Annotated in this window: 49 protein-coding genes and 1 tRNA gene (2 of these 50 running past the window's edge); 26 read left to right on the plus strand and 24 right to left on the minus strand. The window is 57.7% G+C overall.

Features of this window, described 5'->3' with window-relative positions; all coding sequences use genetic code 11:
• Positions 1-618, minus strand: partial view of a mannitol-1-phosphate 5-dehydrogenase gene (mtlD, locus tag LGM20_RS00835; RefSeq protein ID WP_023291346.1) — the 5' portion only. It extends 531 nt beyond the left edge of the window; only the first 618 of its 1,149 coding nucleotides appear in the window; the start codon lies at positions 616-618; its stop codon lies off the left edge, out of view.
• A 100-nt stretch (positions 619-718) separates the two neighbouring features.
• Positions 719-2,626: a PTS mannitol transporter subunit IICBA gene (gene mtlA / locus LGM20_RS00840; protein ID WP_044525038.1), complete on the minus strand. Its 1,908-nt coding sequence runs from the start codon at positions 2,624-2,626 to the stop codon at positions 719-721.
• Positions 2,627-3,164: 538 nt separating this feature from the next.
• On the opposite strand from mtlA, the gene LGM20_RS00845 reads away from it, so the two are divergent.
• From LGM20_RS00845 to selB, 5 genes are all read left to right on the plus strand, one after another.
• Positions 3,165-3,533 (plus strand): DUF3302 domain-containing protein, encoded by a 369-nt coding sequence (locus LGM20_RS00845; protein ID WP_044525037.1) that lies wholly within the window; start codon positions 3,165-3,167, stop codon positions 3,531-3,533.
• A gap of 3 nt (positions 3,534-3,536) precedes the next feature.
• Positions 3,537-4,673, plus strand: a complete 1,137-nt coding sequence (locus LGM20_RS00850; RefSeq protein WP_044525036.1) for an HlyD family secretion protein — start codon at positions 3,537-3,539, stop codon at positions 4,671-4,673.
• 92 nt (positions 4,674-4,765) lie between these two features.
• The gene (locus LGM20_RS00855) at positions 4,766-5,374 is read left to right on the plus strand and encodes a glutathione S-transferase (RefSeq protein WP_044525035.1); all 609 of its coding nucleotides are present in this window, start codon (positions 4,766-4,768) and stop codon (positions 5,372-5,374) included.
• A 105-nt stretch (positions 5,375-5,479) separates the two neighbouring features.
• On the plus strand, positions 5,480-6,868 hold the full coding sequence (gene selA / locus LGM20_RS00860) for an L-seryl-tRNA(Sec) selenium transferase (RefSeq protein WP_023291342.1): 1,389 nt from the start codon (positions 5,480-5,482) through the stop codon (positions 6,866-6,868).
• Complete coding sequence (gene selB, locus LGM20_RS00865) at positions 6,865-8,706, plus strand: selenocysteine-specific translation elongation factor (RefSeq protein ID WP_044525034.1); 1,842 nt, start codon at positions 6,865-6,867, stop codon at positions 8,704-8,706. The genes selA and selB overlap by 4 nt, the downstream gene beginning before the upstream one ends.
• A 74-nt stretch (positions 8,707-8,780) precedes the next feature.
• Here selB and LGM20_RS00870 read toward each other — a convergent pair whose 3' ends face one another.
• A complete protein-coding gene (locus tag LGM20_RS00870) occupies positions 8,781-10,730 on the minus strand; it encodes a glycoside hydrolase family 127 protein (protein ID WP_044525033.1) in 1,950 nt (649 codons plus the stop codon).
• A gap of 9 nt (positions 10,731-10,739) precedes the next feature.
• Entirely contained in the window at positions 10,740-12,140 is a 1,401-nt protein-coding gene (locus tag LGM20_RS00875) for an MFS transporter (RefSeq protein ID WP_044525032.1), read from the minus strand.
• A gap of 251 nt (positions 12,141-12,391) precedes the next feature.
• Here LGM20_RS00875 and LGM20_RS00880 point away from each other — a divergent pair, with 251 nt between their 5' ends.
• Both LGM20_RS00880 and LGM20_RS00885 read left to right on the plus strand, forming a co-directional pair.
• The gene (locus LGM20_RS00880; RefSeq protein ID WP_044525031.1) at positions 12,392-13,207 is read left to right on the plus strand and encodes an AraC family transcriptional regulator; all 816 of its coding nucleotides are present in this window, start codon (positions 12,392-12,394) and stop codon (positions 13,205-13,207) included.
• A 110-nt stretch (positions 13,208-13,317) separates the two neighbouring features.
• On the plus strand, positions 13,318-13,803 hold the full coding sequence (locus tag LGM20_RS00885) for a 4Fe-4S dicluster domain-containing protein (RefSeq protein ID WP_032454347.1): 486 nt from the start codon (positions 13,318-13,320) through the stop codon (positions 13,801-13,803).
• A gap of 42 nt (positions 13,804-13,845) precedes the next feature.
• Here the strand turns inward: LGM20_RS00885 and avtA are convergent, their stop codons facing one another.
• On the minus strand, positions 13,846-15,102 hold the full coding sequence (gene avtA, locus LGM20_RS00890) for a valine--pyruvate transaminase (protein WP_023291339.1): 1,257 nt from the start codon (positions 15,100-15,102) through the stop codon (positions 13,846-13,848).
• 167 nt (positions 15,103-15,269) lie between these two features.
• The gene (locus LGM20_RS00895) at positions 15,270-17,303 is read right to left on the minus strand and encodes an alpha-amylase (protein ID WP_044525030.1); all 2,034 of its coding nucleotides are present in this window, start codon (positions 17,301-17,303) and stop codon (positions 15,270-15,272) included.
• A 313-nt stretch (positions 17,304-17,616) separates the two neighbouring features.
• On the opposite strand from LGM20_RS00895, the gene LGM20_RS00900 reads away from it, so the two are divergent.
• Complete coding sequence (locus LGM20_RS00900) at positions 17,617-18,435, plus strand: protein bax (protein WP_060589859.1); 819 nt, start codon at positions 17,617-17,619, stop codon at positions 18,433-18,435.
• 61 nt (positions 18,436-18,496) lie between these two features.
• Here the strand turns inward: LGM20_RS00900 and xylR are convergent, their stop codons facing one another.
• The 4 genes from xylR to xylF form a co-directional block, all read right to left on the minus strand.
• Positions 18,497-19,675, minus strand: a complete 1,179-nt coding sequence (gene xylR, locus LGM20_RS00905; protein ID WP_023291336.1) for a D-xylose utilization transcriptional activator XylR — start codon at positions 19,673-19,675, stop codon at positions 18,497-18,499.
• 233 nt (positions 19,676-19,908) lie between these two features.
• The gene (xylH, locus tag LGM20_RS00910; protein ID WP_017900029.1) at positions 19,909-21,090 is read right to left on the minus strand and encodes a xylose ABC transporter permease XylH; all 1,182 of its coding nucleotides are present in this window, start codon (positions 21,088-21,090) and stop codon (positions 19,909-19,911) included.
• Positions 21,068-22,609, minus strand: a complete 1,542-nt coding sequence (locus LGM20_RS00915) for a xylose ABC transporter ATP-binding protein (RefSeq protein ID WP_044525029.1) — start codon at positions 22,607-22,609, stop codon at positions 21,068-21,070. Before LGM20_RS00915 ends, xylH begins: the two co-directional genes overlap by 23 nt.
• Positions 22,610-22,673: 64 nt before the next feature.
• Complete coding sequence (gene xylF / locus LGM20_RS00920) at positions 22,674-23,669, minus strand: D-xylose ABC transporter substrate-binding protein (RefSeq protein WP_023291333.1); 996 nt, start codon at positions 23,667-23,669, stop codon at positions 22,674-22,676.
• Between the two features lie 496 nt (positions 23,670-24,165).
• On the opposite strand from xylF, the gene xylA reads away from it, so the two are divergent.
• From xylA to yiaA, 4 genes are all read left to right on the plus strand, one after another.
• Positions 24,166-25,488 carry a xylose isomerase gene (gene xylA, locus LGM20_RS00925; RefSeq protein ID WP_023291332.1) on the plus strand — a complete coding sequence of 441 codons (1,323 nt, stop codon included), beginning with the start codon at positions 24,166-24,168 and terminating at the stop codon, positions 25,486-25,488.
• 92 nt (positions 25,489-25,580) lie between these two features.
• Positions 25,581-27,035: a xylulokinase gene (gene xylB, locus LGM20_RS00930; protein ID WP_044525028.1), complete on the plus strand. Its 1,455-nt coding sequence runs from the start codon at positions 25,581-25,583 to the stop codon at positions 27,033-27,035.
• Positions 27,036-27,203: 168 nt separating this feature from the next.
• Positions 27,204-27,575 (plus strand): inner membrane protein YiaB, encoded by a 372-nt coding sequence (yiaB, locus tag LGM20_RS00935; RefSeq protein ID WP_032454341.1) that lies wholly within the window; start codon positions 27,204-27,206, stop codon positions 27,573-27,575.
• A 33-nt stretch (positions 27,576-27,608) separates the two neighbouring features.
• Positions 27,609-28,052 carry an inner membrane protein YiaA gene (gene yiaA / locus LGM20_RS00940; RefSeq protein WP_044525027.1) on the plus strand — a complete coding sequence of 148 codons (444 nt, stop codon included), beginning with the start codon at positions 27,609-27,611 and terminating at the stop codon, positions 28,050-28,052.
• Between the two features lie 27 nt (positions 28,053-28,079).
• Here the strand turns inward: yiaA and LGM20_RS00945 are convergent, their stop codons facing one another.
• Complete coding sequence (locus LGM20_RS00945) at positions 28,080-29,075, minus strand: acyltransferase (RefSeq protein WP_023291328.1); 996 nt, start codon at positions 29,073-29,075, stop codon at positions 28,080-28,082.
• A gap of 179 nt (positions 29,076-29,254) precedes the next feature.
• Here LGM20_RS00945 and LGM20_RS00950 point away from each other — a divergent pair, with 179 nt between their 5' ends.
• The 3 genes from LGM20_RS00950 to glyS all read left to right on the plus strand — a co-directional run bounded on the left by LGM20_RS00950 (position 29,255) and on the right by glyS (position 32,672).
• A complete protein-coding gene (locus LGM20_RS00950) occupies positions 29,255-29,554 on the plus strand; it encodes a YsaB family lipoprotein (protein ID WP_072096573.1) in 300 nt (99 codons plus the stop codon).
• 127 nt (positions 29,555-29,681) lie between these two features.
• On the plus strand, positions 29,682-30,593 hold the full coding sequence (gene glyQ / locus LGM20_RS00955) for a glycine--tRNA ligase subunit alpha (RefSeq protein WP_023291326.1): 912 nt from the start codon (positions 29,682-29,684) through the stop codon (positions 30,591-30,593).
• A 9-nt stretch (positions 30,594-30,602) separates the two neighbouring features.
• Entirely contained in the window at positions 30,603-32,672 is a 2,070-nt protein-coding gene (gene glyS / locus LGM20_RS00960; RefSeq protein ID WP_023291325.1) for a glycine--tRNA ligase subunit beta, read from the plus strand.
• 308 nt (positions 32,673-32,980) lie between these two features.
• Here the strand turns inward: glyS and LGM20_RS00965 are convergent, their stop codons facing one another.
• Entirely contained in the window at positions 32,981-34,027 is a 1,047-nt protein-coding gene (locus LGM20_RS00965) for an IS481-like element ISKpn28 family transposase (RefSeq protein WP_017145254.1), read from the minus strand.
• 73 nt (positions 34,028-34,100) lie between these two features.
• Here LGM20_RS00965 and hokA point away from each other — a divergent pair, with 73 nt between their 5' ends.
• Together hokA and LGM20_RS00975 are read left to right on the plus strand one after the other, a co-directional pair.
• Positions 34,101-34,253 (plus strand): type I toxin-antitoxin system toxin HokA, encoded by a 153-nt coding sequence (gene hokA / locus LGM20_RS00970; protein ID WP_032454338.1) that lies wholly within the window; start codon positions 34,101-34,103, stop codon positions 34,251-34,253.
• 301 nt (positions 34,254-34,554) lie between these two features.
• Positions 34,555-36,174 carry an ATP-binding cassette domain-containing protein gene (locus LGM20_RS00975; RefSeq protein WP_044525025.1) on the plus strand — a complete coding sequence of 540 codons (1,620 nt, stop codon included), beginning with the start codon at positions 34,555-34,557 and terminating at the stop codon, positions 36,172-36,174.
• A gap of 98 nt (positions 36,175-36,272) precedes the next feature.
• Here LGM20_RS00975 and cspE read toward each other — a convergent pair whose 3' ends face one another.
• From cspE to LGM20_RS00995, 4 genes are all read right to left on the minus strand, one after another.
• On the minus strand, positions 36,273-36,485 hold the full coding sequence (cspE, locus tag LGM20_RS00980) for a transcription antiterminator/RNA stability regulator CspE (protein ID WP_000014594.1): 213 nt from the start codon (positions 36,483-36,485) through the stop codon (positions 36,273-36,275).
• Between the two features lie 252 nt (positions 36,486-36,737).
• Positions 36,738-37,028, minus strand: coding sequence for an HTH-type transcriptional regulator (locus LGM20_RS00985; protein ID WP_004205010.1), 291 nt, complete (start codon positions 37,026-37,028; stop codon positions 36,738-36,740).
• A gap of 244 nt (positions 37,029-37,272) precedes the next feature.
• Complete coding sequence (locus LGM20_RS00990) at positions 37,273-38,628, minus strand: MFS transporter (RefSeq protein WP_044525024.1); 1,356 nt, start codon at positions 38,626-38,628, stop codon at positions 37,273-37,275.
• Positions 38,621-38,908 carry a hypothetical protein gene (locus tag LGM20_RS00995; RefSeq protein WP_065812607.1) on the minus strand — a complete coding sequence of 96 codons (288 nt, stop codon included), beginning with the start codon at positions 38,906-38,908 and terminating at the stop codon, positions 38,621-38,623. The genes LGM20_RS00990 and LGM20_RS00995 overlap by 8 nt, the downstream gene beginning before the upstream one ends.
• Before the next feature lie 160 nt (positions 38,909-39,068).
• Here LGM20_RS00995 and LGM20_RS01000 point away from each other — a divergent pair, with 160 nt between their 5' ends.
• Positions 39,069-39,779: a DUF3053 domain-containing protein gene (locus LGM20_RS01000; RefSeq protein WP_002921929.1), complete on the plus strand. Its 711-nt coding sequence runs from the start codon at positions 39,069-39,071 to the stop codon at positions 39,777-39,779.
• A gap of 108 nt (positions 39,780-39,887) precedes the next feature.
• Here the strand turns inward: LGM20_RS01000 and ghrB are convergent, their stop codons facing one another.
• The 6 genes from ghrB to LGM20_RS01030 all read right to left on the minus strand — a co-directional run bounded on the left by ghrB (position 39,888) and on the right by LGM20_RS01030 (position 45,851).
• Complete coding sequence (gene ghrB, locus LGM20_RS01005; protein ID WP_023291320.1) at positions 39,888-40,859, minus strand: glyoxylate/hydroxypyruvate reductase GhrB; 972 nt, start codon at positions 40,857-40,859, stop codon at positions 39,888-39,890.
• A gap of 24 nt (positions 40,860-40,883) precedes the next feature.
• Complete coding sequence (locus LGM20_RS01010) at positions 40,884-42,164, minus strand: MFS transporter (protein WP_004205006.1); 1,281 nt, start codon at positions 42,162-42,164, stop codon at positions 40,884-40,886.
• A 104-nt stretch (positions 42,165-42,268) separates the two neighbouring features.
• Complete coding sequence (locus LGM20_RS01015) at positions 42,269-43,204, minus strand: sugar kinase (RefSeq protein ID WP_044525023.1); 936 nt, start codon at positions 43,202-43,204, stop codon at positions 42,269-42,271.
• Positions 43,205-43,207: 3 nt separating this feature from the next.
• Complete coding sequence (locus LGM20_RS01020; protein WP_044525022.1) at positions 43,208-43,957, minus strand: sugar phosphate isomerase/epimerase family protein; 750 nt, start codon at positions 43,955-43,957, stop codon at positions 43,208-43,210.
• Positions 43,958-44,068: 111 nt separating this feature from the next.
• Positions 44,069-45,085 (minus strand): LacI family DNA-binding transcriptional regulator, encoded by a 1,017-nt coding sequence (locus tag LGM20_RS01025; protein WP_023291318.1) that lies wholly within the window; start codon positions 45,083-45,085, stop codon positions 44,069-44,071.
• A gap of 103 nt (positions 45,086-45,188) precedes the next feature.
• Complete coding sequence (locus LGM20_RS01030) at positions 45,189-45,851, minus strand: OmpA family lipoprotein (protein WP_044525021.1); 663 nt, start codon at positions 45,849-45,851, stop codon at positions 45,189-45,191.
• 167 nt (positions 45,852-46,018) lie between these two features.
• Here LGM20_RS01030 and LGM20_RS01035 point away from each other — a divergent pair, with 167 nt between their 5' ends.
• Positions 46,019-48,349: a molybdopterin guanine dinucleotide-containing S/N-oxide reductase gene (locus tag LGM20_RS01035; protein ID WP_044525020.1), complete on the plus strand. Its 2,331-nt coding sequence runs from the start codon at positions 46,019-46,021 to the stop codon at positions 48,347-48,349.
• Here the strand turns inward: LGM20_RS01035 and LGM20_RS01040 are convergent.
• Complete coding sequence (locus tag LGM20_RS01040; protein WP_032454332.1) at positions 48,318-48,758, minus strand: N-acetyltransferase; 441 nt, start codon at positions 48,756-48,758, stop codon at positions 48,318-48,320. The two genes, LGM20_RS01035 and LGM20_RS01040, sit on opposite strands and share 32 nt — an antisense overlap.
• Positions 48,736-49,317: a DNA-3-methyladenine glycosylase I gene (tag, locus tag LGM20_RS01045; protein ID WP_044525019.1), complete on the minus strand. Its 582-nt coding sequence runs from the start codon at positions 49,315-49,317 to the stop codon at positions 48,736-48,738. The genes LGM20_RS01040 and tag overlap by 23 nt, the downstream gene beginning before the upstream one ends.
• Positions 49,318-49,459: 142 nt before the next feature.
• On the opposite strand from tag, the gene LGM20_RS01050 reads away from it, so the two are divergent.
• From LGM20_RS01050 to dppC, 7 genes are all read left to right on the plus strand, one after another.
• The gene (locus tag LGM20_RS01050) at positions 49,460-50,104 is read left to right on the plus strand and encodes a hypothetical protein (protein ID WP_044525018.1); all 645 of its coding nucleotides are present in this window, start codon (positions 49,460-49,462) and stop codon (positions 50,102-50,104) included.
• A gap of 241 nt (positions 50,105-50,345) precedes the next feature.
• The gene (locus LGM20_RS01055) at positions 50,346-51,551 is read left to right on the plus strand and encodes an L-lactate MFS transporter (protein WP_023291312.1); all 1,206 of its coding nucleotides are present in this window, start codon (positions 50,346-50,348) and stop codon (positions 51,549-51,551) included.
• A gap of 242 nt (positions 51,552-51,793) precedes the next feature.
• Entirely contained in the window at positions 51,794-53,488 is a 1,695-nt protein-coding gene (eptB, locus tag LGM20_RS01060; RefSeq protein WP_044525017.1) for a kdo(2)-lipid A phosphoethanolamine 7''-transferase, read from the plus strand.
• Positions 53,489-53,579: 91 nt separating this feature from the next.
• Positions 53,580-53,656, plus strand: a tRNA-Pro gene (locus LGM20_RS01065).
• 837 nt (positions 53,657-54,493) lie between these two features.
• The gene (dppA, locus tag LGM20_RS01070; protein ID WP_032454329.1) at positions 54,494-56,101 is read left to right on the plus strand and encodes a dipeptide ABC transporter periplasmic-binding protein DppA; all 1,608 of its coding nucleotides are present in this window, start codon (positions 54,494-54,496) and stop codon (positions 56,099-56,101) included.
• Positions 56,102-56,235: 134 nt separating this feature from the next.
• The gene (gene dppB / locus LGM20_RS01075) at positions 56,236-57,255 is read left to right on the plus strand and encodes a dipeptide ABC transporter permease DppB (protein ID WP_002921786.1); all 1,020 of its coding nucleotides are present in this window, start codon (positions 56,236-56,238) and stop codon (positions 57,253-57,255) included.
• Positions 57,256-57,264: 9 nt separating this feature from the next.
• Positions 57,265-57,671, plus strand: the 5' portion of a protein-coding gene (dppC, locus tag LGM20_RS01080) for a dipeptide ABC transporter permease DppC (protein ID WP_044525015.1). Its footprint extends 496 nt past the window's final position; the window shows 407 of its 903 coding nt (coding positions 1-407); it begins with the start codon at positions 57,265-57,267; its stop codon lies beyond the right edge, outside the window.

Consider the following 57,671-nt stretch of genomic DNA (forward strand, 5'->3'; position numbering starts at 1 on the left):
CATCAGGTTATCAGTTAATTCCATTCCCGGGATGGTCGGCAGTTCGCCCTTGAACTGGGTTTTATCGACGATCCATTCGCTGAAGGTTTCCACGGTGACTTCAAGCGGGTCATGGGTAGCGGACGCCGATGGCGGCACAATACGGTCAACGGCGGAGTCGACGAAGCCGATATGGGTTTCCACCCAGGCCTTATCTTCCTCCGCCAGGGCGTTAAATACGTGGCCTTTTAACTGCGTGGTGCCGCGCACCATGTTTTCGCAGGCGATAATGTTCAGCGGGCGTTCAGTGCCCTGCGCCTTGCGCTTCGCCAGCCCTTTGGCGATGGCCGGGGCTATGCGCTCAAGAACGACAGGACCGACGGCGGTGGTCACCAGGTCGACGCTGGCGATCAACTCCACTACCTCGTCGCCAATGCTGCTGACGGCATTCACGCCGGAGACGGTATCCACCTGCTCATTTTCGCCAACGACGTGAACCTGGTAGCTATGACGGGCATTCAGGGCATCAAGTACGGTCTGATTGACATCGGCAAACGTCAGGTCGATGCCCGCGTCAGCCAGCAGTTTACCGATAAAGCCACGTCCGATATTACCTGCGCCAAAATGTAATGCTTTCATAGTATTAACCTTCAATTAATGTTTTTACCTGAGAGGGCTGGGGTGAGGCTTTTTCCCTCACCCCAACCCTCTCCCAAAGGAGAGGGTTGGATAGCGCTGATTATTTATTCAGCAGCGCCAGTACGTCGTCGACGCTGGTGGTGTTCGCCAGGCGCTCAATCACCGTTTCGTCATCCAGCGCATTGGTCAGGCTGGTAATCACCTGAATGTGCTCGTTGTTGCGGGCGGCGATGCCGATCACCAGGCGGGCAACATCGTCTTCATCTTCCCCAAAGCGCACTCCTTCCGGGTACTGGCAGAAGACGACGCCGGTTTTCAGCACGCGGTCTTTCGCTTCGATGGTGCCGTGCGGCACCGCGATGGACTCGCCGAGATAGGTCGAGGTCAGTTTTTCGCGGTCCAGCATCGCCTGCACATATTCCGGCTCGACGTAGCCGCCTTTCACCAGCTGCTCGCCGGCGAAGCGAATGGCTTCTTCTTTGGTGGCCGCTTTGCGACCGAGGAAGATGTTATCCGCACCCAGCTTGAACAGGTTTTTGTCCGTATCATCAAAGCTGTCTTTCAGGCTATCGGTGACTTTAACTTCGTTGTCGATGTGGCGCTGGGCCGCCACCAGACGCTCGGTCAGGCTGGTGTACAGACCGCTGTCGAGGAAGTTGGTCAGCGAAATATGCTGCGCCTGCGGTACCTGGCGCATGGCGCGCTCGGTCAGGTCGCGGTGGGTGATCACCAGGTCAACATCCGGCGGCAGGTTATTGATGGCGCTGTTGGTGACCGAGATGTTGCTCAGGCCGGCATCCTGCACTTTCTTGCGCAGTACCCCGGCGCCCATGGCGCTGGAGCCCATCCCGGCGTCGCAGGCGACGATGATTTTACGCACATGGCTCAGGTCGTTGGTGACATTGCCAGCCGCCAGCGGGTTGGCGCCTTTGGATTCCGCTTTCATGTCATGCATACGACGGGTCGCGGCTTCGATATCGTCTTCTTCTTTGACTTTGCTGGTCTTGAGCAGAACCGCAGAGACGACGAAGGAGACCGCCATCGCGGCGATAATGGCTGCGATGTTCGCGAAGTAGGCCCCTTTCGGCGTCATCGCCAGCACCGCCAGGATAGAGCCCGGGGAAGCCGGAGAGACCAGACCGCCGTTGAGGATGGTCAGGGTGAAGACACCGGTCATCCCGCCGAGGATAACGGCCAGGATCAGACGTGGGTTCATCAGCACGTACGGGAAGTAGATTTCATGGATACCCCCCAGGAAGTGGATGATAGCCGCCCCGCCTGCAGACTGTTTAGCGCTGCCGCGGCCAAAGAACATGTACGCCAGCAGAACGCCCATCCCCGGACCCGGGTTAGCTTCAATCAGGAAGAAGATGGATTTACCCAGCTCGTGGGACTGCTGAATACCCAGCGGCGAGAAGATACCGTGGTTGATGGCGTTATTGAGGAACAGGATTTTTGCCGGTTCCACGAAGATAGACGCCAGCGGCAGCATGTCGTGCGCCACCATGAAGTTAACGCCAGCCGCCAGAATTTTCGACAGAACTTCTACCGCCGGGCCGATGCCGAGGAAGGCGAGAATGGCGAGGATCATCCCGATGATGCCGGCGGAGAAGTTATTCACCAGCATTTCAAAACCGGATTTGATCTTACCGTCTACCCAGTTATCGAATTTCTTGATGCAGTAGCCGCCCAGCGGGCCGGCGATCATGGAGCCGAGGAACATCGGCATATCCGCGCCGACGATAACGCCCATGGTGGTGATCGCCCCGACCACGCCGCCACGTTCGCCGCCGACTAATTTACCGCCGGTGTAACCGATCAGCAGCGGCAGCAGGTAGGTGATCATCGGACCGACCAGCTTCGCCAGCGTTTCGTTTGGCAACCACCCTGTCGGAATGAAAAGCGCGGTGATGATACCCCACGCGATAAACGCGCCGATATTCGGCATCACCATATTGCTGAGAAAACGACCAAAGCTTTGCACTTTGATCTTGATATCGGATGACATAAAACACCCCTTCTTCTGTTTTGCGTATCGCGCAGGCTAAAAGCCCGAGGTTTGTTGTTAATGTGGCGGCAGAGGTAGCCGGGCCCTGATTGATAGTGCGAAATCTGGCACTGAATCGTTTAGCTGTCCAGCCAGCGCCCTTAAGTGTGAGTTAGATCACATGAATATAGGGGGCGGAGAGGGTTTTGTAGTGATTACGATCACATAATGGCTGTGTAAAAAAACAACAGACCGCCGTTTTTGCCGCTAATCTGCGTTTTTGTGTGATATTTGTCACAATTATGTTTCGTGTTTTTGTTGTTTGTTTGTGATTTTGATCACAAAGAATTTCATGGTGGATTTTTGCCGCTGTGATCTCGGCCCGGTTTTGCGGCCAGGGCGAGGCGGCGCTGTAACTAAGCAACCATGTTTGTTAAATAACTTTTTTCCGCCGGATGGCAAAAATGAAAGGGGTGAATTATGCTCAAATCAGCGGTCCGGATATCAGTGGGCCGTGATTAAAATTTATATAAATTATTAGCGTAAAGCCGAGGGAATTATGTTTCTCAATTTTTTTGCGCTGGGCGTTCTGATCTTCGTTTTTCTGGTCATTTTTTATGGAATTATCATTATTCACGATATTCCTTATTTGATTGCCAAAAAACGCAACCACCCCCATTCCGATGCTATTCATGTCGCCGGATGGGTCAGTCTTTTTACGCTCCACGTCATCTGGCCGTTTTTATGGATATGGGCCACGCTGTACCGGCCTGAGCGCGGTTGGGGCATGCAGCATAAGGCGAATACGGACCCCGACGAACCTGAAAAAGAGACGGATATACAACAGCTTCGCCAACGACTGAGCGACCTTGAACATCAGGTGGCGGCCATCCAGCGGCCACAGTCCACCGCTGCGGCGGAGAAATAAACTATGGATCTGTTGATCATTTTGACCTACGTGGCCATCGCCTGGTCGATATTTAAAATCTTCAAAATACCGGTTAATAAATGGACGGTTCCCACCGCGGCGCTGGGAGGCGTATTTATTGTTAGCGCGCTTATTTTATTAATGAACTATAACCACCCTTACACCTTTCTGGCGCAAAAGGCGGTAATATCTATTCCTATTACGCCGCAGGTGACCGGGGTCGTCAGCAGCGTCACAGACAAAGCGAATCAGCGCGTCGAAAAGGGCGAGGTGTTATTTACCATTGACCCGGCGCGCTACCAGGCGCGGGTCGATCGCCTGCAGGCCGACCTGGTGACAGCGCTGCACAGTATTAACACCCTCAAGGCGCAGCTCTCTGAAGCCCAGGCCAACACCACCCGCGTGTCGGCGGAACGCGATCGCTTATACAAGGACTATCAGCGCTACCTGAAAGGGAGCCAGGCGCGGGTGAATCCGTTCTCGGAAAGCGACATCGATAACGCCAGGCAGAATTATCTGGCCCAGGACGCGCTGGTCAAGGCGTCGGTGGCGGAGCAGGCGCAGATCCAGAGCCAGCTGGATAGCATGATCAACGGCGAACAGTCGCAAGTGGCCAGCCTGCGCGCCCAGCTGGCGGAGGCGAAATATAATCTCGATCAGACCACCGTGCGGGCGCCCAGCGATGGGTATATCACTCAGGTGTTGATCCGTCCGGGGACCTACGCCGCCTCGCTGCCGCTGCGGCCGGTGATGGTGTTTATCCCCGAGCAAAAACGGCTGATCGTCGCCCAGTTCAGGCAAAATTCGCTGTTAAGGCTGGAGAAAGGCGACGACGCGGAAGCGGTGTTTAATGCCCTGCCCGGACAGGTGTTCCACGGTAAACTGGTGAGCATTTTACCGGTGGTGCCCGGGGGGACCTATCAGGCGCAGGGGGCGTTGCAGTCGCTGACCGTGACGCCGGGCAGCGATGGCGTGCTGGCGACCATCGAGCTCGATCCGAATGCCGAAATTGATGCGCTACCCGATGGCATCTACGCTCAGGTGGTGGTCTACTCCGACCATTTCGCCCACGTTTCGGTGATGCGTAAAGTGCTGCTGCGCATGACCAGCTGGATGCACTACCTCTATCTCGATCATTAATGCGATCGGCGGCAGGTTGAGCGGGAGGCTCACCTGCCTTTTACCTCGCCCTGAGCCATACTCATATCTTTGTTGGCGATAAGGAGCAGGCTATGAAACTGATCGGCAGCTACACCAGTCCCTTTGTGCGCAAAATATCGGTGATCCTGCTGGAAAAGCGCATCCCTTTTGAGTTTGTCAACGAATCCCCCTACAGCGAAAGCAACGGCGTGGCGCGCTATAACCCGCTCGGCAAAGTGCCGGCGCTGGTGACGGATGACGGCGAATGCTGGTTTGACTCCCCGGTTATCGCCCAGTATCTCGAGCTGCTGGGCGTGGCGCCGCCGATGATCCCCGCCGATCCCAGAGCCGCTCTCAGGATGCGCCAGCTAGAGGCGCTGGCGGATGGGGTGATGGAGGCCGCCCAGGCGCTGGTGCGCGAAAAGGCTCGCCCCGCGGCCCAACAGTCAGAGCAAGAGCTGCTCCGCCAGCGGGAGAAAGTGGCGCGCGGCCTCGACAGGCTGGAAGCCTGCGCGGCGGACGGGACGCTGCGCGGCGACGAGGTCAATCTGGCGACCATCGCCACGGCCTGCGCCATCGCCTACCTGAACTTTCGCCGGGTGGCGCCGGGCTGGTGCGCCACCCGGCCGCAGCTGGTGAAGCTGGTGGATGCGCTGTTCCAGCGCGCCAGCTTTGCGCGCACCGAACCGCCGCGGACTTGACCCAGACAGGTAACAGTTTGCGCAAGGAGGCGTTACAATCGCCGCTGATTGTTGACTCCCTCTCCCGTCGGGAGGGGGGAAAATAACTTACCGCCAGGCCCATTGATGACTACCGAAATTCGTGCGCTTTATACCCGGCTTCCGGCCATTGACCGCTTACTCCGCGACCCCGCTTTTTCCTCCCTGCTGACGCAGCACGGCCATTCGCAGGTGGTGACGCAGCTGCGCCAGATGCTGGACGAGGCGCGGGAACAGATCCGCCAGTGTCAGACACTGCCTGACTGGAGCCATGACTGGCTGAGCGCCTGCGCGCAGCGGCTGACCGCCAGAAGGCAGAGCGCCCTGCGTCCGGTGTTTAATCTCACCGGTACGGTGCTGCACACCAATCTCGGGCGCGCCATCCAGGCTGAGGCGGCGGTGGAGGCGGTCGCCAGCGCGATGCGCGCGCCGGTGACGCTCGAATATGATCTCGACGACGCCGGGCGCGGCCATCGCGATCGCGCCATTGCCGATCTGCTGTGCCAGATCACCGGCGCGGAAGATGCCTGTATCGTGAACAACAACGCGGCAGCCGTTCTGCTGATGCTGGCGGCCACCGCCAGCGGCAGGGAGGTGGTGGTCTCCCGCGGCGAGCTGGTGGAGATCGGCGGGGCGTTCCGCATCCCCGACGTAATGCGTCAGGCAGGTTGTCAGCTGCACGAAGTGGGCACCACCAACCGCACCCATGCCAAAGACTATCGCCAGGCGGTGAATGACAATACCGCCCTGCTGATGAAGGTCCACACCAGCAACTACAGCATTGAAGGCTTTACCAAAGCCGTCGACGAAGCGGAGCTGGCGGTCATCGGCCGCGAGCTGGACGTCCCGGTGGTGGCCGACCTGGGCAGCGGGTCGCTGGTGGATCTCAGTCAGTATGGCCTGCCGAAGGAGCCGATGCCGCAGGAGATGATCGCCGCCGGGGTGAGCCTGGTCAGTTTCTCCGGCGACAAACTGCTCGGCGGCCCGCAGGCCGGAATTATCGTCGGCAAACGCGCGCTGATTGCCCGCCTGCAAAGCCATCCGCTGAAGCGGGCCCTGCGCGCGGATAAAATGACCCTCGCGGCGCTGGAAGCCACGCTGCGCCTCTATCAGCATCCGGAAGCGCTGCGGGACACCTTACCGACGCTGCGCTTGCTCACCCGCCCGGCGGACGAAATCCGCCGGCAGGCCGAACGTCTGCAGCCTGCCCTGGCGGCACACTATGCTGATTTTGCCGTCAACGTGGCAGCCTGCCAGTCGCAGATTGGCAGCGGCTCGTTACCTGTCGACCGTCTGCCTGGCGCGGCGTTGACCTTTACCCCGCATGACGGCCGCGGCAGCCGGCTGGAGGCGCTGGCGGCCCGCTGGCGCGCGCTGCCGTGCCCGGTGATTGGCCGCATTTATGACGGTCGGCTCTGGCTGGACCTGCGCTGTCTGGAAGATGAAACCCGGTTTATGGAGATGTTGTTACGATGATTATTGCCACCGCTGGACATGTTGACCACGGCAAAACGACGCTGCTGCAGGCGATAACCGGCGTGAATGCCGATCGTCTGCCGGAAGAGAAAGCGCGGGGAATGACGATCGATCTCGGCTATGCCTACTGGCCGCAGCCGGACGGGCGGGTGCTGGGATTTATTGACGTGCCCGGGCACGAAAAGTTTTTGTCCAACATGCTGGCGGGGGTGGGAGGGATCGACCATGCGCTGCTGGTGGTGGCCTGCGATGACGGCGTGATGGCCCAAACCCGCGAACACCTGGCGATCCTGCAGCTGACCGGAAAGCCGACGCTGACGGTAGCGCTCACCAAGACGGACCGCGTGGCGGCCGCCAGGGTGGCGGAGGTTCAGGCGGAGGTCGAGCAGACCCTGCGCGAACTGGGCTTTGATGCCGCCGCTTTCTTCCCCACCGCGGCGGTGGATAACATCGGTATTGCCGAACTGCGCAGCCATCTGCTGCAGCTTGCGGAGCGCCCCCATCCACAGCAGCGGCGTTTTCGCCTGGCGCTGGATCGCGCCTTTACCGTCAAAGGGGCGGGGCTGGTGGTCACCGGGACGGCGCTCTCCGGCGAAGTTCGGGTCGGGGATACTTTGTGGCTCACCGGCGTCAACACGCCGATGCGCGTCCGCGGCCTGCATGCCCAGAATCAAGCGGTTGAGCAGGCGCACGCCGGGCAACGCATTGCGCTGAATATTGTCGGCGATGCGCAGAAAGAGGCATTGCACCGCGGCGACTGGCTGCTCTCATCACCGCCGCCGGAGCCTGCAGAGCGGGTGATTGTCGAACTGCAGTGCCATACGCCGCTCAGCCAGTGGCAGCCGCTGCATATTCACCACGCTGCCAGCCACATCACCGGCCGGGTGTCGCTCCTGGAGGGCGGCCTGGCGGAGCTGGTGCTGGATACTCCGCTGTGGCTGGCGGATAACGACCGGCTGGTGCTCCGCGATATCTCCGCTCGCTTGACGCTGGCCGGCGCACGGGTGGTGACGCTGGATCCCCCGCGCCGCGGCAAGCGTAAACCGGAATATCTGCAGTGGCTGCACGCCCTGGCGGCGGTCGGCGCTGACGATGCGCAGGCCCTGGAGCTGCATCTGCAGCGGGACGCCGTCCGGCTTGAGCGCTTCGCCTGGGCGCGGCAGCTGAGTGAAGCCGGAATGGCGGCCTTGATCCAGCGACCGGACTATCTGCAGGCCGGACAGCGCCTGCTTAGTGCGCCGCTTGCCGCCCGCTGGCAGCGAAAATTGCTGGATGCCCTGGCGCGCTACCATGAGCAGCATCGCGACGAGCCGGGCCCTGGCCGGGAGCGCCTGCGCCGCATTGCGCTGCCGATGGAAGAGGAAGCGCTGGTGCTGCTGCTGATTGAGCAGATGCGCGAGAGCGGATTAGTCCACAGCCATCACGGCTGGCTGCATCTGCCCGAGCATAAAGCCGGGTTTACCGACGAGCAGCAGGCGGTCTGGCGGAAGGTGGAGACCCTGTTCGGCGATGATCCCTGGTGGGTGCGCGATCTCGCGCGCGAAGTCCATGTTGAAGAGTCCCTGATGCGCGCGGTGCTGCGCCAGGCGGCGCAGCAGGGGATGATTACCGCGATCGTCAAAGATCGTTACTACCGCAACGATCGCATTGTGCAGTTCGCCCAGCGGGTGCGCGAGCTGGATCAGCTGCGCGGCTCAACCTGCGCGGCGGATTTTCGCGATACCTTAAACGTAGGGCGGAAGCTGGCGATCCAGATCCTCGAGTATTTCGATCGGATTGGCTACACCCGTCGTCGCGGCAACGATCATATCCTGCGCGATAAAGCATTGTTTCTCTAATCATTAACGCCTGCTCCCCGGCGGACAGCGAACGGTGTGTTGCCGGGGAAGAGGGGGTCGCGTTGTTCCTGGCCTTATTCGGCTTCCCGAACCCAGATACGCATTTCGCCTTCTCCGCGGTTTGCCCAGCTAAACCAGGGAATAAAGGTCAACGTCTGTGAATGGGGGGTGGCCAGAGGGTGATCGTAGCTCCACAGCTTCTGCGCATCGGCGTTTTCTGCATGTTTTCTGTAGCCTGGGGCCTGAATCAACATTTTGTGAGCAAACAGCCCCTTTCCTTCAAACACCGTGAACCTGGCATCGCGTGGCAGCAGTAGGTTATGCAGCGCCTCACCGTTATCAGCTTGTTCAAGACAATAAACCAATGGACCGCGTTGCAGCGCCACCTGGCCTGCCTGGTGGCGAACCAGCGTATTACCATATACCCGGCGAACCGGCATCGGCAACGTTAGCATCAGAGTGTCGCCTTCCTGCCAGAGATGTTGGATATGCAGATAGCCCTGGCGTATATCCTGCGTGACCGGCGCGCCGTTCAGGGTGAGCTGTGCCCCCTCGCACCAGTCCGGGAGACGCAGCGCCAGCGTATGGTTCAATGCTGACGGAGACTCGATGACAATTTTGACCTGTTCCTGCCAGGGATAGTCACCGCTGATACGCAGACGTAACGTCTTTTCTCCTACCGGGATCTCAGCCTGATTACCGACGTAGAGATTGATATACAACGCCTCTTCGCGTGGCGTATAGATATAATGTCCCAGCGAGGTCAGGAGACGAGCGATATTCGGTGGGCAACAGGCACAGCCGAACCAGCGCTGACGAACAGGCTTAACATGGTCATAAATATGATTGAATTTTAAAGCCTTGGGCTGCACTTCCAGTGGGTTGACGTAGAAGAAATGTTTACCGTCCAGCGCCATACCGCCCAGAACGGTATTGTAAAGCGCGCGCTCCATCACATCAGCATATTGGCTGTCGGCTTCCAGTTCCAGCATGCGGCGCGCGAACATCATCAGCCCGATAGAGGCGCAGCTTTCCGCATAAACGGTATCATTCGGCAGATCGTAATCGCTGCTGAAGGCTTCCCCGCTGCTCTGTGAGCCAATGCCGCCCGTAATATACAACTGACGCTGGACCATGTTTTTCCATAACCGCAGGCAGTCCTGGCGTTTGCCTTCGTTCTTGCTCAGGCGTGCAAGGTGCGCTACGCCAGCCATTAAATAAACAAAGCGAACCGCGTGACCCACAGCGGTGGTCTGTTCGGCAAGCGGCAAATGCGCCTGGCTGTAGGGTTTATCCATCACCATCCACGCCGGCCCATAGGTATTCCAGAAGGAAGTTTTGCCGCGTTTTTCATATTCGATGTCATAGAAATGCGGCTGTGTCCCACGCTGTTCAACGAAGTAATTAGCCAGCGCCATATAGCGTGGTTCCTGTGTCACATCGTACAAACGCATTAACGCCAGCTCTATTTCAGGGTGTCCCGGGTAGCCGTGCAGCTGATTGCCGTCCGGACCAAAGACGCTGTCGATATGATCGGCGAGGCGACATACCACCTCCAGCAGGCGGCGTTTACTGGTTGCCTGGAAGAATGCCACCCCAGCCTCAATCAAGTGACCGGCACAGTACAATTCGTGGCATTCGGCGAGATTAGTCCAGCGTTCCCCGGGCGCTTTCACCGTAAAATAGGTGTTCAGATAACCATCTTCACATTGCGCGGCGGCAATCAGCTCAATCACCTCGTCGGCGGTTTTTTCCAGTTCCGCATCTGGCTTCTGACACAATGACCAGGCGACTGCCTCCAGCCATTTCGCCACATCGCTGTCCTGGAACACCATTCCGTAGAATTCCCCTGCCTGCTGACCTGCGGCGATACGGAAGTTTTCTATCGCATGGCTGGGTTCAGCCTCGGCGATCCGGTCATTGAGGGCATCCCACTGATAGGGAATGACGACATCACGCACCAGTTGCTGATACTGACCCAGAAACGGATCGTTAACTTTCAGTTTGTGCAGATCGACTTCCATGATTTCTCCTTAAGACTGAATGTGACGTGCGCGCAGATCGGTTGCAATGCGCGACATCATGGGATTGTTGAGCTTACAGGCGCGGATAGCGAAGGCCAGCAACAGATGGAACAGCGCGGGCAGCAGGGTTTCCATCGCCGTGATCCCCGATAGTGAGGATGGAGTCTGATTGCTGGCGCCGGGTTGATAAGCAACGCAGATAAATACCAGGCTGATAATGCCCGCACTGGAGGCCCATGCCAGCTTGATAAAGAACAGGTTGAAAGCAAAGTTCATCCCTGACGAACGGACACCCGTCTTCCATTCACCATAATCATCAGAGAAGGCCATCAACGAAAAATGCAGCGGTAGGGTAAAGCCCAGGATGATGCCATTGCCGAGAATGACCACCAGCCATAGCGTTTGCCAGGACGGACCGGTTGGCAGGAACCACATCCCCACCGCCAGTAAGGCCAATACCAGATTGGTGTAGTAATAGAGCTTAACGGTATCAACGTGGCGCGACAGCCAATTGACGATCGCGGCGCCCAGAATCGAGGAAAAGGTGACCATGGTGAAAAACAGCGATGTATAGCCAGTAGAGCCGCCCAGTACATAGGTAATAAAGTACATGTAGCCGCCACCGCGAATATTAAACACGTTGATCAACAGGAATGACATCGCCAGCATGAGTAACAACTGATCGTTTTTACGCAGACCGGCGATATGTTCGCGCAGGGTGAATTTGCCGAGCATCTCCAGGGAAACACGCTCACGTACCCAGAAAAAGCAGCACAAAAACATCACCGCCGCGATGGCGCAGAGTACGCCGACACCATACTGATAACCCTGGGCGGTATTCCCCTGACCGAGCGCTTTAACCAACCACGGCAGGCCCACGGAGACCAGGAATCCTGCCACGCCGCACAGTACAAAGCGCCATGCCTGGCAGGATATCACCTCGCTATGGCGAGTGGTCATCGTATTAATGAGCGCGCAGTAGGGGACGTTAATCGCGGTATAGCTGACTGAAAGCAGCAGGTAAGTGCCGAAGGCCCAGGCGATTTTTACCCCCATGCCGGCATCCGGCACGGTAAAGGTCAGCACCCCGATCGCTGCAATAGGAACCGCAATCCATAGCTGCCAGGGGCGAAAACGTCCCCATCGGCTTTGGGTCCGATCGGCGAGGACGCCCATGATCGGATCGGAAATAGCATCAAACACGCGCAGCGCAAGGAACAGAGTACCGACCAGCGCCGGGGTGAGCCCAAAGACGTCAGTATAGAAAAAAGTGAGAAAGTTCATGATCAGGCAGGTGATGACCGTTCCACCGGCGTCGCCCAGACCATAGCCTATTTTTTCACGGAGAGATAATTTGGCGTCCTGCACGTGCTTCGTGAGGTCGCTTGTCGTAATCGGAGCCGTAGTCATAAATAACTCCCGAAGATGATGTTCAGAATTATTCCGCTGTCTGACCGGCGGACATTTTTTGTCTTTTGCAAATACATTAATTATTTTGCACCGAATAAACGAGGCAACAAGGGAAGGGAAAAGTATAAAAAGAGGACGATTCCGACTTCGTCATAAAAGTGTGATTCCGATCCGGAAAGGCGTTAATTTATGATTAATAATCAGTTGGAAAGAGATTTTTTATCGTTTCGTTAGCGGAAAATTAAATATATATGCTTGAATTATCCATGCCTCTCCCGATTCGCGTACAAAATGGCGGCTTATTTATTTCCCGTGGCGTCGGCAGTCATCCGGCGCGTAAACTGCAGTCCTGGGAAATTATTTTTGTCGAAAAGGGGACGTTAACGATTTGCGAGGAGGGTGAAATATTTAACGTTAATGCAGGGGAGAGTTTACTGCTGTGGCCAGAACGTTCTCATGTTGGGGTGGGGGAATTTCCCGCCGACCTGAAATTTTATTGGCTGCATTTTGAAGTACTGACGGAGAGTGTCCGGTCTCTGCCGCCTGCGCTGCTTAACGTTCCGCAACATACCCGCGTCAGCGATCCACAATACATTATTTCGCTGTTTCGCCAGTTTCTTCGTGAACAGGAGAATATTCACCGCAGCCTGGCGCTGGAGCTCCTGTTATTGCTGATACTGCAGCAGATTGCCGCGGCGGCAAGCGAAAAACCGGACGACAGTCCCGGCGCTGCGCTGGCCTGGAAAGCGCAGCAGATCATCCATACCCGTTACCACTTGCCTGTTTCAGCATCGACACTGGCGAAAGAGCTGCACTGTAATGCGGACTATTTAGGACGCGTCTATCGTCACGTTTTTCGCGTGACGTTGACCGAAGCGCTGCATCGTCAGCGGGTCAGAGCGGCGGAAAAGCTATTGATCAGTGATTCACTGTCGTTGACCGAAGTCGCGAGCCAGTGCGGCTTTAATGACGTCGGTTATTTTCGCAAGATCTTTCGCAAGCACACCAGCCTCACGCCTGCAGCCTGGAAGCGCCGCTACTGTAAGGAGCACATTAATTCAGCGTAATGAAAAATCACTTGTGCTAGTGACTAAAAACAGCGCTGATTCCATTCAGGATCAAAGCGCGGGCAGGGATTATTCTGGCACCCTGCGGTTTTATCCCCAGGGAGCAGAGGATGAACCGGTTTCTTATTGCCAATGCCCAGCAGTGTATTGGCTGTCGTACCTGTGAAGTGGCCTGCGCGGTGGCGCACCAGCAGGCGCAGGACGTCTCCATGCTGTCGACAGGCCATTTCACGCCGCGTATCCGGGTGGTGAAAAGCGGCGAGATATCAACGGCGACGGCCTGTCGGCAGTGCGAGGATGCGCCTTGCGCCAGCGTCTGCCCGCAGGGGGCGATTCGTCGGGAGGAGGACGTTTGGTGGGTCGATCAGCGCCGCTGCATCGGCTGTAAAAGCTGCATGGTGGCCTGCCCGTACGGCGCAATGACCGTCACGGTGGTGAACCAGCAGGCGCAGGCGCTGAAATGCGATTTATGCCACCACCGCGCCGAGGGGCCGGCCTGCGTAGCCGCCTGCCCGACGCAGGCGCTGCGGGTGATGGCTCCCGCGGAGCTGGAGGCGCTATGCGCGCAAAAACGCCAGCGGCTGGCGCTGGCGTGAGCGGGTCCGCTAACGGGCGTTAGCCGTCAGCGGCGTCAGGGATTAGGCTTCCTGTTCGCGCCAGGCGAATTCAACCTCTTCGGCGAGAATTTTCACCCCGGCCTCGATTTTTTGCGGGTCCGGCACATAGTTCATGCGCATGCACTGGTGAGTATGCGGCCACGGTTTATCGAGTCCCGGGAAGAAGAAATCCCCCGGCACCATCAGCACGCCGCGCTTTTTCAGCCGCTGATACAGCAGCTCGGTGGAGATCGGCAGATCCTTAAACCACAGCCAGAGGAAGATCGCCCCCTCCGGTTTGTGAATAAGGCAGCGCTCCTCCGGCAGATAGCGGCGAATAATGGCGATGGTCTCCTGCACCCGCTGGTAATAGAAGGGTTTGATCACTGTCTCTGACAGGCGCAGCAGATCCTGACGTTTAATCATTTCACACATCATTGCCGGCCCGATACCGCCGGGCGCGAGGCTGATAATGCCGTTCATGTTGCTGATGGCGGTGATGATTTTCTCGTTGGCGATGATAATCCCGCAGCGGCTGCCCGGCAGGCCCAGCTTGGACAGGCTCATACACAGCACGATGTTCGGATTCCACAGCGGTCGGGCGTCGCTGAAAATAATGCCCGGGAACGGCACGCCGTAGGCGTTATCAATCACCAGCGGGACCCCATGCTGATTCGCCAGCGCATCCAGTTTGATCAGCTCTTCATCAGTGATGACGTTGCCGGTCGGGTTGGTGGGACGCGAGACGCAGATCATCCCGGTCTCTTCCGTCACCTGCAGATGCTCAAAATCAACGTGGTACTTGAACTGGCCTTCCGGCAGCAGTTCGATATTCGGCCGGGTGGCAACGAACAGATCCTCTTCCAGGCCGGCATCGGCATAGCCGATATATTCCGGCGTCAGCGGGAACAGCACCTTACGGGTGGTGCCATCTGCCCGACGGCCTGCGAACAGATTAAACAAGTAGAAAAATGCGCTCTGACTGCCGTTTGTTAGCGCAATATTCTGTGGTTCGATCTCCCAGCCCAGCTCGTCGCGCAGCATCTTCGCCAGCAGGCTCAGCAGCTCGCTTTTGCCCTGCGGACCATCATAATTACAAAGCGCATCAAGGGCTTTGCCATTATCCAGCATGTCGGAGAGCAGCTGCTGGAAGTAGTCATTCATCTCCGGGATCTGAGCGGGGTTGCCGCCGCCCAGCATAATAGCGCCCGGCGTGCGCAGACCGTCATTAAGGTCTTCCATCAGGCGGGTAATGCCTGAATGACGGGTGAATTTGTCGCCGAAAAGGGAAAATGTCATCGCGAATCGTCTGTCGGTGGTTCTGGAAAGTGGCTAACCATAACGCCAGCGCCAGCGTGGTGCAAATCGAAGGGAAGGGGGATGTTTTTGTTTTTATCCTGTGAATCGATTTTTTATCAGCGTATTGTGCTGACTGGCTCCCCGCCGGGCAGGGAGTCACTCCTGCTTTACTGCTGTTGTCCGGCCCAGATGACCATCACTTTGTCTTCACCGCTCTCGCGCACGAATCCGTAACCCCGCGGCATTGACAGCGTTGTCTGTTTGCCCATACCGATCGCCGGATGGCGCGCGCGGAACTGGCCGATCTTCTGCCAGTGGGTAACGCTGCGGGCCGCTTTACCGTTGACATCCTGCCAGTTCATCTCTGAACGGGTGCCCTGCAGCGGGTCCGAGCCGGTGGGGCCGAACGGGCGCGACGACTCGTCACCATAGAAGATCTGCACGGCGCCAGGGGCCAGCAGCAGCAGCTCTGCCGCCGTGGTGCCGCCTTCGCGGAACAGGCGCGTATCGTGCGAGGAGAGGTAGCTCAGGACGTTAAAGCTCTGCAGCTTGTCCGCCATTTGCTGCCAGGTGAGGTCAATGTTGGCCATGCAGTTAGCCGCTTTCGCCGCCTGGTCCTGGTAGTCGAAATTGATCATCGCATCAAAACCGTGGCGATAGTAATCGCTCTCCATCACCCCGTGTCCCCAGGCTTCGCCGGTCATCCAGAACGGCGCAGCATCCAGCGCTTTATCCGGATTGGCTTTCTTCCACTCCGCCAGCGCGGCGGTGGCCTGGGTTTTTAACTGCTGCCAGGCGTCCATCTCCACATGTTTAGCGGTATCGACGCGGAAGCCGTCGATGCCGTAGTCGCGCACCCACTGGCTCAGCCAGTGCGTCAGGTAGTCGCGCGGCGTATAGCCCGGGATCGCTTTCGCCGCAGTGTCCGGTTTATGGCTGTAGAAGTTCGGCAGGCCCGACGCCTCCTTCGATTCGGTTTTCAGATCCGGCAGGAAGGCCAGCGACATGGTGAGATCGTCATAGCCCGGGTTGTCGTAATCGCCGATATCGGTGCGGATCCACTTCTTGCCCCACCATTTCTCCCACCCGGCTTTATCGCTGAAGTTGATATAGTCGTTAAAGCTGTGCCAGGTCTGGCCCGCGCCGGGCTTCCAGTCCGTCCAGCGCTCGCCGAGGGTTTTTTTCAGCTCATCCCCTTGCAGATACAGAGAGCCGAACTGGAACTCCTGCATGTCGGCCAGGGTGGCGTAACCGGTATGGTTCATCACCACGTCGAACAGAATACGTATTCCGCGCTTATGCGCTTCATCCACCAGCCGACGGAGATCGGCTTCGGTCCCCATATTGGCGTCCAGTTTCGACCAGTCCTGGGTGTAATAGCCGTGGTAGGCGTAGTGTGGAAAATCGCCTTTCGTCCCGCCGCCGACCCAGCCGTGGATCTGCTCGAGCGGGGAGCTGATCCACAGGGCATTGACCCCCATCTGCTGCAGATAATCCAGCTTGCTGGTTAATCCCTGCAGGTCGCCGCCGTGGAAGGTGCCGATCTCCTGCATGCCGTCTTTGTGTCGGCCATAGCTATTGTCGTTGGCCGGATTACCGTTCACGAAGCGGTCGGTCAGGACGAAGTAGACGGTGGCGTTGTGCCAGTCGAACGGCGCCGGCGCGGCCGTCTCGGCGCGCTCGAGCAGCAGCAGACCATTGCTGCCGAAGGCGGGCTGCAGCGTGATTTTGCCGCCGCTGACGGTCGCGACATTGCCGCTGTAGAAATCGCGAACTTTGCTGCCCTCGGGGAAGGTTTTACTAACGTCGAGGGTGAGAGGTTTTCCATCCCACTTCGGACACTGGCGGATCTGCGGCGCCGCGGCGCTGGCCTCTTTTTCTTCCAGCGAAATCATCATCGTCGGCGTGCCGGAGCGGGTATCCACTTCCAGGGTATACAGACCCTGGCGGAAGATGCGCCATTGCGGCGGCGTGCCGCGACAGGGTTCCATGGAGAGCATCTGGTTGAGCTTAATGCCGCCGGAAGGCTGCCAGCACTGTTGGTCAAAATTTAGCTGCAGGGGACGTGTACCCTTCTCAACCACTTTCTGGCTGATGAAGCGACCCGTCCCTTCTTCGGTAAAAGCAGGGAAGTCGGCGGTAGTCCAGGCGGCAAAGGCCATCCCAGGCACGAATAACGTGGCAAGCGCAGCGAGTTTCATTGCGGGATCCTTGAGCGGTTTTTAGCTAGTGTGCCTTGTTGCCGCGAGAGTGAACTCCTCCCGGCGAACGTTTTACCAGGAGGATGAAAAGGGGTGAGTGACACCGCTCAAAAAATAGGCTAAAAATGAGACGAAGCTAGCATTTTCGCGCTAGCGATGCGGCGCAGAAACCGATTTCAGATGACAGCAATTCGGAATTGGACTATTTCTGTTGATGCTCTCAGTGCGTATTTTTGATACTATTAGCGATTCAGCTATCGTTTTTTTGTGAAAAACAAGGTGTTGGAATGCATATATCCGACCAGGAGACCTGATGATATCGAATCCCATACGACGATATGGGGCCGCCATACTTATGTTACTAACCTGCGTCTTTTCAGGTAGTGTGTTGGCAACAACGCACACAGCAACAAAGAGTCATAAAGCCCCAACGGTTAAGAAGATAAGTAGTACTAAGGTAAGCAGTAAACAAGAGTATTCTCGCAATAGTGTAAAGAGCAGTTCACTTCCTGACTTGCGAAAATACCCTTCCGGAACACCAAGGAAAAAAGCGTTTCTCCGGACGGTCATGCCTTATATTACCAAGCAGAATCAGGCGATTACTGCGGATCGTAACTGGCTTGTATCCAAGCAGTACGATGCTCGCTGGTCGCCGAGTGAAAAGGCGCGCCTGAAAGACATCGCGACACGTTATAAGGTGAAGTGGTCAGGCAATACGCGTCATGTGCCCTGGAACACGCTACTTGAGCGTGTCGACATTATTCCGAACAGCATGGTCGCGACCATGGCGGCGGCGGAAAGTGGCTGGGGTACTTCCAAGCTGGCGCGTGAGAACAACAATCTCTTCGGCATGAAGTGCGGCGCTGGTCGCTGCCGCGGCGCGATGAAAGGCTATTCGCAGTTTGAGTCGGTGGAGCAGTCGGTGCAGGCTTACGTCACAAACCTGAACACCCACCCGGCCTATTCCTCTTTCCGCAAATCGCGCCTGCAGCTGCGCAAGGCGGATCAGGAAGTAACGGCTAGTACCATGATTCATAAGCTGAAGGGCTATTCGACCAGAGGGTCGAGCTACAACAACTATCTCTTCGCGATGTATCAGGATAACCAGCGGTTAATTGCCGCGCACATGTAATGTGCTTATCTACGTGATTATTCATGCCCGGCGCGCAAGCCCGGGCATTTTTCTTTGCTCTCTACATCATGACTTCGCTGTGCCGGTCACGGTACTCCTTCGGCGTCACGTCGTACTCTTTCTTAAACACCGAATAGAAATATTGCAGCGACGGGTAGCCGCACATCTGTGAAATTTCATTGATCGACAGGCTGGTGGACACCAGCAGGCTGCGCGCCTTTTCCAGTTTCTCGCTGTGGATCACCGTGTGGATGGTCTCTCCGACCTCCTCTTTAAAGCGTTTCTCCAGGTTGGAGCGTGAAATGCCGACGGCGTCGAGCACCTGCTCCACCTTGATGCCTTTGCAGGCATTGTTGCGAATGTAATGCATCGCCTGAATCACGGAAGGATCGTTTAACGACCGGTAGTCGGTGGAACGTCGTTCAACGACGCGCATCGGCGGGATCAGCTGGCGCTGCAGCGGGAGCGCCTCGTTATTCAGCAGCCGGTGGAGCAATTTTGCCGCCTGATAACCCATCTGGCGGGTGCCCTGGGCGACGGAGGAGAGGGCGACGCGCGAGAGGTAGCGGGTCAGCTCCTCATTATCGATGCCAATAACGCACAGTTTCTCGGGCACCGGGATATGCAGCAGCTCGCAGGCCTGCAGGACGTGGCGGGCGCGCGCGTCGGTGACGGCGATAATGCCGGTTTGCGGCGGCAGCGTTTGCAGCCAGTCGGCGAGCCGGTTTTGCGCGTGCTGCCAGTTTTCCGGCGCCGTCTCCAGCCCCTGGTAGACCACGCCGCGGTACTTCTCCTTCGCCACCAGCTGGCAGAAGGCATACTCGCGCTCTACCGCCCAGCGTTTACCGCTGGAGGTGGGCAGTCCGTAAAACGCGAAGCGGTGTACTCCTTTTTCCTTCAGATGAAGAAAGGCGCTTTCCACCAGCGCGGTGTTGTCCGTGGCGATATAGTGGACCGGCGGGTACTGCTCTGGCTGATGATAAGAGCCGCCGACGCCGACGATGGGGACGTTGACATCGGCCAGTAGCTTTTCGATTTCGGGATCGTCATAGTCGGCGATAACGCCATCGCCTAACCACTCTTTGATGTTTTCGATTCGTGCTCGAAAATCCTCTTCAATAAAGATATCCCACTCCAGCTGAGAGGCCTGCAGATACTCACCGACACCCTCAACCACCTGGCGGTCATAAGCTTTGTTGGCGTTAAATAACAGCGTAATACGGTGACGCTTTTCAAACATAGATGATGTTCCTGCTCTAACCCCGGTCATACCCCTTCATTCATGATGTTGCCGATGGCCTGGCTTTCTCATTCACCCCAGCCACGTACGCGATACGCGGCTGGGATGCGCCGTCTGCAACCCGAATGCTGTTGGGTATACACTACCGGCTAATGCCCGAGATATTTCAAGCGCCTTATGGCGAAGTTTGGTGGTAGCGCAAAGAATTCAGACATTCTTCAGAGAGCGCTTCCTTACGCGCGCCGCTTGGTGGCGGAGTCCATCCACACCGCCAGCAGCAAAATGGCGCCTTTGACGATATATTGCCAGAAGGTGGCAACGTCCATCATGCTCATGCCGTTATCCAGGGCCGACATAATAAACGCCCCCATTACCGCCCCGGCGACACTGCCGATACCGCCCGCCAGGCTGGTACCGCCGATGACGCAGGCGGCGATGGCGTCCAGTTCGGCGATGTTGCCCGCCGAGGGGGAGCCCGCGCCAAGGCGCGAGCTGAGGATCAGTCCGGCAATGGCGACCATCAGGCCGTTAATGGCAAACACCGCCAGCTTGGTACGCTCGACGTTAATCCCGGACAGGCGTGCCGCCTCCAGGTTGCCGCCGATGGCGTAGATGCGGCGGCCAAAGGCGGTGCGAGTGGCCATGAACAGGCCTGCCAGCAGCAGGGCGGCGAGGATCAGTACCGGCGTCGGCACGCCGCGATAGTCATTGAGCAGCCAGATTGCGCCCAGCACAATCACCGCGGTAATGGCCTGGCGGCCAACGGCCGCGGTGGAGGACGCGGTCGCCAGACCTAACGCCTGCCGACGCATCCGTCCGCGCCACTGCCAGATAATGAACGCCGCCATGCCGACAACGCCGATGCCAAAGCCAATGCCATCTGGCAGGTAGCTTTGGCCGATCTGCGCCATCGCCGGGCTGGTGGGCGAGACGGTGGTCCCGTTGGTGATGCCGATCAGAATGCCGCGAAACGCCAGCATCCCGGCGAGGGTGACGATAAACGAGGGGACCTTGCGATAGGCCACCCACCATCCGTTCCACGCGCCGAGCAGCAGCCCCATCACCAGCGTCACCAGAATGGTGAGCGGCAGCGGCCAGCCGAGCCAGACGTCAAAGATCGCCGCGGCGCCGCCCAATAGCCCCATCATCGAGCCGACGGAGAGGTCGATTTCTGCCGAAATAATCACAAACACCATGCCGACGGCGAGGATGCCGGTGATGGCCGTCTGGCGCAGCAGGTTGGAGATATTGCGCGCGCTCAGGTAGGCGCCATCGGTAACCCAGGTGAAAAACAGCATAATGACGACGATCGCGGCGATCATCACGAAGACCTGGAGGTTAAGCCCCTTCAGCGCCGGCAGGGCGGTGGGGGCGGTTGGGGTAAGTTTGATTTCAGACGACGTGTTCTTCGACATGGCGTTCGCTCCTCAGCGCGGCTTCCATCACCTGTTCCTGGGTCAGATGTTGATTAACCAAATTGGCTTTTAGCCTGCCTTCGTGCATGACCAGCACCCGATCGCTAAGACCAAGCACCTCGGGCAGTTCGGATGAAATGACAATGACCGCGATGCCCTGCTGCACCAGCTGGTTAATCAGTTTATAAATTTCATACTTCGCCCCGATATCGATGCCGCGGGTGGGTTCGTCGAGGATCAGAATGCGTGGATTCAGCAGCAGACAGCGGGCCAGAATCGCCTTTTGCTGGTTGCCGCCGCTCAGGCGGCCAATCGCCAGCTCCGGCGAGGAGGTTTTAATTTTCAATCGCTGAATGGACTGCTCAATACAGTGCTGCTCGGCGGCGTCGTCCAGGCTGCTCATCGCGCCGGTGAACTGGCTGAGCGCCGCCAGGGTAATGTTCTTACCCACCGCCATCACCGGCACGATACCGTCTTTTTTGCGGTCTTCCGGCACCATGGCGATGCCGTGGCCAATGGCCTGCTGACAGTTAGTGATGCTGACCGGCTGGCCATCAATGAAGATCTCCCCCTGCCAGCGCCCCGGCCAGACGCCGAACAGGCACTGCACCGCCTCGGTCCGTCCGGCGCCGACCAGCCCGGCGATGCCGAGGATCTCCCCGCGATGCAGGGAAAACGAGACGTCGTTGACCCGTTTAATATGACGGTTTACCGGGTGCCAGGCGGTTAAATGTTCGACCCGCAGGATCTCCTCGCCGTGGGCGTGCGGTTCGCTGGGATAGAGCGCGGTGAGCTCCCGCCCAACCATCATGGTGATGATGTCGTCTTCGCTCATGCCGCTGGCGTCGCGGGTGCCGATATGCTGGCCGTCGCGGATCACGCAGATCGTATCGGAGATCGCTTTGACCTCATTGAGCTTGTGCGAAATATAGATGCAGGCGATATCGTGGTTTTGCAGATCGCGAACGATCGCCAGCAGCGTCGCGGTCTCTTGTTCGGTTAAGGAGGCGGTTGGTTCGTCGAGGATCAGCAGGCGCACCTGTTTATTCAGCGCCTTGGCGATCTCCACCAGCTGCTGCTGACCGAGGCCGAGGTCGCCGACGCGGGTGTCGGGCGAAATGGGCAGATTGACCTGCGCCAGCAGCTTCTGGCAGCGCAGCGTCATGGTTTCATAATCCAGCAGGCCGTGGCGGGATATTTCGGCGCCGAGGAAAATGTTCTCCAGCACGGTGAGATGTTTCACCAGCGCCAGCTCCTGATGAATAATGGCGATGCCTTTGCGTTCGGTATCGCGAATATGGTTTGCCTGCAGCGTTTCGCCGGCAAAAATAATCTCGCCCTCATAGCTTCCGTGCGGATAGATACCGCACAGCACCTTCATCAGCGTCGATTTTCCCGAACCATTTTCACCGCATAACGAGACCACCTCGCCAGCGTTCAGGCGCAGGCTGACATTATCCACGGCCTTAACGGCGCCGAAGGTTTTGGTGATGTTCTTCATTTCGAGTAGCCAGGCCATAAAGACTCCGCAAAAGTGATATCCGGCGGGATGAAAATGACGCCCCGTAGCGGGGCGTCAGCCATTACAGTTCACTCTTTTTATGGAAACCGTCTTTAATCACCGTGGCGTCGATATTCTCTTTATTCACTTCAATTGGCGTTAACAGGCGCGAAGGGACATCTTTTAAGCCGTTATTCAGCGTGGTGTCAGACTTCGGCTGCTTATCGTTGCCCAGCTCAACGGCGATTTCGGCGGCGTTGGTGGCCAGGGTGGTAATCGGTTTATAGACGGTCATCGTCTGGGTACCGGAAATAATGCGCTTCACGCCCGCCAGGTCAGCATCCTGACCGGAGATCGCCACTTTGCCTGCCAGCCCCTGGGCGGTTAAGGCCTGGATGGCGCCGCCGGCGGTTGCGTCATTGGAGGCCACCACGGCATCGATTTTGTTATTATTCGCCGTCAGCGCGTTTTCCATTATTTTCAGCGCGTTTTCCGGCAGCCAGCCGTCAACCCACTGATCGCCGACAATCTTAATTTTGCCCTCATCGACATACGGCTTGAGGATCTTCATCTGGCCGGCGCGGAACAGCTTGGCGTTATTATCCACCGGCGAGCCGCCCATCAGAAAATAATTACCCTGCGGCACTTTGTCGACCAGGCTTTGCGCCTGCATTTCGCCGACTTTTTCATTGTCGAAAGAAATATAGAAATCAATATCAGCATTATTAATCATGCGATCATAGGCCAGCACTTTAATACCTTCCTGCTTGGCCTCTTTAATAACGTTACTGAGCACCTGACCGTTATAAGGAATAATAACCAAGACATCGACGCCGCGGTTGATCATATTTTCAATTTGCGACATCTGCGTTTCTTCATTGCCATTGGCGGACTGGACAAAAACTTTGGCGCCTAAGGATTCCGCTTTATTGACGAAAATATCGCGGTCTTTCTGCCAGCGTTCCAGACGCAGATCGTCGATGGCCATGCCAATCTTCACTTCTTTCGCCATCCCCGCCATGCTGGCGAGCAGGAGGGAGCTGGCGCAAAGCGTAAGGCAAAGGTTCTTTATCTTCATAATAACGATACCTTTTTTGTAAGGGTAGGTAAGACGAACGGAAAAATAATGTTTGATACATGAGGTTGCGGATACGTTACAGATTCTTAACGCGGAAAGCAGGGCTGGCAATTACCGGTTCTTATTTTGCAGTTATGAAATTTCGTTTAATGCGCAAATTATGACGGCGATCGTATTTTATTCATGCACACTCTTATTATTGCACTGGACCTCTCTGACAGGACGGCAGAAGAACGCGCCGATATTATTTTTTGCGAGCTGGCGCACGTTTGTGGATTCTCTCAATGGCGGTGTGAAATAACGTAATTGAGGAAAATGAAAGCGAAATTCTATATTGGCTTAAACCCGTCATACTTCAAGTTGTAGGTGTGTTGGTGACATTCGTTGCTTCGCCCCCTGGTTATCGGGGACTCGCGCTCCTGCCGCCTTCCTGCAACTCGAATTATTTAGGGTACCTGATTGGTTATTCGCCGCATCTCTGAATATGGAGTTCTCTATGCAGACCTATTTCGATCAACTCGATCGCGTTCGTTACGAAGGCCCGAAATCCGCTAACCCGCTGGCTTTCCGTCATTACAACCCGGATGAACTGGTGCTGGGCAAACGGATGGAAGATCATCTGCGTTTTGCGGCCTGTTACTGGCACACCTTCTGCTGGAATGGCGCCGATATGTTTGGCGTGGGCTCCTTCGACCGCCCATGGCAGCAGCCTGGCGACGCCCTGGAGATGGCCAAACGCAAAGCCGATGTGGCGTTCGAATTTTTCCATAAACTCAACGTGCCTTACTACTGCTTCCACGACGTTGACGTCTCGCCGGAAGGGAGTTCGCTCAAGGAGTACAGCAATAACTTCGCCCGGATGGTCGAGGTGCTGGCGGAGAAGCAGCAGCAGAGCGGCGTCAAGCTCCTGTGGGGGACCGCAAACTGCTTCACCAACCCGCGCTACGGCGCCGGCGCGGCCACCAACCCGGACCCGGAAGTGTTTAGCTGGGCGGCCACCCAGGTGGTTACCGCCATGAATGCCACCCATCAGCTGGGCGGCGAAAACTATGTCCTGTGGGGCGGTCGCGAGGGCTATGAAACCCTGCTGAATACCGACCTGCGCCAGGAGCGTGAACAGATAGGGCGCTTTATGCAGCTGGTGGTGGAGCATAAGCATAAAATCGGCTTTAAAGGCACGCTGCTGATCGAGCCCAAACCGCAGGAGCCTACCAAGCATCAGTATGATTATGACGCCTCTACCGTGTACGGCTTCCTCAAGCAGTTTGGTCTGGAAAAAGAGATTAAACTGAACATTGAAGCCAACCATGCGACCCTTGCCGGCCACTCGTTCCATCATGAGATCGCGACGGCCATCGCGCTGGGGCTGTTCGGTTCCGTCGACGCCAACCGCGGCGATCCGCAGCTGGGCTGGGATACCGACCAGTTCCCGAACAGCGTCGAAGAGAACGCGCTGGTGATGTATGAAATTCTCAAAGCGGGCGGCTTCACCACCGGCGGCCTCAATTTTGATGCGAAAGTGCGCCGTCAGAGCACCGACAAATACGATCTGTTCTACGGCCATATCGGCGCGATGGATACCATGGCGCTGTCGCTGAAGGTCGCGGCGCGGATGATCGAAGACGGTGAGCTGGATAAACGCGTGGCCAAACGCTACGCCGGCTGGAACGGCGAGCTGGGGCAGCAGATCCTTAACGGGCAGATGACCCTCAGCGACATTGCCCAGTACGCCGCTCAGCATCAGCTGGCGCCGCAGCATCGCAGCGGTCAGCAGGAACAACTGGAAAACCTGGTCAACCATTATCTGTTTGACAAGTAATCATGCGGCGGCGCCCGGCGTGACCGGGACCGCCACCAGGATGCTCTGTTCGCGCCACGCTCAGCCGTGGCGCGCGTTTAAGGAGAGGTAGTATGTATATCGGCATCGATCTGGGGACATCGGGCGTCAAAGCCATTCTGCTCAATGAGCAGGGTGATGTGGTGGCATCGCATACCGAAAAACTCACCGTCTCGCGTCCGCATCCGCTGTGGTCGGAACAAGATCCCGAGCAGTGGTGGCAGGCTACGGACACGGCGATGAAAGCCCTGGGCGCGCAGCATAGTCTGCGCGACGTGAAGGCGCTGGGGATCGCCGGGCAGATGCACGGCGCCACCCTGCTGGATAAATCGCTACAGGTGCTGCGTCCTGCCATTTTATGGAATGACGGCCGCTGCGGCGAAGAGTGCCAGCTGCTGGAGGAAAAAGTCAGCGCTTCCCGGCAGATCACCGGCAACCTGATGATGCCGGGCTTTACGGCGCCGAAGCTCTTGTGGGTGCAGCGCCACGAGGCGGCGGTGTTCAGCCAGGTCGATAAAGTGCTGTTGCCGAAGGATTATCTGCGTCTGCGGATGACCGGCGAGCTTGCCAGCGATATGTCTGACGCCGCCGGTACCCTGTGGATGGATGTCGCCCGACGCGACTGGAGCGATGAGATGCTCGCCGCCTGCGATCTCAGCCGGGACGCGATGCCGGCGCTGTTTGAAGGCAGCGACGTCACCGGGCAGCTGCGTCCGGAGGTGGCGCAGGCGTGGAATATGCCACAGGCGCTGGTGGTGGGGGGCGGCGGCGACAACGCCGCCGGCGCGGTCGGGGTCGGCATGGCCGATGCCGGTCAGGCGATGCTGTCGCTGGGCACTTCAGGTGTGTATTTCGCGGTCAGCGAAGGGTTCCTCAGCAAGCCTGAAAGCGCAGTGCATAGCTTTTGCCATGCGCTGCCGGGCCGCTGGCATCTGATGTCGGTGATGCTCAGCGCGGCCTCCTGTCTGGACTGGGCGGCGAAATTAACCGGTCTCGCCAGCGTGCCGGCGCTGATTGCGGCGGCGCAGTCAGCCGACGAGAGCGCCGGTCCGGTGTGGTTCCTGCCCTATCTGTCGGGCGAACGCACGCCGCACAACAACCCGCAGGCCAAGGGCGTCTTCTTCGGCCTGACGCATCAGCATGGGCCGGCAGAGCTGGCGCGGGCGGTGCTGGAGGGGGTGGGCTATGCGCTGGCGGACGGCATGGACGTGGTTCACGCCTGCGGCATCAAGCCGCAGAGCATCACCCTTATCGGCGGCGGGGCGCGTAGCGCTTACTGGCGACAAATGCTGGCGGATATCAGCGGTCAGCAGCTCGATTACCGTACCGGGGGCGACGTCGGCCCGGCGCTGGGGGCGGCCAGGCTGGCGCAGCTGGCGGTGCACGGCGAAGCCGACCGCGCCGGACTGTTGTCGCCGCTGCCGCTTGAGCAAGCGCATCGCCCGGACGATCGCCGAGTGGCCCACTATGCGCCACAGCGGGAAACCTTCCGCCAGATTTATCAGCAGCTGAAACCGCTGATGTCATAGCCTCAGTCCGTCCGGCAACGCCGGGCGGATTACTTCCCTGAATGTCCCGGCTACATCCATCCAAAAAAGCGTATTTGTTTATTCCGAAATCTCCGTTTGGCCGTGCGTAACCTGAGGCATCGCCGGGGGAGTCGGTCATAATCAGCCCCTGTCGACCAGGGAGGTGAGATGAACACAAAACGCAATATTGCCAGGGTGATGATGGCAGCAGGATCGCTGGTTTATCTGCTCGGTATCTGGCGAACCTGCCCGTTGTTTAGCGGTAAAGGTTATTTTCTCGGCGTACTGGTGATGGGGATGTTTGCCGTCCTCGCCCATCAGCGCGCCAGACGGTGGCAGGAACAGGACGACGGTTTTATTGCCTTATGCCGGTTGGTGCTGCTGCTATCGGTCGGCCTGCTGCTGGTGGGCGCCTGGTATGTGCCGGCAGGCTGGCATGAAAAAGCCGTCTATATCGCGGCATGGTTTGTCTGCTTATATGGCGCATCGGCAACCCCCGAACGGATCCGCGTCGCCTGCGCGATGCAAAAAACGGAATAAGCGCCATCCGTGGGCGCGTAAGAGGTAAAAGTAATGGAAAACAAGCACGCGACGTATTCTCCGGCCTTTCATTTAATCTCCTGGATTGCCCTGATCGGCGGCATCGCCACCTATCTGGTCGGCCTGTGGAATGCGGATATGCAGTTGAATGAAAAAGGCTATTATTTTGCTGTCCTGGTGCTGGGGCTGTTTGCCGCAGCGTCTTATCAGAAGACGGTGCGCGATAAATATGAAGCCATTCCGACCACCGCGCTGTACTACACCACCTGTCTGGTGGCCTTCGTCATCGCCGTTGGCCTGCTGGTTATCGGGTTGTGGAATGCCAGTCTGCTGCTCAGCGAGAAAGGGTTCTATGGACTGGCGTACTTTTTGAGCCTGTTTGGCGCCGTTGCGGTGCAGAAAAACGTGCGTGATGCCTGGGACCCGACCCGTGTAAGAGAGCCTCTCAGCGTGCAGGAAGAGGGGCCTGAACTGTGAGTCGGGCCCGCTCTCGGCGGCAGGTCGTTAACTGACCAGCCGCCGGCTATCAACCCGCTGCACCAGGCCGGACAGCAGCAGGCTGCCGAGCAGGGCGGCGCTGAAAATCCACACAATATCCAGCAGCGGCCAGCGGCTCAGTTCCAGATGGCTGGCGCGCAGCGCATGCACAATCAGGGCATGGAAGCCGTAAATTCCCAGAGAATGACGTGCAATACATTCGATACCGGGCAGGGGACGCGCGTTCAGCCAGTTTTTGGCGAGCGTCAGCAGGGCGACCGCGCAAACGAACACCGCCGGCCCGCAGTAGAGATACCAGGTGTCGCCGAAGTCCCCGCGCCAGCGTAGCTCATGCAGCGTGCCGCGGGAGATGACCCACACGGCGGCGAGGAACAGCGCGGCGCAGAGCGGGGTCAGCCATTTTTTATCGGTATCCAGGGTGCCAATAGCCCTGCCCAGCACGCCGTAGAGCACGTAATAAAAGGTGTCGCCATTGATATAGAGGTTGACCGGCAGCCACTCAATCCCGGCGGCTTTGACGCCAACCATGTTGGGGTTGGCCAGAATGCCGAGGATCGCCATCAGCGCCAGCAGCATTTTGCCGTTGACGGATTTAACCTGAATAAGCGGCGAGAGCAGATAGATAACGGCGATAGCAAAGAAAAACCACAGGTGGTAGAAGACGGGCTTCTGCAGCAAATTCTTTAACGACAGCTCGACGTTGATATGGGTAAACAGCGCGATATATAGCAGAGACAGCGCGCTATAGAACGCAATGCACAGGCCAATCCGCCAGAAATGGCGCGGCTGAGCGCTGCGTTCCCCAAAAAACAGATACCCCGAGATCATAAAAAACAGCGGCACGCTGACGCGGGAGGCGGAATTGAGCAGATTGGCGATATCCCATTGCAGCAGGGTAATCGTATGCGGATGAGTGATATACCAGCTGGTACTGTGGATCATCACCACCATCATGCAGGCAATGCCGCGCAGGTTGGTGATCCAGTGTATCTTTTCTTGCATCAGTCCCTCAAAGTCTACTGGCGATATAAGGTCTGACCCGCCTTATGCCCCGGTGTCGCACGAGATTAGTCTGAGTTTTTGATCACAGACTTGTCGCTGTTTCATGATATTCGCAAAATACCTGTAATACTGGATCTTTGCGATAACAACTTGCTGACAAGGCGGTGGAGGAGAACGTGGTGAAAGGTGTCGTTTCCATAATGCTGGCGCTGCTCCTTGCGGGCTGCAGCGAGACCGTTTCCCCGCCGGCGCAAAAGGCGCAGCGCGCGCATATTACACCGCAAACTACGCTCAATATGGCGCAGCTTTGCAAGGATCAGGCCGCTATCCGCTATAACACGCAAACGCAGTTAGTTGACGTGAACCATCTTGAACAATTCCAGGCGAGCTATGAGCTGTCGGGTCGTACCGGCAAGAATGAACGTTTCATCTGTTCCTTTGACCCCGACGGCCAGTTTATGCATCTTTCGATGCGCTGAATCGACCCCGCCTGGCGTAAATTTCGTCCGTTTTCCTGAAACTACGCCGTTTCGTACTGTATATCTCGCAGCCAGCGGGTATACTGACTCCTTCCTTTAAATCCACACGTATCCAGCACGAAATCATATGCAAAAGTTTGATACCAGGACCTTCCAGGGCCTGATCCTGACCTTACAGGATTACTGGGCTCGTCAGGGCTGCACCATTGTTCAACCACTGGACATGGAAGTCGGCGCCGGCACCTCTCACCCGATGACCTGCCTGCGCGCGTTAGGGCCGGAGCCGATGGCGACCGCCTACGTACAGCCTTCCCGTCGTCCAACCGATGGCCGCTATGGCGAAAACCCGAACCGTTTACAGCATTACTATCAGTTCCAGGTGGTGATTAAGCCTTCTCCGGACAACATCCAGGAGCTGTACCTCGGGTCGCTGAAAGAGCTGGGTATGGACCCGACCATTCACGACATTCGCTTCGTCGAAGACAACTGGGAAAACCCGACGCTGGGGGCCTGGGGTCTGGGTTGGGAAGTGTGGCTCAACGGCATGGAAGTGACGCAGTTCACCTACTTCCAGCAGGTGGGCGGCCTGGAGTGTAAGCCGGTGACCGGCGAGATCACCTACGGCCTGGAGCGTCTGGCGATGTACATCCAGGGCGTCGACAGCGTCTACGACCTGGTCTGGAGCGATGGCCCGCTGGGTAAAACCACTTACGGCGACGTGTTCCACCAGAACGAAGTGGAGCAGTCCACCTATAACTTCGAATACGCCGACGTCGATTTCCTCTTCTCCTGCTTCGAGCAGTATGAGAAAGAGGCCCAGCATCTGCTGGCGCTGGAGACCCCGCTGCCGCTGCCGGCCTACGAGCGCATTCTGAAAGCGGCTCACAGCTTCAACCTGCTGGATGCGCGTAAAGCCATCTCCGTCACCGAGCGTCAGCGCTATATCCTGCGCATTCGCACCCTGACGAAAGCAGTGGCGGAAGCGTACTACGCTTCCCGTGAAGCGCTCGGCTTCCCGATGTGCAACAAGAATAAATAAGAGGCGGCCATGTCTGAGAATACTTTTCTGGTGGAAATCGGCACTGAAGAGCTGCCACCAAAAGCGCTGCGCAGCCTGGCGGAATCTTTTGCTGCGAACGTGACCGCGGAGCTGGATAACGCCGGCCTCGCGCACGGTAAAGTGGAATGGTTTGCCGCCCCGCGTCGTCTGGCGCTGAAGGTGGCCAACCTGGCGGCGGCGCAAGCCGATCGCGAAGTGGAAAAACGCGGCCCGGCCGTTGCCCAGGCGTTCGATGCCGAAGGCAAGCCAAGCAAAGCGGCCGAAGGCTGGGCGCGCGGCTGCGGTATTACCGTCGATCAGGCCGAACGTCTGACTACGGACAAAGGCGAGTGGCTGCTGTATCGCGCCCATGTGAAGGGCGAAAGCACCGAAGCGCTGCTGCCGAACATGATTGCCAGCTCGCTGGCGAAGCTGCCGATCCCGAAACTGATGCGCTGGGGCGCGTCTGACGTCCACTTCGTGCGCCCGGTTCACACCGTCACGCTGCTGCTGGGCGACAAGGTAATCCCGGCTACTATCCTCGGTATCCCGTCCGATCGCGTGATCCGCGGCCATCGCTTTATGGGCGAGCCGGAATTCACCATCGACCATGCCGACCAGTACCCGCAGATCCTGCTTGAGCGCGGTAAAGTCATCGCCGATTACGAACAGCGTAAAGCCAAAATCAAAGCCGATGCGGAAGAGGCGGCGCGTAAGATTGGCGGTCAAGCCGATCTGAGCGAAAGCCTGCTGGAAGAAGTCACCTCGCTGGTGGAATGGCCGGTGGTGCTGACGGCGAAGTTCGAAGAAAAATTCCTCGCGGTGCCGTCTGAAGCGCTGGTTTACACCATGAAGGGCGACCAGAAGTACTTCCCGGTTTACGACAACGCCGGTAAGCTGCTGCCGAACTTTATCTTCGTCGCCAACATCGAGTCGAAAGATCCGCAGCAGATCATCTCCGGTAACGAGAAGGTGGTCCGTCCGCGTCTGGCCGACGCCGAGTTCTTCTTCAACACCGACCGTAAAAAACGTCTGGAAGACAACCTGCCGCGTCTGGAAACCGTGCTGTTCCAGCAGCAGCTGGGTACGCTGCGCGACAAGACCGATCGCATTCAGGCGCTGGCGGGCTGGATTGCCGAGCAGATTGGCGCTGACGTGAACCACGCGACCCGCGCGGGCCTGCTGTCCAAGTGCGACCTGATGACCAACATGGTCTTCGAGTTCACCGACACCCAGGGCGTGATGGGGATGCACTACGCGCGCCACGATGGCGAAGCGGAAGATGTGGCCGTGGCGCTGAACGAACAGTATCAGCCGCGCTTTGCCGGCGACGCGCTGCCGTCTAACCCGGTGGCCTGCGCGGTGGCGATTGCCGATAAGATGGACACCCTCGCGGGTATCTTCGGTATCGGCCAGCACCCGAAAGGCGATAAAGACCCGTTTGCGCTGCGCCGCGCCGCGCTGGGCGTCCTGCGTATCATCGTCGAGAAGAACCTGAACCTCGATCTGCAAACGCTGACCGAAGAAGCGGTGCGTCTGTACGGTGAGAAGCTGACCAACGCCAACGTGGTTGATGACGTGATCGACTTTATGCTGGGCCGCTTCCGCGCCTGGTATCAGGACGAAGGCTACGGCGTCGACACTATCCAGGCGGTACTGGCGCGTCGTCCAACCCGCCCGGCGGATTTCGATGCACGCATGAAAGCCGTATCGCACTTCCGTACCCTGGAAGAGTCCTCTGCGCTGGCGGCGGCGAACAAACGTGTCTCCAACATCCTCGCGAAATCCGACGAGACGCTGAACGACATCGTTCACGCTTCCGTGCTGAAAGAAGCGGCGGAAATTAAGCTGGCGGGCAATCTGGTGGTGCTGCGCGACAAGCTGCAGCCGTACTTCGCCGCAGGCCGCTATCAGGATGCGCTGATTGAGCTGGCCGCTCTGCGCGAGCCGGTGGATGAGTTCTTCGAAAACGTGATGGTCAACGCCGAAGACAAAGATGTCCGCATCAACCGTCTGACGCTGCTGTCCAAACTGCGTGAACTGTTCCTGCAGGTGGCGGATATTTCTCTGCTGCAGTAAGCGTAGCGGTAATAATAAAAAACCTGCCTCAGGGCAGGTTTTTTTATACCTGAAATATAAGTAGTCGAACCGATAATAATTCAGTTATTGATATTTTAATTATTTACATTGATCAATAAAAAATATTTTAAGAATATATAAACATAATTCCGAAAGTTATTTACGCTAGAATGGCGGCGGGTGCTTGAGACTGTGTGTCTCAGGTGTTCAGCGGGAGACAGATAGAGAAAAGCCCCACCTGATAGTCATCAAAGTGAGGCTCTCCTAATGCATGAACACCATAAGCGTAGCCTCTTACTTGTTGAAAATCAACACGGTGTATGGGTCCACCACATATTGCAATTTTTACTCTCACGTAAAATATAGTCCACTGGCGTCATCAGTTCGAGTGATTTATGTGGCCTTTTGCTGTTATACAGCACCAGATATTCAGCCATTCTTTGATTAAACAAATTCAGGTCCTCAAAAAGCAACAATTCATTGAATTCAATAAATTGTTCTCTAAGTGTCCGGTTAAATCGCTCACAGGTCGCATTCATTTTCGGTGTGTACGGATAGGTCCAGATGTGTTTAATCGAGGCTTCCTGTAGCGTTTTATCAAAGTTACCGAGGAACTCCTTACCGTTGTCAGTGACAACTTGTCTGATAGCGACAGGAAAGAGCTTTGTGGCCTTGCTGAAGAAATGGCTGGTAATATCGCTGTTGAGTGAAGGGACCGCCAGGGCCAGCGCATAGTCGCTGTGCTCGTCGATCATGGTAATGATATAGCGGCGTAGGTCCCCCATCCTGAGTTCAATCGCGTCCATCCCTATGAGTTCGCCTGTTTTTACCGGGCGGTATTGTTTTGGTCTTCTGGGCTTCACTGAGCGTTTTTTTATCAACCGGGCTTTGCCCCTGGCGCTGAGGCGTACGGGGATCATCCGCATTTTATCGTGAGCACCAGCAATGATTCTTCCAATGGTTGACGTGCTGGGACAGGTAAAATGCCGCGCTTCACACCATGGTTTCAGCCTGACAAAAATCTGCTCTTTGCCGAGATTGGGTAACTCAGTTCTCAGACGCCTGATCTCCTTGAGTACATCAGGATGCCAGTGCCTTGAACGGCGAACCAGAGGGGCTTTGCTTCTTGGAATTAGTGCTTCTGGACCACCGGTGCGCAGTAACCGGCGCCACCAGTAGAGTGTTCGCGTTGATACGTCAAAAGCATCAGCTGCGGCACGGATCCCGTGCTTATCCCAGAAGTTCAGAGCCTTCATTCTTAACTTCGCAATCTCGGGCATAAGAGAGTGTTTCATCGCATAAGCAGTTGCTCGGTAATACCCAAAATAGCCGACACCGATATGCTGCATCAACATCTGGCAATCCCTCCTTTAGTGTTCTGAGGCAATTGCAATATCTGTGTGAACTTACACACACGGGAGGCGAGGAGTGTCGCGAAAGTATCTGTTGTTTGGCTTAATAGTGATTTGCTTCACTGTTTTATTATTGACCTGGATGGTTCGTGATTCGCTATGTGAATTACAGCTCAGGCAGGGAAATAGTGAGCTGGTGGCATTCTTAGCCTGTGATAGTAAACAGTAAGAGCATCTGGTGGGGATCTATCCCCACTATGCTTGCAGTGTCAGGCATTCTCAATGCACCCTTTCATTGTTCACCAAATAAATCATTTGCCTCCTGATATCAGGAGGCCTTTTTATTTTTAAACGATTGTTGAATTAAACGGGCTTGAAATTCATAGCGGAGTGTGGCTATCCTGTGCCCCGACGAATCCCTCGTCTCACTGGAGCGCGCCCTACAAATGAACAAACACGACTGATGAACTTCACGCCTTACCTCGCAGACGTTGCGGGTAGGGGAGTATTGATTTCATTCAGGAGTGCTTATGGCTCATTGCGCCCACATCCCCGCTTTTGTTTTACATCAGGTCACCTGTCAGTTTGCGACGGGGCAGACCCTGTTTGGTCCTCTCAGCGTCTCGCTGGAACCGTCCCTTTGCGGTCTGGTCGGCCGGAACGGCGTCGGTAAGTCGCGTCTGTTGCGCCTGCTGGCGGGCCTGGATTCTCCTGCCGGTGGCCATATCGAGCGCGCGGCTTCCATTGCCTGGGTGGCGCAGCAGCCGACGCTTACGCCGGAGACCACCCTCGCTACGCTGCTGGGCTATGCGCCGGTCTTTGACGCCTTGTACCGCCTTGAACAGGGTCATGGACTGGCCGACGATTTCGAGCTATTGGATGGCCACTGGGATCTCCCCGATCGGCTGAGTTTAGCTTTCCGTGATGCCGGTCTCCCGCCGTTCTCTGCCGATCGTCCCGCTTTTTCACTCAGCGGCGGCGAGCGGATGAAGGCCCTGCTGTGCGGCGCCTTCGTCTCGGGCGCCGATTATCTGCTGCTGGATGAGCCCACCAACCATCTGGACAGTGAGGGGCGAGAGTGGCTCTATCAGCAACTGGAAAACTGGCACGGCGGAGCTTTGATCGCCAGCCACGATCGTCAACTGCTGGCGCGGATGCCGAGGATCATCGAGCTGACGCCGACGGCGCTGCGCAGCTACGGCGGCAACTATGACGAATATCAGCGGCAGCGCGAGGCGGAGCAGCAGGCGGCGCGCGCGGCGCTGGACCATGCGACGACCGAGCGGCGACGCACCCGCGCGCGAATGCAAAAAGAGCATGATGCTGCCCAGCGGCGCTCGGCGCAGACACTGCGTACCGTTGATACCCTGAATATCGCCTCTTTCGAACGCGTGAAGTACAAAGGCGCGGCAAAAGAGCGTCCGGGAACGCTGCGCCGTCAGCATCGTGAACAGAACAGCAGTCTGAATGGCGCTGTGCAGCAGGCGCGAGAGCGGGTGGAAGAGGATACGCCGGTGATGTTCACCCTGCCAGGCAGCGAAGTGGCGGCGGGCAAGCAGGTGCTGGTCGTGGAAGCATTGCAACTCGCCCATTCCCCCGCTGCGCCGCTGGACTGGCGCGTGGATGGTCCGATGCGCGTCGCGCTGCGAGGGCCGAATGGCTGCGGCAAAACTACCTTGCTGAAAACGCTGCTGGGGCTGGAGCAGGCCGCCTCAGGCGATGTCCGGCTGTCGGTGAGCGCCGCTTATCTGGATCAACATCTGACGCAGCTGGATCTGTCGTTATCGGTGATAACGCATCTGAGCCTGGACGATACTCCGCTGGATGAGGGGCTGCTGCGGACCCGTCTGGCGCAGCTGCAGCTGGGCGCCGATAAGGTCAACCTGCCGCTGGCGGCGCTCAGCGGCGGCGAACGCCTGAAAGCGGCCCTGGCCTGCGTGCTCTGGCGACGCGATCCTGCCCAGCTGCTGTTGCTCGATGAGCCGACCAACCATCTCGATTTAGCGTCGACACAGGCCATTGAGTGTGCGCTGGCGACGTTTCCCGGCGCGTTGGTGGTGGTGTCGCATGACGAGGCGTTTCTGCAGGGGTTGAAACTCACCCACAGCCTGACGTGGGGGGAAACGGGCTGGCGCTTTGCCCGACTCTGAATGCCCGGCAGCCGCCATCGTATGCTGGCGGCGGCTGGCGACAGATAAAAAAAATCCCCGCCATCAGGCAGGGATTCTCGATTCTTAGCGGCTTGAACTTACAGAGAAGTTACGTTGCCAGCTGCCGGGCCTTTAGCGCCGCTTTCGATGGTGAAGGAGACTTTCTGACCTTCGTCCAGGGATTTGTAGCCATCGTTCTGGATAGCAGAGAAGTGTACGAACACGTCTTTAGAGCCATCGTCAGGAGTGATGAAGCCGAAGCCTTTGTCAGCGTTGAACCATTTTACGATACCAGTCATTTTACCGGACATAGTGAATTACCTTTAAAAAAATAAGTGAGCCTTGCGGCGTAGCGGTCTGGACTACAGATTTAAAGCGATAAAGGGAAAGTTCACTACGGGGGTATCTTTGGATAACCTTAGAAGGACTGCTCTATTCGACTGCTCTGTGGTCTGTACATCAAACCTGCGAGCATTAACGCACGTTCAGCACCTGATAGCAAACTTTTTTTTACGGCGCAGCGGCAAAAGCTCCCTTACTGGCCCTTGCCGCTGCGCGCTGGATTAATCGAGTAACTGTCTTGAAAGCTGCGGATTGGCCTGAATCAGGCGCATTAATTTCAGCTCTGTGGGGGACGGTCTTACCCGTCTCGACTCCCACTCTCTTACCATGGCGACGCTCACGCCCATGGCGTTGGCGAAGTCGTCAATCTTAAGTCCAGTGCCTTTACGCAGCTGTTCAAATTCACTAAACACAGTGGATTTACGGTTTGAGGTAAGTGTCTGATTATCGTCCTTAAAAACGATGTGTTCCAGGCTGCTCAGCAGTTCAAACACGGGATCTTTATATTCCATTGAGAACTCCTTTTATCACACAGCGGAAGAGATTTTTCTAAAGCTCTTTAAGAATAGTCAGAAAAAGGCGTAAAGGATGGTAACGTCCGTGATTATTTGCCAGCAGGTTATCGAATCGGCCCCGTCAGCCAAACGGCAACGGAGCCTAAGAGAATGATTACTAACGCGATGGCGTGGCTTCGAAAATTTTTGTAAACGGATAAGAAAAAAGCGGCAAAGCCGGCGCGGGCAGCCGGCTTATCGATCAGGCTTTCTGCAGACCTCTCGCGTCCTCTGTCGCCACGGGCGCTGATTTACTGACCCGGTATTTAATCAGCAGCGCGATGGCTGACAGGAACGCCGGGATGGCCAGCAGAGTGAAAATGGTCTCAAAAGAGAGCTGGGCCTGCATCAGGAAGGCGCCGCTGAACGCACCGAGGATCCCGCCGAAGCGGCCGATTCCCAGCATCCAGGCGACGCCGGTGGCGCGCCCTTGCGTCGGGTAGAAGCCTGCCGCCAGCGCCGGCATCGACGACTGCGCGCCGTTCATAATACTGCCGGCGATAAACACCATCACTCCCATCAGCGCCAGGCTGCTGGTGGAGAAGCCGACCAGACAGACGAAAACGCCGGTCAGCAGCCAGCCGACGGCTACCACCTTATTGGGGTTGATCTTGTCCATCAGGGCGCCGAGGATCAGCACGCCAATTCCGCCGCCGAGCGGGAACAGAGCGGTGATGATTGAGGCCTGACTCATTGATGCGCCGGTTTCACGGATCAGCAGCGGCAGCCAGCTGGTCAGGAGATAGAAGATCAGTAGACCCATGAAGTAGGTCAGGCACAGCATCACGGTACCCACTGCGTAGCGCGGGGAGAAAATGACGCCGATAGCCGACTTCTCTTTCACCTGGCCTGCTTCGCGCAGCTCAAATTCCACCGCCTCCGGCAGCGGCGCGATACGCCGCAGGATGGCGGCAATGCGCTGCGCCGGCTGACGCTTCACCACCAGATAGCGGGCGGACTCCGGCAGCAGGAAAATTAAAGCCACCGCCAGCAGGAGAGGCATCACGCCGCCCAGCACCAGCACGCTCTGCCAGCCATAGTGCGGGATCATCCAGGCGGATAAAAAGCCGCCCAGCGACGATCCCATCGGAAAGCCGACGAACATCAGGTTCACCAGCAGCGCCCGACGGCGCTCCGGCGCATATTCGCTCATTAACGTGGCGGCATTGGGCATCGCTGCGCCAAGGCCCAGGCCGGTCAGAAAGCGCAGCAGCGTCAGCTGGTTAAGGCTGGTGGCAAAGGCGGTGAGCAGGCTGAATCCGCCGAACACCACGATCGACATAATCAGCACTTTCTTGCGGCCGATACGATCAGCCAGCGGTCCCGCGGTTAACGCGCCGACGGCCAGGCCCACCAGCGCGGCGCTCATCACCGGGCCGAGGGCGGATTTTTCCACGCCCCACTCCTGGACCAGGTCGGAGGCGATGAATCCGATGATCGCGGTGTCGAACCCGTCCATCGCGACGGTGACGAAGCAGAGCGCGAGGATCATCCACTGGTAGCGGGTGAAGGGGTGCTCGTTGATAAAGGCCTGAATGTCGATGGTTGTCTTAGTCATACGGCTTTCCTGGCAGACTGAGCGAGGGACAGAGGTTTGTTATTATCGTCGCCTTCGCGTCATTGAGTTTGATTTGTGCGATAATCGAACGCATCGCCGTTAATCGCTCATTCATCAAATCATTGAAGCGCTGACCAGGCAATCCGGGCGCGCGCCAAAGCGTGCGATTATCGTCCGCTTCCGGGCTAGGCGCCGGTTGATGGATTTTTTGTTTAAAGAATATCAATAAGTTACGTGATATGCGTCGGCCTGATTTAAAGCGCATATTTGTGATGCGCATAACAGACGCGCCAGGCGGCGATAGCGGCGTATGGAATGGCGTTTTTCCTGCGTAAGATTAGCAGTAAAGGGTATCCTGCGAGGCCGAGCTGGACTATCCTTGTCAGCGTCTGGCACGTGAGTGTCTTTGTGCGCTTTTTTTGGCTGAAAGGAGTAAAAAAATGGCGACAGGAAAGTCCTGCTCTCGCTGGTTTGCGGCTATGGCGGCCTTATTAATGGTGGTTAGCCTGAGTGGGTGTTTTGATAAAGAGGGCGATCAGCGCAAAGCGTTTATCGACTTCCTGCAGAATACGGCGATGCGTAGCGGTGAACGACTGCCGACGCTGACCGCCGATCAGAAAAAACAGTTTGGGCCGTTTGTCTCTGACTACGCGGTGATCTACGGCTACTCGCAGCAGGTGAGCCAGGCGATGGACGCAGGTCTGCGCCCGGTGGTGGATAGCGTCAATGCGATCCGCGTTCCGCAGGACTATATGACCCAGCGCGAGCCGCTGCGTCAGGCGAACGGCGCGCTGGGCGTGCTCAGCCAGCAGCTGCAGAATGCCAAAATGCAGGCTGATGCCGCGCATGGCGCTCTGAAGCAGGCTGACGATCTCAAGCCGGTCTTCGATCAGGTATACGCCAAGGTCGTCACCGCGCCAGCCGACGCGCTGCAGCCGCTGATCCCGGCCGCGCAGATCTTTACCCAGCAGCTGGTTCAGGTGGGGGATTTTGTCGCTCAGCAGGGGACCCAGGTGAGCTTTGTGGCCAACGGCATTCAGTTCCCGACCTCGCAGCAGGCCAGCCAGTATAATGCGCTGATTGGGCCGCTGGCGGCGCAGCATCAGGCGTTTAATCAGGCATGGACGGCGGCGGTGAACGCCACCCGCTAATGCCCCGTCTGGCTGACGTGAGCTGCGGCGAACGGGCTGGATGACGGACAGAATGCAAAAAGAACCCGGGGAGGGCGATGGCCGCCGCTACCCGGGTTTTTTTATGGCTTATTTTACCTGCGGATTGACGCAGTTTTTCTCGACCTTGCCGTTCAGGGCATCGATCAGGTTATCCACCGCGCAGGCCGCCATGTTGTAGCGCGTCTCATGGGTGGCGGAGCCGATATGCGGCAGCGCGACGACGTTCGGCAGGCTCAGCAGCGGCGAATCTTTAGCCAGCGGCTCGTGCTCGAAGACATCAAGGCCGGCAGCGTGAATCTCCCCCGCCTGCAGGGCGGCGATCAGCGCCTGCTCATCGACCACCGGGCCGCGCCCGGCGTTAATAAAGATGGCGGAAGACTTCATTTTGGCGAACTGCGCCTGACCGAACAGATGGTGGGTCTCTTCGCTCAGGGGCAGGATCAGGCAGACAAAATCGGCTTCCTGCAGCAGGGTATCGAGATCGCAATAGCGGGCGTTGAAGCGCTCTTCTGCCTGCGGATGCTGGCGGCGCGCGTTGTACAGGATCGGCATGCCGAACCCGAAGTGGGCGCGCTGCGCCAGCGCCATGCCGATGCGGCCCATGCCGACGATACCTAAGGTTTTATGGTGTACGTCGGTGCCGAACCAGTCTGGCCCAATGCTCTTCGTCCACTCGCCCGCTTTGACGCGCTCCGCCACTTCCACCACCCGGCGGGCGGTGCTCAGCACCAGCGCCATGATCGTGTCGGCGACGGTCTCGGTCAGCACGGTCGGGGTATGCATCAGCAGCACCCGGCGGGCGTTCAGCGCCTCGACGTCGAAGTTGTCATAGCCAACGGACACGGTGGAGGTCGCACGCAGCTTCGGCATCTTCTCCAGCAGCGCGGCGTCAACCTTTTCGCTGGAGCCCAGCAGGCCCTCAGCCTGGGCGAAGGCCTCAGCGTGCTGCGAAACGGTCTCCGGCCGCAGGTTTTTCACCTGAGTGACGGAAAAGTGCTCCTCCAGACGCTGTAGCAGGTCGTCGGGAAGCGTTTTATAGAGAATGACAGACGGCTTCATGCGAATCTCCGTAGTGTGAGTCGTTCAGGCGTGATGAGCGCCAAGTGGAAGGTTTTGATTATTAGCAGGCTTAACAATCAAAGTCAGCCATACTGAGGCGAAAAGCGCCACCCCCATAAAAATATAGGAAGCTGCGGGGCTGCCGGTGGCACCGTTCAGGTAGCCGACAAACCACGAGCCGCAGAAGGAGCCCAGGGCGCCCATGCTGTTTATCAGCGCCATCGCGCCGCCGGCGACGTTGCGTGGCAGCATTTCCGGAATAATGGCGAAGAAGGGGCCGTAAGGCGCATACATTGCCGCACCAGCCACCACCAGCAGGGTGTAAGAGACCCAGAAGTGGTTGGCGCCGACCGCCCAGGAGCCGATGAAGGCCAGTCCGCCAATCAGCAGCAGCGGCCAGACGAACAGCTTACGGTTCTGCATTTTATCGGAGGCCCAGGAGACCACGATCATGGCGATAGTCGCCGCCAGGTACGGAACCGAAGAGAGCCAGCCCACTTCCACCATCCCCATATTTTCGCCGCCGCTGCGGATAATCGACGGCAGCCACAGTACAAAACCGTACACGCCGATGCTCCAGGCAAAGTACTGAGCGCAGAGTAGGATCACGTTGCGGGAGCGGAAGGCCTCGCCATAGTTACGCACCGCTTTGATGCCCTGCTGTTCACGATCCAGTTGTTCCTGCAGCGCGGCTTTTTCACTCTCCGCCAGCCAGGATACCTGCGACGGTTTATCTTTCACCAGCACCCACCAGCAGAAGGCCCAGATCACCGCCGGCACCCCTTCGATGATGAACATTTCCCGCCAGCCGAAGGCCTGAATCAGGTAGCCGGAGACCACCGACATCCACAGGACCGTCACCGGGTTGCCGAGGATCAGGAAGGTATTGGCCCGCGAGCGCTCGGATTTGGTGAACCAGTTGCTGATATAGATCAGCATCGCCGGCATCACCGCCGCTTCGACGACGCCGAGGATAAAGCGAATGGCCGCCAGCGCCGGGATATTATGCACAATCCCGGTCAGGGAGGCGCAGCCGCCCCACAGGATCAGGCAGATAAAGATCAGTTTGCGAACGCTGCGGCGCTCCGCATAGATAGCGCCGGGGATCTGGAAGAAGAAGTAGCCGAGGAAGAACAGGGCCCCCAGCAGGGAGGAGATCCCCTTGGTGATGCCCAGGTCTTCGGTAATGCCTGCCGCGGAGGCGAAGCTGAAGTTGGCGCGGTCTAGGTACGCCAGGCTATACGTGATAAACACGATAGGCATGATGTACCACCAGCGTTTCGTTGCATTTGTTGAGCTATTCATAGGCTTGCCTCTATCAATGAGGTGACATACGTCCGTCGAAACGGACGCTGCTGTGCCGCGCTGCAGGTAGGGTACAGGACGGCTGTTATTGTTGCGTATAAATGTTATTCGCCCAGCGCGTCGCGGGTGGGCAGCCCCTCGCTGTCGCCCTGGACCTGAATGGCCAGCGAACCGATTTTATTGCCGCGGTTCACCGCCTGAAGCAGGGTTTTGCCTTCCAGCAGGGCGCTAATCACCCCGACGGCAAAGCCGTCGCCGGCGCCGACGGTATCGACGACGTTTTCGACTTTGATGGCATCAACCGTTCCCTGTTCGCCGCAGGCGCTCTTGAACCAGGCGCCGTCGCAGCCGGTTTTAATGACCACCGCCTTGACGCCGCGCGAGAGATAGAAATCGGCGATCCCCTCCGGGGTCTGCTGGCCGGTGAGGATGACGCCCTCTTTTAAGCCTGGCAAAACCCAGTCAGCCTGGAAGGCGAGACGGTTGAGTTTCTCCACCATCTCGGCTTCACTTTTCCACAGCACCGGCCGCAGATTGGGGTCGAAAGAGAGGGTTTTGCCCTCGGCTTTCATGACCTTCGCCGCATGCTCCAGCAGCGCATATGAGCTTTCAGAGAGCGCGGCGGCCACACCGCTCAGGTGCAGATGACGGGCGCTGGTGAAGTAGTCGGCGCGAAAATCGTCCGGCGACAGATGGCTGGCGGCAGAACCTTTGCGGAAATATTCCACAATGGGATCGGTTCCATTTTCGACTTTCGATTTCATCTGGAAACCGGTAGCGAAGCGGTTGTCGACGGCGACAGCGTGGCTATCGATCCCCTCTTTCGCCAGCGATTGCAGCACGAAGCGGCCAAAGCTGTCGTTGCCGACGCGGCTGACCCAGCCGACCTTCAGACCCAGGCGCGCCAGGCCGGTGGCGACGTTCAGCTCAGCGCCGGCGACACGTTTCATAAAATGCTCCACCTCGGCCAGATCGCCGGTTTCGGTGGCGACAAACATGGCCATAGCTTCGCCGATGGTGATGACATCTAAATTTTCCACGGCTTATTCCTCGCGTAACAGGTTGACGTAGCGGCGGGTCACGGCCGTCAGGTCATGGCCAGTCAGCGGAAACTCGATTCCACGCGGCGCGTCGGCGGGAAGATTATCGAGCAGGGCCAGCCAGCGGTCGGCGGCCTGATCCGGCGGCACAGCGCGGAATTTCTCCTGATGAGGCTCCGCCGCTTTTACATGAATATAGCTGACCGCCGGCGCAAGATGGCGGGCGGCCTCTTCCGGCGAATCGCCGACCCACAGCCAGTTGCCCATATCAAACGTTAAGGTGATCGGCAGCTGATGGACCCGACAGGCGGCTTTGAAGCGCTGCATCGGCGCCAGCTGGCCGCAGTCGGTCTGGTCATTCTCCACCACCAGCGCCATGCCGCTGTCGCTGAGGATATGGCGCAGTTCGTCGAGCTGCTGGTTGTGGCGGAAATGGCCAAGGGAGAGCTTCAGCCACAGGGCGTTAAGAGTCTGCGCTTCCGCGAGCAGCGTCGGGAGATGCGGGTTAAGCTCGCCGTTGTCGGCGAACAGCGCCTGGGGCGCGGAGTAGCAGGCCAGCAGGCCGTGGCGCTCAATGGTGGCGGCCAGCGTCGGCAGGGCGTTGAGCTCTTCGGCGCTGAACAGCTCGCGGCGGATTTCGACGCCGTCCGCGCCGGCGTCGGCGATAAACGGCAGGACGGCGGCCTGGCCGCCTAAGGATTTAACATGGTCATTACCATACGCAGCGGTAACGACAATAATTTTTCTGGCCATCGCGCTCTTACTCCCGGCGTTTGTTGCTTAATCTCCTTATTACGCTAGATGGTATCGGTTCCATAAGAAAGGGCGAGATGTTTAATTTATGATCGGCATCACGAAGGATCGTTAACGGGAAGTTGATCCGCGGACGATAAGCTCGCCGGAGAAGACCCGCTCGCAGATGGGGTCGTTACTGCCAGCAATGCGCCGAATCACCTGTTCCACCGCCGCGTAGCCGATCTGCCACGTCGGCTGTTTGAGGGTGGTGATGCCGACGCCAGCCAGCTCCGCCCACTCCAGTTCGTCGAAGCCCAGCAGGCCGATATCGCTGCCCCAGATCAGGCCGACGCGCTTCAGGGCGCGGGCCACCTGCAGCGTCAGTGCGCCGTTGGCGGAGATCACCGCTTTGCGCATCCCGCGGTGGCGGGCGTGGAACTGGCGCAGGACGTTGTCCATCATCGCGCCGTCGTTGAGCTGCACTTCGGCGTTTTCGGCCACCACGCCGTGGTGGCGGGTGAGCGTGGCGCGGAAGGCGCTCAGGCGCTCGCGGCGGGTATTGACCGACCCCAGCGGTTCGCTAAGAAACAGGATGGCCTCAAAGCCTTTCTCCACCAGGTGTTCGGTGGCGGTGGTGGCGGCCTGGGCGTTATCAAGCCCGACCACATCGCAGGCGAAATCGGGGATTTTACGGTCAATCAGCACCATCGGCAGGGCCGACTGCTGCAGGCGGTTCAGGCCATCCTCCCGCATGCCGACCGCGTTGACGACGATGCCTTCCACCTGGTAGCTGCGCAGCAGGTCGAGGTAGTGCAGCTCCTGATCCAGCTCGTTATTGGTGTTACACACCAGCAGGGTGAAGCCCTTTTCCCGGCAGGCCGCTTCAATGCCGCTCATGACGTTGACCGAATAGGGGTTGGTGATATCGGCGATGATCAGGCCGATGAGGCGGGTTCGGCCGTGCTTGAGGCCGCGGGCCATCAGGCTGGGGCGGTAGTCGAGTTCGGCAATGGCTTGTTCAATACGTGATAACAGATCGTCGGAAAGCAGATGCTTCTCGCCGTTAAGATACCGTGAAATGCTGGTTTTGCCGGTCTTTGCGGCTTTCGCCACATCGCTAATGGTTGCACGCGCCGCTTTCGCCATGGTGGCTTCCTTTGCTGAAAATCTGCCAACACCTTAGCGCGAAAAATAGCGATATCAAGCATTTTGCCCGGCAGAGGCGCGGCCGGGCAACATGAGGATGCGCTTATTGCAGCGGGCTGAGGGTGATTTCCACGCGACGGTTCTGCGCCTTGCCTTCCGCCGTGCTGTTGCTGGCGATGGGGTTCGCCGGGCCCATGCCGGTGGTGCGAATGCGGTTGGCCGCCACGCCCTGGGTGATCAGCGCGCTGGCGACGCTGTCAGCACGCTGCTGCGACAGACGCATATTCAGGTCCTTACTGCCGGTGCTGTCGGTGTAGCCGACGACGTTAACGGCGGTTTTCTCATACTCTTTCAGCACCATGGCCACGCCGGTCAGGGTGTTGGCGCCGGCCGGTTTCAGGTTGGCGCTGTTGCTGTCGAAAGTGACGTTATTCGGCATGTTCAGCACGATGTTGTCACCATTTCGCGTCACGCTGACCCCGGTTCCCTGCATTTTGTCGCGCAGCTTCGCTTCCTGCACGTCCATGTAGTAGCCAATGCCGCCGCCCAGCGCCGCGCCTGCCGCTGCGCCAATCAGCGCGCCTTTGCCGCGGTCGTGTTTGGAGGAGGAAAGCGCGCCGACGCCAGCGCCCACTAAGGAGCCAATACCTGCGCCAATACCGGATTTGCCTGCTTCACGCTCACCGGTATAGGGGTTGGTGGTGCAGCCGGAAACGGCCAGGGCGCCGCTGACCAGAGCCGCAATCATAAGTACGCGTTTTTTCATTTAATGTCCTTAATCCTTTTTATTCTTTGCCACAGCGAACGTGACGGTTGATTATGACGCGCGAATACGTAGAAAATTCCCCGCATACCATCTCATTTTGTAAATAACATTGAACGGCGCCGATTCGCGCCGTCACCACACCTGCCTTCGCTGACCAGGAGCCGCCTTTGCCAACCTCATCTGCAACCAAAACCATTTTAACCGCCGCCCACTGGGGACCGATGCTGGTGGAAACGGACGGGGAAAACGTCCTCTCCTCCCGCGGCGCGCTGGCGACGCCGTTTGCCAATTCGCTGCAAACGGCGGTGCGCGACCAGGTGCACAGCAAAACCCGCGTGCGCTACCCGATGGTGCGCAAAGGCTTTCTCGCCTCTCCGGACAAGCCCCAGGGGGTCCGCGGTCAGGATGAATTTGTGCGGGTGAGCTGGGAGCAGGCGCTGGATCTGATCGATGCCCAGCATCGTCGGATCCGCGAAAGCTATGGACCGGCCTCCATTTTTGCCGGCTCCTACGGCTGGCGTTCTAACGGCGTCCTGCATAAGGCGGCCACCCTGCTGCAGCGCTATATGAGCCTGGCGGGCGGCTACACCGGCCATCTCGGGGATTACTCCACCGGCGCGGCGCAGGCGATCATGCCTTACGTCGTGGGGGGCAATGAGGTGTATCAGCAGCAGACCAGCTGGCCGCTGGTGCTGGAGCACAGCGAGGTAGTGGTGCTGTGGAGCGCCAACCCGCTGAACACGCTGAAAATTGCCTGGAACGCCTCCGACGAGCAGGGTATCCCGTGGTTCGACCGGCTGCGTCAGAGCGGTAAACGCTTGATCTGCATCGATCCGATGCGATCGGAAACGGTCGATTTCTTTGGCGATTCGATGGAGTGGATCGCGCCGCATATGGGCACCGACGTCGCGTTGATGCTGGGTATCGCCCATACGCTGGTGGAGAATGGCTGGCAGGACGACGAGTTTCTTGCCCGCTGCGCCAGCGGCTACGAGATTTTTGCCCGCTACCTGATCGGCGAAAGCGACGGCGTGGCGAAAACCGCCGACTGGGCGGCGGCTATTTGCGGCGTCTCAGCAGATAAGATCCGCGAACTGGCGAAACTTTTCCACGAAAAAACCACCATGCTGATGTCTGGCTGGGGCATGCAGCGCCAGCAGTATGGCGAGCAGAAACACTGGATGTTGGTCACCCTGGCCGCGATGCTGGGGCAGATTGGCACCCCGGGGGGCGGGTTTGGGCTTTCCTACCATTTCGCCAACGGCGGCAACCCGACCCGCCGCGCGGCGGTGCTGGGCTCGATGCAGGGGAGCGTGGCCGGAGGCGTGGACGCCGTGGAGAAGATCCCGGTCGCGCGGATTGTCGAGGCGCTGGAGCATCCGGGTGCGGAGTATCAGCACAACGGCATGGCGCGGCGCTTCCCCGATATTCGCTTTATCTGGTGGGCCGGCGGCGCCAACTTTACCCATCACCAGGATACCAATCGCCTGATTCAGGCCTGGCAGAAACCAGAGCTTATCGTCATCTCCGAATGCTTCTGGACCACCGCCGCGCGTCATGCCGATATCGTTCTGCCGGCGACCACCTCGTTTGAGCGCAACGATCTGACGATGACCGGGGACTACAGCAATCAGCATCTGGTGCCGATGAAGCAGGTGGTCGCCCCGCGGGGTGAAGCGCGCGATGATTTCGCGGTCTTTGCCGACCTCAGCGAACGTTGGGAGGCGGGCGGCCGCGAGCGCTTTACCGAAGGGAAGAGCGATCTGCAGTGGCTGGAGACCTTCTATCAGATGGCCGCCCGGCGCGGCGCCCAGCAGCAGGTGACGCTGCCGCCGTTTGCCGAATTCTGGCAGGCTAACCAGCTGATTGAGATGCCGGAGGCGCCGGAGAATGCCCGTTTCATCCGCTTCGCCGCCTTCCGCGACGATCCCCTGGCCAACCCGCTGAAAACGGCGAGCGGTAAAATTGAGATCCACTCGCCGACCATCGCCGCCTTTGGCTACGCCGACTGCCCGCCGCACCCGATGTGGCTGGAGCCCGACGAGTGGCATGGCAACGCCGAGGCGGGGCAGCTGCAGCTGCTGTCGGCCCATCCGGCACACCGTCTGCACAGTCAACTGAACTACTCCGCGCTGCGCGAACGCTATGCCGTCGCCGGACGCGAACCGTTGACTATTCATCCGCAGGATGCCCGGGCGCGGGGGATTGCCGATGGCGATCTGGTGCGGGTGTGGAACGCCCGCGGTCAGGTGCTGGCCGGCGCGGTGGTGACGGAGGGGATCCGCCCGGGGGTGATATGCCTGCATGAAGGGGCGTGGCCCGACCTGGATCCGGTGGCGGGCATCTGCAAAAACGGGGCGGTGAACGTCTTAACCAAAGATATCCCGACATCCCGGCTGGGCAACGGCTGTGCCGGGAACACCGCCCTGGCGTGGCTGGAGAAATATACCGGCCCGGCGCTGCCGCTTACAGCATTTGATCCGCCGGCCAGCGCATAATCCAGGTGGGGTGCTGAGTATCGTCCTGCCATGCGCAATCTTCAATGCGGAAGCCTTGCGCATGGTAGAAACTGACCGCTGATTCGTTTTTCTGATAAACCTCAAGGCTAAGCCAGGCGTAGTGCTGCTTGACTTCATCCAGCAGCGCCCGGCCAATGCCCTGGCGGATGGCGTCCGGCGCGACGAACAGCGCGCCGACGAAGCGGGACTCCAGCACGCTGACAAAGCCTTTTAGCTCTCCGTCGCGCTCCCAGACCCAGGTGCTGGCGGCGGGAAGATAGACGTCCCGTACCACCGCGACGCTGTCGCGCCAGTAGCTTTCGCTGATAAAGGGATGGGCATGGATCGTACTATCCAGCCACAGGGCCAGCAGCGGTGTATTATCTTTAGCGACCCACTTGCGGATCATCCTGACCTCCCGGGTGACAGAAGCAGCCGGTGACATGGTCGTTGACCAGCCCGCAGGCCTGCATAAAAGAGTAACAGATCGTCGAACCGACAAACTTAAAGCCGCGTTTTTTCAACGCTTTAGACAGCGCATCAGAGGCCGGCGTCGTGGTCGGGATCTCCGCCAGCGTCGCCGCGCGGGTGACCTGCGGCGCATTGTCGACGAAAGACCAGACAAAATCAGTGAACGACTCGCCATTTTCCTCCATCGCCAGATACGCCCGGGCGTTGCCGATAATGGCCTGGATTTTTCCCCGATGGCGGATAATCCCGGCATCCTGCAGCAGCCGCTCGACATCATCGTCCCCCATCGCCGCCACGCGCACCGGATCGAACTGGTGAAAAGCCTGGCGATAGTTCTGCCGTTTTTTTAACACCGTGATCCACGACAACCCGGCTTGCTGGCCTTCAAGGCAGATCATTTCAAACAGCCGCTGGGACGCTTTTTGCGCGACACCCCATTCGGTATCGTGATACTCGATATATAACGGATCCTGACTCACCCATCCGCAACGCTGCATAGCTATTTCTCCCTCTGCGCTAAAAAAGTGGACGCCCCGGCTTGACGACTGAAAGATAAAGATAATAGTTAATACAGGGAAATCGTATCCCCAAAAAAACACAGCAATAATGCCGATTCGGCTCTTTTCTGGAGTCGCATTAATGATAATAAAGAAATGCAATGGCCTCCGGGGGTTCTTGTTCCCGGTGTGCGTATCCGTCTGGGTATCGTGTGTCTCTGGAGCGAATGCCTGGCAACAGGAATATATCGCTATCGATACAAAAAGTAATACGTCGGAACGTTATACATGGGATAGCGATCACCAACCACGCTATGAAGATATCCTCGCCGAGCGGATGAAGTCGTCTGAAACGCCGGGCGGACTGGCGTTAAACCAGGGGCTGGCGCCGCCGGACAGCAGCCGGGGGATGAGCGTCGGCTGGAATTATCTGCTGGCAAACGGCATGACCTCCGGGCCGGTGGCCAGTCTGCGCAGCGACTACAGCGCGCCGGCGACGAAAAGCGTTGGCGAGACGGGATATGTCAACACGCTCGGCTGGCGTATGGATTATCAGTCGCTGTGGGGCGTGCACCCCTGGGCTCAGGTGAGCTATAACCAGTCGCTCGCCAGCGATGCCTGGTCGCCGACCACTCGCGCCAGAGAGGGCGGCTGGAGTGATGTCACCCTGGGCGCCGATATGCCGCTGGGATCGCATGTGGCGGCATGGGCCACCCTGTCGCAGGCGGATAATGTCCTGTCGGGGGAAAATACGCTCTATCTGATGGGGGTCAGCGCCAACTTTTGAGCGGGGATTGTTACGCGTTTGAAACGATGCGGTTATTGTTAAATCTCAGTAATGGCGCATTTCTGTGAGATAGCGCACACTAACTTTTTTGCTGATATTCGCGGAATGAATGTCATGCAATGCCATTCATTCCGCCATTAATGCATTTCATTCCCTGCTGATGGCAGTTCATGCCTTTTTCCCCAACTGGATGAGGGGCCTTCGCTATTGTGGTGGCAGTTAATTTATCAGGACAACTGCTATGAACGCTGCAAACCGTCAATCGACCCGCTGGCTTACGCTTATCGGCACCATCATCACCCAATTCGCTCTCGGTTCGGTTTATACCTGGAGCCTGTTTAACAGTTCACTGTCTGACAAACTGGGCGAACCGGTCAGCCAGGTCGCCTTCTCCTTTGGCCTGCTGAGCCTCGGGCTGGCGCTCTCCTCGTCGGTCGCCGGCAAGCTGCAGGAGCGTTTCGGCGTGAAGCGCGTCACCATGGCCTCCGGGATCCTGCTCGGACTGGGCTTCTTCCTGACCGCGCACTCCAACAGCCTGATGATGCTGTGGCTGAGCGCGGGCGTGCTGGTGGGGCTGGCGGACGGCGCCGGTTATCTGCTGACCCTGTCGAACTGCGTGAAGTGGTTCCCGGAACGCAAAGGGCTGATTTCCGCCTTCTCCATCGGTTCCTATGGCCTCGGCAGCCTGGGGTTCAAATTCATTGATACTCATCTGCTGGCCACCGTCGGTCTGGAAAAAACCTTCGTCATCTGGGGCGCTATCGTGCTGGTGATGATCGTCTTTGGCGCGACCCTGATGAAAGATGCGCCAAATCATACGGCGACCACCGCGGCCAACGGCGTCGTGGAAAACGACTTTACTCTCGCCGAATCGATGCGTAAACCGCAGTACTGGATGCTGGCGGTGATGTTCCTGACGGCCTGCATGAGCGGTCTGTATGTGATTGGCGTGGCGAAAGATATCGCGCAGGGGATGGTCCATCTGGATGTCGCCACGGCGGCTAATGCGGTAACGGTTATCTCAATCGCTAACCTTAGCGGTCGCCTGGTGTTAGGTATCCTGTCCGATAAAATCTCCCGCATTCGCGTGATCACCCTCGGTCAGGTAGTGTCGCTGGTGGGGATGGCCGCGCTGCTGTTCGCTCCGCTGAATGCCATGACCTTTTTCGCCGCGATTGCCTGCGTCGCCTTTAACTTTGGCGGAACCATCACCGTCTTCCCGTCGCTGGTCAGTGAATTCTTCGGTCTGAACAACCTGGCGAAAAACTATGGCGTCATTTATCTGGGCTTTGGTATCGGCAGCATCTGCGGTTCCCTCATCGCTTCGCTGTTCGGGGGCTTCTACGTCACCTTCTGCGTGATCTTCGCTCTGCTGATTATTTCGCTGGCACTTTCCACTACCATTCGTCAGCCAAAAGGCAGTGTCTATAGCGAGGCGCACGCCTGAAACCTGCAGCGTGAAACGTGCCCCTGATTAATACCCTAAGCAAATAGTGCCAATCCAGCCAAATGTTTTGTAAATGTTTGGCTGGATCACATTCCCTCCTGATACTTTTCCCGTTCCCTGTGGTCTACTTATCGCGCTTTGTAGAGGTTTCTGATAACCAACCCTAACGCACCCTATTAGCCTACTGACTCATGCCACAGCGTCAGGCGGTGTTTTATTCTTCTTTTTCCAGGTTTGCTTGCATGAAATATATTAGAACGATGACGCAGCAGAAGCTTAGTTTTTGGCTGGCTCTGTACATCGGCTGGTTTATGAACGTCGCCGTTTTTTTTCGGCGTTTCGATGGTTATGCTCAAGAGTTCACTTTCTGGAAAGGGCTTTCCGGGGTCGTTGAACTGGTGGCCACGGTCTTTGTCACCTTCTTCCTGTTACGTCTTCTGTCGCTGTTCGGCCGCCGTATCTGGCGCATTCTGGCGACGCTGATTGTTCTGTTTTCCGCCGCCGCCAGTTATTACATGACGTTCCTCAACGTGGTGATTGGCTACGGGATTATCGCCTCGGTGATGACCACCGATATCGACCTGTCGAAAGAGGTCATCGGCTGGCATTTGATCCTCTGGCTGGCGGCGGTGAGCGCCCCGCCGCTGCTGTTTATCTGGAGCAACCGTTGCCGTCATACGCTGCTGCGCCAACTGCGTACCCCGGGCCAGCGGGTTAAAAACGTGCTGATCGTGGTGCTGGCCGGCCTCATCGTCTGGGGCCCCATCCGCCTGCTTGAGCTGCGCCAACACGATGTAGAGCGCCATTCTGAAGTGGATATGCCGAGCTACGGCGGGGTGATCGCCAACTCCTACCTGCCATCGAACTGGCTGTCGGCGCTGGGGCTGTACGCCTGGGCGCAGGTGGATGAATCCTCAGACAACAAATCGCTGATTAACCCGGCGAAGAAATTTACCTACGTCGCCCCGGAAGGGCTCGATGACACCTACGTGGTGTTTATCATTGGCGAAACCACCCGCTGGGATCATATGGGCATCCTCGGCTATAGCCGCAACACCACGCCAGAGCTGGCGAAAGAGAAGAATCTGGTCGCCTTCCGCGGCTACTCGTGCGATACCGCCACCAAGCTGTCGTTACGCTGCATGTTTGTGCGTCAGGGCGGGGCAGAGGATAATCCGCAGCGGACCCTCAAAGAGCAGAACGTCTTTGCGGTGCTGCATCAACTGGGCTTCAGCGGCAATCTGTACGCTATGCAGAGTGAGATGTGGTTCTACAGCAACACGATGGCTAACAATATCGCCTATCGCGAGCAGATTGGCGCCGAACCGCGTAACCGCGGCAAGAGCGTTGACGATATGCTGCTGGTGGATGAGATGAAGCGCGGTATGGCGCAGGGCAACGCCTCCGGTAAGCACCTGATCATCCTGCATACGAAAGGCTCGCACTTTAACTATACCCAACGCTATCCGCGCAGCTTCGCCCAGTGGAAGCCGGAGTGTGTCGGCGTCGACAACAAATGTTCTAAAGCGGAGCTGATTAACTCCTACGACAACAGCGTGACCTATGTCGATCACTTTATCGTCAGCGTCCTCGACCAGCTGCGGGATAAGAAAGCGATTGTCTTCTATGCCGCCGACCATGGCGAGTCGATTAACGAGCGCGAACATCTGCACGGTACGCCGCGCAAGATGGCGCCGCCGGAACAGTTCCGTGTGCCGATGATGGTCTGGATGTCGGATAAATATCTGGAGAATCCCGATCATGCCGCCGCGTTCGCCCATCTGCAGCAGCAGGCCGCGATGAAGGTGCCGCGACGCCACGTTGAGCTGTACGACACCATTATGGGCTGCCTCGGCTATACCTCGCCGGATGGCGGGATCAACGAGAACAACAACTGGTGTCGCGTGCTGGCTTCGAAGAAAGCGGCGAAGGAATAGCAATAGTGGCGAGATTCTCGCCGCTTGATTGATTTTTTGCTAATAAGGCATTGACGGGGGTGCATCCCAGCAGTAAGATGCGCCCCGCATTCGGTGATTGGCGCAGCCTGGTAGCGCACTTCGTTCGGGACGAAGGGGTCGGAGGTTCGAATCCTCTATCACCGACCAAATTCGAAAAGCCTGCTCAATGAGCAGGCTTTTTTGCATCTGCGGCCAGTGAGGATGAGAACCTCCGGGGGCAGGAGGTTCGACTTGTGTTCCGTAGGCCCGCGCAAGCGCAGCGCCGCCGGGCATAATCAGCGCGCTACTGGCCAAAACCCCATCAAAATCACAAAAAACGTCTTTATCCCCATTTCCAGCCAGCTGTTCGCTATTTTGTGACATCTTCCATTGCATTTTTTTATCGATGAACAGATCTTTTTTCGCGAAGCTTATGGCTAAATGCAGCATTTTCCGCTGTGCGTTTTAACGTTCACGCTATTAATCGCTCACATATTGGTCACATAGTAAGAAATTTTTCTCATTTGCTGGCATTGTTTCCCACTGGGTGTCGTACCTTAATAAGGTCTTTATTCTGCATATTCGCCTGTAGCATAAATTTCTCTGCTGAAAATAGCGTCTTGAAGTTTTTTTAATCTTTGCCTGCCGTTTCTCACGCTGGATGTAAAACCCGGCTGGCTATATTGACGTTTCCCCATTCTGTTGACAGATTGTAGGGCATGAGGGGCATTTCATGGAGAATCCGTACTGCAACTCAGTCGTTTTTGCGAAAGGAATCCCCATCTCTCTCTACGCCTTCGGGCACCACCGACCGGACCGGGTATATTCTAAATAGTTCGCGCTGCGGGAAGGCGGCAAGTTTGCTAATCCCCAGGAACATAGATAACGATGTGACTGGGATAATCGAGCGCAGCCAACGCATCCGTGGTTCGAAATATGACGAATAAAAATAAATAAAGGTCTGGCGGATATATGCAAACAACATCACAGTTTTGGAGCAGAATAATGAGTATTTCCTTGAAGAAATCAGGGATGCTGAAGCTTGGTCTGAGCCTGGTCGCCATGACCGTCGCCGCCAGCGTGCAAGCGAAAACCCTGGTTTATTGTTCAGAAGGCTCGCCGGAAGGCTTTAACCCACAGCTCTTCACCTCTGGCACCACCTATGACGCCAGTTCCGTACCCATCTACAACCGCCTGGTCGAATTCAAAACCGGTACGACGGAAGTTATTCCGGGACTGGCTGAGAAATGGGAAGTTAGTGCGGACGGAAAAACCTATACTTTCCACCTGCGTCAGGGCGTGAAGTGGCAGGATAATAAAGACTTTAAACCAACCCGTGACCTGAACGCCGATGACGTGGTGTTCTCCTTCGATCGACAGAAGAATACCAATAACCCGTACCATAAAGTTTCTGGCGGCAGCTATGAATACTTTGAAGGGATGGGGTTACCAGACCTGATTAGCGAAGTGAAGAAAGTGGACGATAAAACCGTCCAGTTCGTCCTGACCCGCCCGGAAGCGCCGTTCCTCGCTGACCTGGCCATGGACTTCGCTTCCATTCTCTCTAAAGAGTATGCCGACAACATGCTGAAAGCCGGCACGCCGGAAAAAGTAGACCTCAATCCTATCGGTACCGGTCCATTCCAGCTGCTGCAGTACCAGAAAGATTCCCGCATTCTGTATAAAGCCTTCCCGGGCTACTGGGGCACCAAGCCGAAGATCGATCGTCTGGTCTTCTCCATCACCCCGGATGCCTCCGTGCGCTACGCCAAGCTGCAGAAAAATGAGTGCCAGGTGATGCCGTATCCTAACCCGGCGGACATCGCGCGCATGAAGGAAGATAAAAACATTACCCTGCTGGAACAGCCGGGTCTGAACGTCGGTTATCTCTCCTTCAACACCGAGAAGAAACCGCTGGACGATGTGAAAGTTCGTCAGGCGCTGACCTACGCGGTTAACAAAGAAGCGATCATCAAAGCGGTTTACCAGGGCGCAGGCCAGGCGGCGAAGAACCTGATCCCGCCGACCATGTGGGGCTATAACGACGACGTCAAAGACTACACCTACGATCCGGAGAAGGCGAAGCAGCTGCTGAAAGAAGCGGGCCTGGAAAAAGGCTTCACTATCGACCTGTGGGCGATGCCGGTACAGCGACCGTATAACCCGAACGCCCGCCGTATGGCGGAGATGATCCAGGCCGACTGGGCCAAGATTGGCGTCCAGGCCAAGATCGTCACCTACGAGTGGGGCGAGTATCTGAAACGCGCGAAAGCGGGCGAGCACCAGACCGTCATGATGGGCTGGACCGGCGACAACGGGGATCCGGATAACTTCTTCGCGACCCTGTTCAGCTGCGCCGCGGCGAAAGACGGCTCCAACTACTCGCGCTGGTGCTATAAGCCGTTTGAAGATCTGATTCAGCCGGCCCGCGCCACCGACGACCACAACAAGCGTATTGAACTGTACAAACAGGCTCAGGTAGTGATGCATGACCAGGCTCCGGCGCTGATCATCGCTCACTCCACCGTTTACGAGCCAGTGCGTAAAGAAGTCAAAGGCTATGTGGTGGATCCGCTGGGTAAACACCACTTCGATAACGTCTCTGTCGAATAATAAGCACGATGCCTGACCCCCTCTCCCCGTGTGGGAGAGGTGGGGGGCGTATTCCCGCTATTCCGGGGAATGCTTTTGTGAGCAATACAGACGCCCTGTCGCCAGGCGGGGCGTCACTAGAGAGAATCCGGGTTATGTTGCAGTTTATTCTCCGACGTCTGGGACTTGTCATCCCGACATTTATCGGTATCACCCTTCTCACCTTTGCCTTCGTCCATATGATCCCCGGCGATCCGGTGATGATTATGGCGGGCGAACGTGGTATTTCCCCCGAACGTCACGCGCAGCTGCTGGCCGAAATGGGCCTTGATAAGCCGCTGTGGCAGCAATATGCCCACTATATCTGGGGCGTGCTGCACGGCGATTTAGGCATCTCGCTGAAAAGCCGCATTCCCGTGTGGCAGGAGTTTGTCCCGCGCTTTAAAGCCACCCTTGAGCTGGGCGTCTGCGCGATGATCTTCGCCGTCGCCGTCGGCATTCCGGTGGGCGTGCTGGCTGCGGTAAAACGCGGCTCCATCTTTGACCACACCGCGGTGGGCCTGGCGCTGACCGGCTACTCGATGCCTATATTCTGGTGGGGCATGATGTTGATTATGCTGGTTTCGGTACAGCTGAACCTGACGCCGGTCTCCGGGCGCATCAGCGATACGGTGTTCCTTGACGATACCCTGCCGCTGACCGGCTTTATGCTGATCGACACCGCCATCTGGGGCGAGCAGGGCGACTTTATTGACGCCTTAATGCATATGATCCTGCCCGCCATCGTGCTGGGCACCATTCCGCTGGCGGTGATCGTGCGTATGACCCGGTCGTCGATGCTGGAAGTGCTCGGCGAAGACTACATCCGTACCGCGCGCGCCAAAGGCCTGACCCGGATGCGGGTGATTGTGATCCACGCGCTGCGTAACGCGATGCTGCCGGTGGTCACGGTGATTGGCCTGCAGGTGGGCACGCTGCTGGCGGGCGCCATCCTGACGGAAACCATTTTCTCATGGCCTGGTTTAGGCCGCTGGCTGATCGACGCGCTGCAGCGTCGCGATTATCCGGTGGTGCAGGGCGGGGTGCTGCTGGTGGCGACGATGATTATCCTCGTCAACCTGCTGGTCGACCTGCTGTACGGCGTGGTGAACCCGCGTATCCGGCATAAGAAGTAAGGGGCCATCATGTCACAAGTTACTGAAAATAAAGTTATCACTGCGCCGGTGCCCATGACCCCGCTGCAGGAGTTCTGGCACTATTTCAAGCGCAATAAAGGGGCGGTGGTTGGTCTGGTGTACGTGGCGGTGATGATTATTATCGCCGTGTTCGCCAACTTCCTCGCCCCGTATAACCCGGCGGATCAGTTCCGTGATTCGCTGCTGGCGCCCCCGTTCTGGCAGGAGGGCGGCAGCCTGGCGCATCTGCTCGGCACTGACGACGTGGGCCGCGATATTCTGTCTCGCCTGATGTATGGCGCGCGCCTGTCGCTGTTGGTGGGCTGCCTGGTGGTGGTCCTGTCGCTGATCCTCGGCGTGGTGCTCGGCCTGGTGGCGGGCTATTTCGGCGGGGTGGTGGACTCGATCATCATGCG

It is taken from the genome of Klebsiella quasipneumoniae subsp. quasipneumoniae (assembly GCF_020525925.1).
GTDB classification, from domain to species: domain Bacteria; phylum Pseudomonadota; class Gammaproteobacteria; order Enterobacterales; family Enterobacteriaceae; genus Klebsiella; species Klebsiella quasipneumoniae.

Coding starts and splice junctions, on each gene's coding strand:
- mtlA (WP_044525038.1), bottom strand. CDS start 2,626: ATGTCATCCGATATCAAGATCAAAGTGCAAAGCTTTGGTCGTTTTCTC.
- LGM20_RS00845 (WP_044525037.1), top strand. CDS start 3,165: ATGTTTCTCAATTTTTTTGCGCTGGGCGTTCTGATCTTCGTTTTTCTG.
- LGM20_RS00850 (WP_044525036.1), top strand. CDS start 3,537: ATGGATCTGTTGATCATTTTGACCTACGTGGCCATCGCCTGGTCGATA.
- LGM20_RS00855 (WP_044525035.1), top strand. CDS start 4,766: ATGAAACTGATCGGCAGCTACACCAGTCCCTTTGTGCGCAAAATATCG.
- selA (WP_023291342.1), top strand. CDS start 5,480: ATGACTACCGAAATTCGTGCGCTTTATACCCGGCTTCCGGCCATTGAC.
- selB (WP_044525034.1), top strand. CDS start 6,865: ATGATTATTGCCACCGCTGGACATGTTGACCACGGCAAAACGACGCTG.
- LGM20_RS00870 (WP_044525033.1), bottom strand. CDS start 10,730: ATGGAAGTCGATCTGCACAAACTGAAAGTTAACGATCCGTTTCTGGGT.
- LGM20_RS00875 (WP_044525032.1), bottom strand. CDS start 12,140: ATGACTACGGCTCCGATTACGACAAGCGACCTCACGAAGCACGTGCAG.
- LGM20_RS00880 (WP_044525031.1), top strand. CDS start 12,392: ATGCTTGAATTATCCATGCCTCTCCCGATTCGCGTACAAAATGGCGGC.
- LGM20_RS00885 (WP_032454347.1), top strand. CDS start 13,318: ATGAACCGGTTTCTTATTGCCAATGCCCAGCAGTGTATTGGCTGTCGT.
- avtA (WP_023291339.1), bottom strand. CDS start 15,102: ATGACATTTTCCCTTTTCGGCGACAAATTCACCCGTCATTCAGGCATT.
- LGM20_RS00895 (WP_044525030.1), bottom strand. CDS start 17,303: ATGAAACTCGCTGCGCTTGCCACGTTATTCGTGCCTGGGATGGCCTTT.
- LGM20_RS00900 (WP_060589859.1), top strand. CDS start 17,617: ATGATATCGAATCCCATACGACGATATGGGGCCGCCATACTTATGTTA.
- xylR (WP_023291336.1), bottom strand. CDS start 19,675: ATGTTTGAAAAGCGTCACCGTATTACGCTGTTATTTAACGCCAACAAA.
- xylH (WP_017900029.1), bottom strand. CDS start 21,090: ATGTCGAAGAACACGTCGTCTGAAATCAAACTTACCCCAACCGCCCCC.
- LGM20_RS00915 (WP_044525029.1), bottom strand. CDS start 22,609: ATGGCCTGGCTACTCGAAATGAAGAACATCACCAAAACCTTCGGCGCC.
- xylF (WP_023291333.1), bottom strand. CDS start 23,669: ATGAAGATAAAGAACCTTTGCCTTACGCTTTGCGCCAGCTCCCTCCTG.
- xylA (WP_023291332.1), top strand. CDS start 24,166: ATGCAGACCTATTTCGATCAACTCGATCGCGTTCGTTACGAAGGCCCG.
- xylB (WP_044525028.1), top strand. CDS start 25,581: ATGTATATCGGCATCGATCTGGGGACATCGGGCGTCAAAGCCATTCTG.
- yiaB (WP_032454341.1), top strand. CDS start 27,204: ATGAACACAAAACGCAATATTGCCAGGGTGATGATGGCAGCAGGATCG.
- yiaA (WP_044525027.1), top strand. CDS start 27,609: ATGGAAAACAAGCACGCGACGTATTCTCCGGCCTTTCATTTAATCTCC.
- LGM20_RS00945 (WP_023291328.1), bottom strand. CDS start 29,075: ATGCAAGAAAAGATACACTGGATCACCAACCTGCGCGGCATTGCCTGC.
- glyQ (WP_023291326.1), top strand. CDS start 29,682: ATGCAAAAGTTTGATACCAGGACCTTCCAGGGCCTGATCCTGACCTTA.
- glyS (WP_023291325.1), top strand. CDS start 30,603: ATGTCTGAGAATACTTTTCTGGTGGAAATCGGCACTGAAGAGCTGCCA.
- LGM20_RS00965 (WP_017145254.1), bottom strand. CDS start 34,027: ATGTTGATGCAGCATATCGGTGTCGGCTATTTTGGGTATTACCGAGCA.
- LGM20_RS00975 (WP_044525025.1), top strand. CDS start 34,555: ATGGCTCATTGCGCCCACATCCCCGCTTTTGTTTTACATCAGGTCACC.
- cspE (WP_000014594.1), bottom strand. CDS start 36,485: ATGTCCGGTAAAATGACTGGTATCGTAAAATGGTTCAACGCTGACAAA.
- LGM20_RS00985 (WP_004205010.1), bottom strand. CDS start 37,028: ATGGAATATAAAGATCCCGTGTTTGAACTGCTGAGCAGCCTGGAACAC.
- LGM20_RS00990 (WP_044525024.1), bottom strand. CDS start 38,628: ATGACTAAGACAACCATCGACATTCAGGCCTTTATCAACGAGCACCCC.
- LGM20_RS00995 (WP_065812607.1), bottom strand. CDS start 38,908: ATGCGCATCACAAATATGCGCTTTAAATCAGGCCGACGCATATCACGT.
- LGM20_RS01000 (WP_002921929.1), top strand. CDS start 39,069: ATGGCGACAGGAAAGTCCTGCTCTCGCTGGTTTGCGGCTATGGCGGCC.
- ghrB (WP_023291320.1), bottom strand. CDS start 40,859: ATGAAGCCGTCTGTCATTCTCTATAAAACGCTTCCCGACGACCTGCTA.
- LGM20_RS01010 (WP_004205006.1), bottom strand. CDS start 42,164: ATGAATAGCTCAACAAATGCAACGAAACGCTGGTGGTACATCATGCCT.
- LGM20_RS01020 (WP_044525022.1), bottom strand. CDS start 43,957: ATGGCCAGAAAAATTATTGTCGTTACCGCTGCGTATGGTAATGACCAT.
- LGM20_RS01025 (WP_023291318.1), bottom strand. CDS start 45,085: ATGGCGAAAGCGGCGCGTGCAACCATTAGCGATGTGGCGAAAGCCGCA.
- LGM20_RS01030 (WP_044525021.1), bottom strand. CDS start 45,851: ATGAAAAAACGCGTACTTATGATTGCGGCTCTGGTCAGCGGCGCCCTG.
- LGM20_RS01040 (WP_032454332.1), bottom strand. CDS start 48,758: ATGATCCGCAAGTGGGTCGCTAAAGATAATACACCGCTGCTGGCCCTG.
- tag (WP_044525019.1), bottom strand. CDS start 49,317: ATGCAGCGTTGCGGATGGGTGAGTCAGGATCCGTTATATATCGAGTAT.
- LGM20_RS01050 (WP_044525018.1), top strand. CDS start 49,460: ATGATAATAAAGAAATGCAATGGCCTCCGGGGGTTCTTGTTCCCGGTG.
- LGM20_RS01055 (WP_023291312.1), top strand. CDS start 50,346: ATGAACGCTGCAAACCGTCAATCGACCCGCTGGCTTACGCTTATCGGC.
- eptB (WP_044525017.1), top strand. CDS start 51,794: ATGAAATATATTAGAACGATGACGCAGCAGAAGCTTAGTTTTTGGCTG.
- dppA (WP_032454329.1), top strand. CDS start 54,494: ATGAGTATTTCCTTGAAGAAATCAGGGATGCTGAAGCTTGGTCTGAGC.
- dppB (WP_002921786.1), top strand. CDS start 56,236: ATGTTGCAGTTTATTCTCCGACGTCTGGGACTTGTCATCCCGACATTT.